Genomic DNA, 57,671 nt, shown 5'->3' on the forward strand with positions numbered 1-57,671 from the left:
GTGATGTTCCATTACGGCAGGTTAAACATGGGGTTATGAGTCTCCCACCATGATCGGGGAAGACCCCATTTTGTACAGGTTTGCTCAGCATGCCTATGATTTCATTTTGTCCAAATATCAGACTCATCGTTTCCTCTGCTTCATGCTATGACAAGATAACTCCACGGACACACTGAGAAGCTGTCGTCAACCTCCCTACAGATCTGCGCGGCTTACGCGCAGGATCGCAAGGCATTGAGTAAATGCTTTCGATAGCCCGAAACCGCAAACCGTAATTAATCAATAAAAACAAATATATAAAATATCTTATACTTCCGTTAGCGTAATGATCAAGCAGCGCGACGTGGTGTTTTGATCTCGAACGATCAGGCAAAAGCCTACATCGTCAAATTCCTATTCAAGTGTAGAAGTAAAAGGTCAAAAAATCCCGTGAACCCGTACCACATTAGTCGCTTATACCGCTCTCATTTTTTTACATATGTACTAAAATTTTAACGTAACTGTCGATCAAACGATCAAAAAGCATCTTCTGGATCAAAATATACCCGTGTTGGTATGCACACTATCGGCTGAATAAGCAGTATCTTTATGCTATTTGATCGTAAAGGACGATCAAATAATAAAAATAATAAATTGATCATTATATGCTTTACTATCATGTGAACGAGCAGGTTAGTCACCATAATGTGACTTACATCACAAATTATCTTCTGATTTGCTTTTTTATAAATAGCAGTAAACGCTCAGGGCCAGCCATTCTCCACGCTTTTCCTTTCACTGTGGTTACTCCTTATTGCGTGATCCATCGCTCAAAAAAGAAACAAATTCTGGTGCACCACTACACTTAACGATTTGTTAACATACCTTTAACAAGGTTTAAGGAGAGCGCTATGAGCCAATATAATAAACACACCATACCCGCCTCAGTGGCGGAGAACGCCCTGATTAACGCTGAGCAGTATCGCGAGTGGTATCAGGAATCGATCAATGATCCCGAAACCTTTTGGCGGGAGCATGGCAAGATCGTCGATTGGATCAAACCGTACACTGAAGTTAAAAGCACCTCTTTCGATCCAGGTCATATCCGTATTCGCTGGTTCGAAGATGGTACGTTAAATGTTGCAGCCAACTGTCTTGATCGACACTTAACCACCCTTGGCGATCAAACCGCCATTGTGTGGGAAGGGGATGACGCCACCCAAAGCAAAACAGTGACTTACCGCGAACTTCACCAAAGCGTCTGTCGTTTTGCTAATGTGTTGAAATCTCTGGGCATTAAAAAGGGTGATGTGGTCGCTATCTATATGCCCATGGTGCCGGAAACGGCAGTTGCCATGCTGGCATACACGCGCATCGGTGCCATTCATTCCGTTATTTTCGGCGGTTTTTCTCCTGAATCCATCGCCGGGCGCATTATCGATTCCAGTGCCAAGCTGGTGATTACCTCTGATGAAGGCATCCGCGCAGGGCGCACTATCCCGCTGAAAAAGAATATTGATGACGCGTTGCGCAACCCAGGTGTTAAAACGGTGGCACACACTATTGTTTACCAGCGCACGGGTGGCGCTATCGATTGGCACGAAGGACGCGACCATTGGTGGCACGATCTGATCGCCGGTGCAGACGATCACTGCCCGCCAGAAGCGATGAATGCCGAGGATCCGTTATTTATTCTCTATACTTTCGGATCGACCGGTAAGACTAAAGGCGTACTGCACACTACCGGCGGATATCTGGTGTATGCGGCCATGACCTTCAAATATGTGTTTGACTACCATCCCGGCGATATCTATTGGTGTACCGCCGATGTCGGCTGGATCACTGGGCACAGCTACCTGCTCTACGGCCCCTTGGCCTGCGGTGCCACCACGCTGATGTCTGAAGGCGTACCCAACTGACCGGATGCACGCCGTATGGGACAAGTGGTCGATAAGCACCACGTCAATATCCTGTATACCGCCCCCACAGCTATCCGTGCGCTGATGGCTGACGGTGACAAAGCTATCGAAGGCAGCAACCGACGCTCGCTGAAGATCATGGGCTCGGCACGGTCGTTTGCCCGCACCCGCCGCTGTGTGATGGTGGAATCGCTTAATATCCGTTAATCGTCGCGAGGCTGAGGGCCATTTGCCAATGAAAACACGAATCATCAATGCACCAACCCCCGACATTGTGGCGATGCTGAAGCGAAGAATGCCCAGCGAATTTCGCTCACGGCTCGATCTGTTGCGCATTGACGCCATTGGTCTGCTGATGCTGCCAGTACCGGATCTCTATTTCTATGCCGATCTGGCCAGCAAAAGCGCCAATGTGGTGGTTTCGGAAATATTTGGCAGTTGCCCTCAGCATATCACGACATTGGCAATCTTTGGCGAAGTCTCCGCTGTCAACGAGGCCATGCGGATGATCGAAAATGACAACACTGCGTTCTGAGAACCAACCTATGAAAAAATACTGCTTTTAGTGGTTGATTTTTATGATGATTATGAAGTCATTGTGCCATGACAGGCATTAAGCGCATTGGGTTTCCGGGTGGACACCGTCTGTCCGGGAAAACGCGCAGGCGAATTTATTAAAACCGCCATTCATGATTTTGAAGGCGATCAGACCTACAGAGAAAAACCCGGACATCTGTTTCGGCTGACAGCATCGTTTGATGAAATTCGTTTGCAGGACTATTGCGGGTTTTATATTGCTGGCGGACGCGCACCTGAATATTTGCGTCTGAATAAATCCGTACTGAATATTGTCCACTATGCGTTTAATTTTTCTGTGCCGATCGCCGCTATTTGTCACGGCCCACAAATATTGGTGGCTGCGGGCGTATTAAAAGGTCGAACCCTGACCAGGTATTTCACCATGAAACCAGAAATCGAATTGGCAGGCGGTATTTATCGTTCTGCTGCCGATGATGAAGCCGTTCTCGACGACCATCTGGTGACGGCAACCACCTGGATGGGACACCCGGCTCTGTTGCGTCAGTTTATTTCGTTGATTGGCACCACTGTGCAGATCTAAGCGCACAGCAAATATTTCCCACTGTCATCTCTTACGTTAAATAACGTGAAGGGTGACGGGTATAAATAAATTGGTCAGCAGTCTGGGCATGCCTTTTTCCCCGAAGGATGCCTCTGTATTGCCTACATCATGAATAATTTTAAATATGCAGGAGTCCTGGATATGTTAGAGAAAGGTTTTTCCAATCCGACCGACCGTGTTGTCAGACTGAAAAATATGATTCTGACGGCAAAGCCCTATGTCGAATCTGAACGCGCCGTATTGGCCACCGAAGCCTATAAAGAGACCGAAGGCTTGCCGCCGATTATGCGTCGCGCCAAAGTGGTAGAAAAGATCTTCAACAATCTGCCGGTGACCATTCGTCCGGACGAGTTGATCGTCGGTCCGGTAACCAAAAACCCGCGCTCTACCGAAATCTGCCCCGAATTCTCTTACGACTGGGTGGAAAAAGAGTTCGAAACCATGGGTTTCCGCATCGCGGACCCGTTCATCATACCGAAAGAAACGGCCAAAGAACTGCATGATGCCTTCACCTACTGGCCGGGTAAAACCACCAGCGTGCTGGCCGCATCCTATATGTCTGATGCCACCAAAGAGAGTATGGCGAGCGGCGTATTCACCGTCGGCAACTACTTCTATGGCGGCGTCGGCCACGTCAGCGTGGACTAGGGCAAAATCCTGAAAATCGGTTTCCGTGGCATCATTGATGAAGTGCAGCATGCACTGGAAAAACTGGATCGCAGCTCACCGGATTACATTAAAAAAGAGCAGTTCTATCATTCGGTGATCATCAGTTACACCGCGGCGATCCGTTACGCCCACCGCTATGCAGAGCATGCGGCACAATTGGCGCAGCAGGAAAGCAACCCTACGCGTAAGCAAGAGCTGCTGCAAATTGCCCAAAACTGTCAGCGCGTTCCGGAATTCGGTGCCTCCACCTTCTGGGAAGCGTGCCAGACCTTCTGGTTGCTGCAAAGTATGTTGCAGATTGAATCTAGCGGCCACTCCATCTCTCCGGGGCGTTTCGACCAGTACATGTACCCGTACTACGCCGCCGACAAAAACATCTCCAAAAAATTTGCTCAGGAACTGGTGGATTGCTGCTGGATTAAACTGAACGACATCAACAAAACGCGTGATGAAGTCTCCGCGCAGGCGTTCGCCGGTTTCGCCGTATTCCAAAACCTGTGCGTGGGCGGCCAAACGGAAGACGGGCGTGATGCCACCAATGAAATGAGCTACATGTGTATGGAAGCGACCGCACATGTGCGCTTGCCGCAGCCCTCTTTCTCGATCCGCGTATGGCAAGGCACACCGGATGAATTTCTGTATCGCGCGTGTGAAGTGGCACGTCTGGGACTCGGCGTACCCGAGATGTACAACGATGAAGTGATCATCCCGGCACTGCAAAACCGTGGCGTTTCTCTGCACGATGCGCGTGACTACTGCATCATCGGCTGTGTGGAACCACAAGCGCCGCACCGTACCGAAGGCTGGCACGATGCCGCGTTCTTCAACGTCGCCAAAGTGCTGGAAATCACCCTGAACAACGGTCGCGTTGGCAACAAACAGATCGGGCCGGTCACGGGCGAACTGCCGCAATTCGGTAATATCGAAGATTTCTACACTGCGTTCCAAAAGCAGATGGCGTACTTTGTCCATCAGTTGGTCGAAGCCTGTAACAGCGTGGATATTGCACACGCCGAGCGCTGCCCGCTGCCGTTCCTCTCCGCCATGGTGGATGACTGCATTGGACGCTGTAAATCGTTGCAAGACGGTGGTGCCATCTACAACTTTACGGGCCCGCAGGCATTCGGCGTGGCCGATACCGGCGACTCCGTTTACGCCATCCAGAAACAGGTGTTTGAAGACCGTAAACTGACGCTGCAAGAGCTGAAAGGCGCGCTGGATGCCAACTTCGGTTACGCGGTCGGCGCGGCACCTCACGCCGCCGCAGCGAAATCGTCGCTCAATGAGCAAGATGTCTATGACATCGTGAAACGTATCGTGGAACAGAACGGTACGCTGGATCCGTCCGCCATCAAGAACGAAGTGTATCGCCAGCTTTCAGCCAGCGCCCCGGCAACCCCGACTTACGGTGCCAGCGAGAATCGCCATCAGGAAATTCGCCGCATTCTGGAAAGCACGCAGTGCTTCGGCAACGACATCGATGATGTGGATCTGGTGGCACGTCGCTGTGCACTGATTTACTGCCAGGAAGTCGAAAAGTACACCAACCCGCGCGGCGGCCAGTTCCAGGCTGGTATCTACCCGGTATCCGCTAACGTGCTGTTTGGTAAAGACGTCGCGGCTCTGCCCGATGGTCGTCTAGCGAAAGAACCGCTGGCCGACGGCGTTTCACCGCGCCAGGGCAAAGACACATTGGGTCCAACCGCAGCAGCGAACTCAGTGGCAAAACTGGACCACTTCAGCGCCTCCAACGGCACGCTGTATAACCAGAAATTCCTGCCTTCAGCACTGGCTGGGGACAAAGGGCTGGTGAACTTCGGCGGCATGGTAAGAAGCTACTTCGATCGCAAAGGAATGCACGTTCAGTTCAACGTGGTGGATCGCAACGTGCTGATCGATGCACAGGCACATCCGAAAAAACACAACGATCTGGTGGTACGCGTAGCCGGTTACAGCGCCCAGTTCGTGGTGCTGGCGAAAGAAGTACAGGACGACATCATCAGCCGCACGGAACAGCACTTCTGATGCGCTGCTGAGGGTCGGGGCGATACTTTCTGGTGTCGCCCCGGATTCACCACACTCCCAAGGGTACGCGTCGCCCATGAACCATGTTATGAATAAAGTACACTATGATACGGAAGGCGTGATTTTCAATATTCAACGCTATTCCCTGCACGATGGTCCCGGTATCCGTACCATCCCCTTTTTTAAAGGCTGCCCGCTCTCTTGCAAATGGTGCAGCAACCCGGAATCGCAGCGGCCAAATCCTGAGTTGCTGTTCAAAAAGAATGACTGTATCCACTGCGGTAAATGTCTGGAAGCCTGTCAGCATCAGGCTCTGTCCATCACCGCACCGCATTTTATCGATCGCCAGTGCTGTGTTAACTGTGGTGATTGCACCCGCATGTGTCCGACCGGTGCGCTGGAGATGAAAGGCAAGCGCATCACCGTGCGTGAAGTGATACAAGAGCTGCAAAAAGAAGAGAACGTGTACCGTCGGTCAGGCGGAGGGATTACGCTTTCCGGCAGCGAACCGCTGGCACAGCCGGAATTCGCCCGCGAGTTACTGAAAGCCTGTAAGGAAAAGGGCTGGCATACCGCTATTGAAACCACCGGATTGACGTCTGCACAAACGATTGAAGACGTGTTTCCGTATATTGATCTAGCACTCACGGATATCAAGGCCATCAATCCGGCCGTGCATCGCTGTAATACCGAGGTAGATAATCAGCGTATTTTAGAAAACCTGATCAGAATTTCATTTATTACCAAAACTATTGTGAGAATTCCGCTAGTGCCCAGCGTGAATGACAATCGTGAAGAAATTCACGCCATTGCTGAATTTGCCCGATTGATGTCGAATGTCGATACCATTCATTTATTGCCTTATCACACCTAAAGCAAAAATAAATACACGTTACTTGGCCGTGAATACCTGATGGGTGACGCGCCCAGCGTACCGGAAGGAACGGTGAACATCCTCAAACAGGAAATCGAATCATTGGGTTTCCAATGTCATATTGGGGGTTAGTCGCACGGTATAAAAATATTATCGGGAAACGTATCTTCACGTTGCCCGATTTTTAGTTTGTCATTATTAAAAATAATTATTTTTCACATCAATAATACCGACGTGATGTATTACGTCGCTTATTTCTTGTACCCACAAAATCAAAGTGAGTGAAATGAACAGCATTGATATTTTAGTCGCTTTCGGCGGCGGTATTTTCGGTGCCGCGATCGGTGCCCTTGCGGTCTTTGAATTTGTCGGCCTCTTGGTCATTGCCATGGCGATATCACAAATTGTCACCGGCAGCGCCACCACATTTATTCAATTTCCCTTTGGCGTATTCGGCCCACACGTCGGAGGCTTTGCTGCCGGGGTTGCCGCAACCGCCTATGCGGCGAAAAAGGGCAAACTGGCTTCTGGCCGTGATATCACCGCCGGACTCAGCGGACTGGGAGCCCCCGATGTGTTGCTGGTTGGCGGTACGTTTGGTGCTATCGGCTTTGTGATCGCCTGGCTGTTCAATCAAGTACCCGCCTTCTCTTCGGGATTGGTATGGACTGACACGGTGGCGTTAACCGTGGTGATCTCTGGCATGATGGTGCTTCTGATGTTCGGGACCACCGGTCTGCTGGGCAAACCACAAAGCGGGGTGCGTCGCTGCTACCCGCCACAGGATCAGTGCTGGATGCCCTATCACAGTCGCATTCCTCAGCTATCGGTCTTGGGTATCGGTATTGGATTGATGGCCGGCTATCTGGGTCACTCGTTCGGAGGCAGCGGCGCGCTGCTGGCCTTTGGGATTTCAGCGTTCTCGTTGGTATTCCTGCACTTTAATACCCAGGTGCCGGTTTCCCACCACATCGCTCTGCCTACGGCACTGGCAGCGGCGGCCTCCGGCAGTCTGATTTGGGCTGCTGTCGTCGGCATTATCTGTGCTCTACTCGGTGAACTGATTTCCCGCCTGTTTTTGGTTTATGGCGACACCCATATTGACCCACCGGCGTTTACCATTGCGATAATGACGACGTTGCTCAACCTGGTGGCAACCATTGGTTTTTTTGCGGCGGTGCCGTTGTTTTGAACCCGTCCCCCCAGTATCGATGCTACTAATCACTGGGGGACTCATTTACGTATTGCGTAAGGTTTCGTGCGCGAAAGCCGCCGTGTTTCTCTGCCATTCGCGTGGCACGCGCCCGACACGGGGTGTGCAGTCGCCCACACCCCGTGACCCCACGCTTTTTGCGTAATGGCGTTGCTACGCGATACCTTCGGAAATGGGGGCCACCGGACGGACCGCGCTCGACGCGTTCCAGACGCGGCGAGCACTTTCGCGGCATCCCTGCCGCTCATCCTGGCGTCCCCCATTTCCTCAGCACCTTTTGACGCGGGTACGTCAACAGCAAAACCCTGTACGCTGTACTTCAATAACCCTCCCTTATTAATCCCCATAATCAGAACAAAAAAATCCCCGGCGGTTGCCAGGGATAGTAGGAAGAGAGATCACATCGTGATTATTTGTCACCCTTACGCGGGGTGTTTTTGCCCGTCGGGCGTGGCGTAGGTTTTTTCGCGGGCTGATCAGGCTCTGCCTGTGGCGCAGCGTCCGGCACAACAGGCGCTTGCGTAGCCGGTTGTAGCGCACGCACTGGCTGCTCGAAGATATCCCCGAATGACGTGCCATTATCGCTTGGCTCAACGTCACCACAGGAATCGTGGTTGCTTTGGTTTCTGACTCAGGTGCAGCAGGCGGCGTGATGACCACTTCTGGTGCCAACGGCTCTGGTCTGGCAACGCCGATCGTCTCGGCCGAATGCGTGATGGCTTCGATTCCTTCAGCGGTACGTGTAATCACCTTATGGGCATACACCTGCCCCACTTTGGCCGCAGCAACGCTCGCCGCCGCAATAGCTGCATTGACTGCCCCCACTTCCCCTTCCAGCTTCACGGTAACCATGCCGCCGCCTTTCGTCAGCTCATAGCCGACCAGATTGACATTAGCAGATTTCACCGCCGCATCCGCTGCCTCAACGGCCGCGGCAAGCCCCACGGTTTCTATCAGACCCAAACTTTGCTTAGCCATAAGCGATTCCTGTTTATCGTTATATCAATGAAGCTGCGCCCTGTAACAACGCAACTTTATCGGTGAATTCCCAGGGAAAATCGGATCGCCCGAAATGCCCGTAACATGCTGTGTGGCGATAACGCGGCGCCAGTAAATCAAGCGACGTAATCATGCCGTAGACGCTGAGATCAAAATGCGCGTCCACCAGTTGCTGCAACCGATCGCTACTCACCCGCCCGGCGCCAAACGTGTTGATGCGCACCGCTACCGGACGTGCGACGCCGATAGCCCAGGCCAACTGCACTTCACAGCGCGCAGCTAATCCGGCTGCTACGATGTTCTTGGCCACGTAGCGTGCTGGATAGGCCTCTGAGCGATCGACTTTGGAAGGATCTTTACCCGAAAACGCAGCGCCGCCATAGGTATCAACGATAATCTTGCGTCCGGTAAGCCCGCAGTCACCCACCGGCCCACCCGTGACAAGCGCCCCGGCCGGATTGACCAGAATGCGGGTATGTGGCGTCAGCCAGCGTGTGGGAAGCACCGGTTTGACGATCTCGTCGATCACCGCTTCGCGCAGCGTTTCAAGCGAGACATAGGGCGCGTGCTGTGTGGAAATGACGATGGTGTCCGCCGCAATCACCTGACGATCTCGGTAGCGCAGCGTCACCTGACTTTTAGCATCGGGACGTAAAAATGGCAGGCGGCCGGATTTACGCAACTGGGCCTGACGTGCCATCAGTTGATGTGCATAGACCAGGGTTGCAGGCATCAATTCCGGCGTTTCATCCGTGGCGTAGCCAAAGGTGATGCCCTGATCGCCAGCGCCCAGCTCAGTTAGCGCCTCCCCCTGAATGCCGCTGGCAATATCCGGCGACTGCCGACCGATCAGGTTGAGAACGCCGCAGGTATTGCCGTCGTAGCTGAGCGAAGAGTGGTTATAACCGATCTGCTTGATGGTGTGGCGCACCACGCTTTCCACATCAATGGATGCGGTGGTGGTGATTTCTCCCGCCACGATGGCGACGCCGGTTTTCACCAGACATTCACACGCCACGCGGCCCCAGGGATCTTGTAGCAACACCGCATCCAAAATCTCATCGGAAATCTGATCGGCGATTTTGTCCGGATGGCCTTCCGCCACCGATTCGGAAGTAAACAGGTACTCGTCCACACATGCCTCGCCCCACTGAGAGTATCCCGTTATTTTACTCGGGGGGGCGATCGGCTCCGGTGAACTTTCTTGCTGTCAGGTTGGACTATTTTGCGTTATCACCGCGCGGGTAGCACTACGCTGCTCCCCGCTTCCGGTGGAGCTACCTGCGGGTTAAACACCATCAGTTTGCGGTAGTCGGAAGGTGACATATTGGTCTCTTTCTTGAAGATGCGGCAGAAATATTTCGCATCCTGATACGCCAGTTCCAGCGCAATGGTATTGACCTTTAAATCACTGAATTGCAGCAGAGATTTGGCAATTTTGATTTTTCGATTTGCCACATAGGTAGAAAAACCTGTACCGGTGGCTTTCTTGAAAGCACGGCTCAGGTAGCAGGCGCTGACAAAAGCGCGTTCGGCGATATCATCCAGGGTGATGTTGCTGAAAATATTCTTCTCAATGTGATAACGCGCGCGTTCGATAAAATCCCCCTGGGGTGCAGCGCTTTTAAACACCCGCTCAAACAGGGCTTCACTCAGGGTAAACACGCCGCGCAGAATACGGTAGTAAAGGCCTTCCGTCAGCCCACGGCTGGCAACGTCGCGCATCACCCCTTTCAGCGTCGCAGAATGAGATGCGGCAAACTTGTCGCCTTGCGCCGTCACGTATTGATCAAGCAGCGCAAGAAAATCCGCTATCGTCTGACGGCGATCGCCAGATTTATCCCAGTAGGCACCGTCAATGGTCTGAAACACCAGCTCATGCCAGGCCGGGTAATCGCCGTCATCGATCAGGGAAAACACTTTCTGGTTCAGTTCGCGTGTTACTTGATTATCCTGCTCATCGTAATGCAGCACCTTTTTGATCACATCGGTCATGATGCTCTGTTTTACCGGTTTGAGCAGGTAATCATCCACTTTCAGACTGAGCATGCTGCGCACAATATCGAAATCGTCATTGGCGGTGGTGACGATCACTTTGGTCTGATCGTTTTTACGGCGTAGATACTCGATCACCTCTCTCCCATTTGGCAACGGGATATTGATATCCACCAGGATCATATCAATATGATTCAGTTGATCGATCATTTGAATGGCTTTGCGTCCGGTCGATGCTTCATGAATGGTGGCATTTTCGATGTGTTCCGAAATCATGCGGCGCAGAGATTCGGATTCAATGTGTTCATCTTCCACAATCACAAAATTGTACATTATGTTTCTCCCCGGATTAATGGACTTCCTGCATCGGGAAACGCAGTTTGATAGAGGTTCCCTGCTTCGGTTTGTGCGGACTGGCAATCTCCAGTCCATAATGCTCGCCGAACAGCAACTGAAGTCGATTTTGAATGTTGTTGATACCGATGCCGCTTTTTTGGCGATTCTCATTACCGGAGAGAATATGCTCGATATCCTGTGGCGAAATACCATCGACATTATCCGTCACTTCAATAATCACATCGCTGCCATCGTCGGTGGCTTTAATGTGAATGTGACTTTTTATTTCTCGCGGCTCAACCACGTAATTAAAGAAGTTCTCCACCAGCGGCTGCAAAATAAGGAAAGGACAAATTACATCCAGATATTTATCCGGAATGCTGAACATATAATCAAAACGATCGCTCATGCGGACTTTTTGAATCGACATGTAGCTGTTGACGTAATTGATTTCATTACGCAGCGTGATAAGCCCATTATTACTTTTGCGTAGCAGATAACGCATCATATCGGAAAAATCATGCACCATGTTTTCGGTGCGCTGGGCGTTCTCCAAAAAGGCCAAACGGCCGATAGTATTGAGTACGTTAAACAGGAAATGGGGGTTTATCTGATAGGAAAGTGCTTTAAATTCAGCTTTATGTAAAGAGCGCTCGATGTCCACGCGTTTGCGCAATTCATTGGTCAACGCCAGATCTTTTTGATGCAACTCGCGCTGGATATTGTTGGCGTAAGCCTGTTCAACCAGATAGGACGCGACATGTAGCAGCGTGTAGGCGGTCGATTCAAAACGCTCATAGGGCATGCGTTTGGTGTTTTCATGCAGATTCACCAGCATGGGGTTCTCTTCCCACACGCCATTTTCCGCCAGAATGTAGGGGATTTCGGTCTCTTTTGAGGTTTCGACTTTGACCTGACCGGAGATAAACGCGCCGAGATAGTGGTTGTCTATCATGATGGGCACCGCAAACTCAACGAATCCGCAGTAGCAGCGATACACTACCGGGCGGCAGGCCGCCATGGCAGCCCTTCCTCCAGCGTCATCACAGTCGTAGCAATGTTGCGCTAATGCAGGATTACGCCGCGAACGGGCACAAAAATCAGAAAATCCGCTGGGTTTGGTAACCGGAACGCCTTTTTCATCAACAACCACCAATGCAATCATCATGGATTTGCTGAAGTTATCCTGCAACGTTTGCAGCCGCTCAACGTCAAGGATTTCTTGCAATGGGTATTTGTTGTTCATCATGCTCTTTTCTGTCAGTCAGACACCGTCTCTGAGAATCCGTTTTCCTCCCCCGCCGCCGTAGGAATATCCCTTCTATACCCTAAATAATTCAAGTTTCAGGAAGGCGGCAAGTGAGTGAATCCCGATGAGCTTACACAAGTAAGTGATTCGGGTGAGTGAACGCAGCCAACACACCTGCAACTTGAAGTATGACGGGTATATTCCTATTGATAACGGTTTTGTATTATTTACGATCTACGGTATGGATGCTATGACCTATCTCACACGGTGTTATTGCGATAAGAATGACAAGAAATTACACCTGAAAATGTTTGTTTTTTTGAGCCCGATCGACTCTTGCGCTATGACGAGGTAGAGGTTTTCTCTTCACGTTCCGGCCAGCAGACCAACAATACGCCCACCATAATGGCGAACACGCCGATGCACGCCAGCCATGAAAAATGCTCTGAATAGTCGGGTAAGAGAAGCGAACCAAGCCACACCAGCACATAGCTCAGGCTCAAAAATGCGTAGGCTTTTCCCAGCGCCAGACGCTGTAACGCGAATTGCCAGACAATTAGCGACAGCACGTAACACCCCAGCCCAGCGGTAAGCAGCAGCCACTGGCACGCTGCGCCGTCCCACAGCATGCGTATCGACCATACCGATGGCAATCCGGACAGGGCGTATTTAATCGCCAGTTGCGCGATGCTGACCAACATGACGCTGAGGCACGCCGCTAGATATCCCATGCTATCGCCTCCACGTTAAGCCGTAACACCGAGCAAAACGACGCCCGAGATGATAAACAGAATGCCGAGGCTATGCCGCCAACCAATAGGCTCCTGCCAAATCCAACGTGCGGCCAGCGTGATCCAGACCAGATTCAGACTCAACATCGGATAGGCAATACCAACAGGAAGCTGTTGCAGTACGACCAGCCACAGCAATAACGCAAGCGCCAGTAGCAGCAGAGAAACGCTCAGCCATCGCGCTGCATAGGCAGGATGAACAGCGCCAGCCGCCTGTTTTTGACACATCTGCCCCATGCAGCTCAGCATGCTGACCAGCAAAACCCCCAACCATGCACTCACTGCGCGTGATACTCGACAACGGCAAAGCGTCCTTGCTGATAGACACAGTCCGGCGTTGGCAACGCATGTATCGTCGTCCTGTCGTCGTCGTCCAGTAGTAGCATCAGCGTAATATTGCCCTGTTGACGGTGAGCCGCGAGCCAGCCGGGGAAGGCGTCCTCAGAAACAAACCTTTCTGCGCTATCCTCAAACGCCAACCCCCAGGCCAGCTCACCGCGACGGCTATAGAGAAAAATATCGTCACGCTGCAACTCCCAGGCAATAGCCGAGGCAACCCCTACGCTGTTGGACATCACATAGCGGCTCGCTTGCAGTTGCTCATGAGCCGGCTCAATCATCGCCTGCGGTTGTTTAGCATTCTCCACCCGATTGGGAATGGCAGCGCCCACCAGCAGCGCCAATGCCAACGGGCACAGTGCCGCGCAGGCCCAGCGGTTACGAGGTTGCACAAGCGACAGGCTCCCGATCAACGCCCAGAAGAGAAATATCACCGCTGCCGCCAGCATCTTGCCATATTCCTGCGGTGTATAGAGCGGATAGCTCGCCAACCGATGAGGTGCCAAAACCAGCACCACAGCCAGCAGCCCTATAACACCAAACAGCATATTGATAAGTGCGTTGGCACGCAGCGCCTTGGCACCCTCGCGGGCAGCACCCAGCACATTATGCGCCAGCAACGCCGCCAGCGGCGCGTAGCAGGGCAGTATATAGGTCAGTAACTTTCCCTTCGCGAGGCTGAAAAACAGCAGAGGCATGAGAGTCCAGCCCAGCAAATAGATCAGCCCGCTGTTCGTTTTCCTGTCTCGCCAGCCTTGGCGCAACGCTCCGGGTAGGAACCCCAGCCAGGGTAACGCGCCCAGCAGAAACAGCGGCAGGTAATACCAAAACGGTGCCCGGTGCTGTGCGCCTTCCTCCGCAAAACGCTGGATATGCTCTACCCAAAAAAAGTAGTGCCAGAACGTTGGTTCACGCTCTGCTATGGTTAGCGCCCAAGGCAATGTCACCGCCGCCGCACTTAACACGGCCAACGGTCCATACATCAACAGCGATTTCCACTGTTTCTTTTCTGCCACCCACGGCAGCACGCTAATAACAGGTACCGCCAGTGCCAAAAAGCCTTTGGTCATCACCCCCATGCCACAAGCCATCCCCAGCACCAGATACCCAATGGCCTTTTTGCTCACGGACTCGGATTCAGCGGCATACCAGAAACTGCACATGGCGAGCGAGAGCCACAGCGCGAGCATAGGATCGAGCACGGCGTAAGTTCCGACGTCGTAGACCAGCAAGCAGGAAAGGTAGATTACCGCCGCCAGCAGTGCAGTACGTTTGTCCCGCCAGATCCGCCAGGAGAGCCACGCTACCAGACAAGCGGTCAGCGACGAGGAGAATATGGCTCCCGCACGCACCGCGAAGTTGGAATGACCAAAAAGCCATTGACCGAGATTGTTGATCCAGTAACCCGCTATTGGTTTTTCAAAGTAGCGAACACCTAAAAATCGCGGCACCGCCCAATCCCCCGAGGCCAGCAAGCCACGGCAGATTTCTGCATAGCGGGTTTCATCCGGCTGCCAGAGCAAGCGGTATTCAATGGGAATAACGTAGTAGAGTGCCCACAAAGCGACCAATGCGAGCGTGTAATTTACTGCTTTCATGACTGATCGACCTGATCGTGTTGGCTATTCAGCCACTGTTGACAGCCTAACCATCCTTCCCGCCCGTCAATGGCGTGGTGCACAACGTGCCCAACGGGCAAATCTGCCTCGGATTCAGGAAGCAACGCCCCCAGAGGACAAAACTGAAGTCCTTCAAGATGCGCCATGGAGAGCAACGCCGAAAATTCGCGCTGGAAGGCGATGCCCTCCACCTCAGCGTGCACGGTATACACCGGTGTCCCTCGCGCTCTGTGGATGGCGTTGAGCAAATAGCGGTTGAACTGCTGTGGTTGCACGGTGGAGCCGATAACCTCATCCCAGGTGGGCAGTGAAACCGGGATCTGAACGGTACCTAATGTGCCATCTGCCAGACGAGGCCGAAATGGTGTGCTGCCACGACAATCGCTGTTGTAGCGGAAACCAAAGCACTGCTTAGCCTCAATGACACGCTGATCTGCCCGCCATCCGGCCACGGCGGAGCAGGTGACGGCCTGACCCAGCAGATCCTCCAGCGCGGTCTTGCCCAGCGCAATATGGCGATGTAACTGTGCCGGGTTCCAAATGCCCGCCCAGGTTTGCCAGGCAAAGTGATCCCAGGCATGAAGCCCCACCTCGTGGGTACGCGCCGTTTGTCGCATGACGTCCGCATTACCGCGCCCAATCAAACGGCCCGGCCAGGCAGTCCCCGCCAACAGGATGTCCCAGCCATACAATGAAACCGCCTTGGAGCGCAGCATCTTCCACAAAAAAGCTGGTTTGACCAGACGCCAAAGGTGACGTCCCATATTATCTGGCCCGACGCTGAAAAAGACGCTTGCTTGAACCCCATGTTGCTCCAACGTCTTTAACAGGCGCGGCATACCCACTCGCGTACCGCGCCAGGTGTCGACATCAATACGCAGCCCGACACGCTTCATGGGGTGGAATCCGGTGAAGGGTGAGCACGCAGGAAAAAGTCCAGCGTTTCGTCAATCGTCTGGCGGATCTCGACCTGTGGCTCCCATCCTAAAAGGCGGCGCGCATTGGCGATGCTCGGTTTACGGTGTTCCACATCCTGATAGCCTTTGCCGTAGTAACTGCCACTCTCCACCACGCACATGCCAGCAAACGGCGGATACATGTGCCGAAGCGGATGGCGTTCAAAACTTTCGAGCAACATCTCCGCGAGCTCGCGAATGCTGGCCTCGTTTTTCGGGTTACCGATATTGATAATTCGCCCGTCACAGGCGTTGTCACTATTTTCAATGATGCGGAATAACGCCTCGATGCCGTCGTTGATATCGGTAAAACAGCGCTTCTGTTCACCGCCATCAATCAGTTTGATGGGCGATCCTTCCACCAGATTCAGGATCAATTGCGTAATGGCACGCGAACTGCCGATCCGGGCGGCATCTAGGCTATCAAGCCGTGGTCCCATCCAGTTAAAAGGACGGAACAGCGTAAAACGTAACCCCTGCTTCTCGCCGTATGCCCAGATCACCCGATCCAGCAGTTGCTTCGATACCGAATAGATCCAACGCTGTTTGTTAATCGGCCCAACCACCAGCGACGAGCGATCTTCATCGAACACCTTATCGCTGCACATCCCGTACACTTCAGAGGTGGAAGGGAAGATGATGCGTTTCTGGTGTTTGACGCAACTACGCACGATTTTCAGGTTCTCTTCGAAATCCAGCTCGAACACCCGCAGCGGATTGCGCGTGTATTCAATCGGCGTGGCAATAGCGACCAGCGGCAGAATGACATCACATTTCTTGATGTGATACTCAATCCACTCCGAGTGGATGGTGATATCCCCTTCAACAAAGTGAAAACGCGGGTTAAGCAGGAAACGGGCAATGGAATCGGAACCGATATCCAGGCCGTAGACTTCGTAATTTTCATCTTGCAGCAACCGCTCCGTCAGGTGGTTGCCAATAAAACCGTTTACCCCGAGGATCAACACCCGCACGCGTTTGGGTTGGCACGGCAAGCAGGCATTGAGCCTAGCCCCTTCCACCATGCCCACGGTTTGCGCCAGTTGTTCACCCGCCATAAACACGCTGTTGTCACTCTGCCCGGTCACAATCTCCAGCGCATCGCTGCCGCAGGCAACCACCAGCGGTGAAACCGACAACACTGTTCCACTCGGCGCGCAAGGGAAATCCTGTCGCAAACGGGAGGACCACACCGTCAAGCGTGTCGCACCGGCATAACAAAAGGCGCCCGGCCACGGATCCGTGACCGCACGCACCAGGTTGTGCAATTCATGCGAGGACCGCGACCAGTCCATCCGCCCCGCCTCCGGAGTTCGCCGGGTGACATAGCTGGCCTGTGCGTGATCCTGCTCCTGCTGCGGATAGTTACCGGATTTAATCACTGGCAGGATATCGCGTAACAGGCTGTCTGTGCATTCGCACAGTTTATGGTGCAAACCAGGGGCATCGTCATCCGGGGCGATATCGACCCACTGTTGCGCGACAATCGGGCCCGCATCGGGTTCTGACGTCATGCGATGCAGCGTGACGCCCGTCTGCGTCTCTCCGTTAACCAATACCCAATTCAGCGGTGCACGGCCACGGTATTGCGGCAATAGCGAGCCATGCAGGTTAAACGCCCCTAAGGGTGCGCACTGCAAAATCGCGTCACTCAGCACGCGGCGGTAATAGAAAGAAAAAATGGCCTGCGGTGCGAGCGCGCGAATGCGTTCACGCCACAGCGGGTGGTTCACGTCTTCCGGTGTATAGACAGGAATACCCGTTCTGGCGGCAATACGAGCCACTGAGCCAAAAAAAGGATTTTCACCGGGCGTGTCCGCATGGGTGAAAATAGCACTGATGTGATAGCCAGAGGCCAGCAAGGCATTGATGCCAACGCATCCCATATCATGGTAAGCAAAAACAACGGTATTCATTTCACATTACTCTCTTGGTGAGTCTCGTCTTTGCGGGTCTCACCCTTAACGACGCGTTGCACAAAATAACGAGGTCGAGCACGCACATCGTTGTAAATACGGCCAATATATTCACCGAGTATCCCCATCCCCACGAACTGCGCGCCGATAAAACTGAACAGAAAGGCAAACAGCATGAAAACGCCCTCGGCCGCCCATTCAGGCCCAAATACCAGACGCAACGCCACCAGCACAAAGGTCAGCAAGAACCCTGAGAGCGCTATGGCGCTACCTATCACGCTGAGCAGACGTAAAGGCGTCGTCGTCAGGCAGGTCACCAGGTCATACATCAGGCTGATCAAACTGATCACGCTGTACTTGGAATCACCGTGCAGGCGTTCGGCGTGCTTGACAGGAATCTCCGTCGCTTTACGCGCGAAGATATTGGCAAGGATAGGGATAAAGGTGCTGCGTTCGTGGCAGGTCAACATGGCATCGACGATATGGCGTCGATAAGCGCGCAGCATACAGCCATAATCGCCCATGACCTTGCCAGTGGTACGCTGGATAAAATGGTTTATCAGGCGCGATGACATTTTGCGAAACAGGCTATCCTGACGGTTTTGGCGTACCGTGCCCACCACGTCATAGCCTTCATCGGCCTTTGCCACAAGACGCGGGATCTCTTCCGGTGGATTCTGGAGATCGGCATCCAGCGTGATGATCAAATCGCCCGTGACATGGCTAAATCCCGCCATGATCGCAGCATGCTGACCGTAATTCCGGTTGAGCAATACGGCTATCACGTGGCTATCTGGCATTTCGCTGGATTGCGCCATCAGTCGCGCTGAGTTGTCATTGCTGCCATCATCAACCAGTACAATCTCATAGTCTTTACTCAACGTCTCACAGGTAGCCACCGTGCGCTGAATCAGCGCGGGCAGGCTCTCTTGCTCGTTGAATACCGGGATGACAACGGAGACTTTTTTTATCGGAGGAAAGGTGAACATATCAACCGCAGACAAGTTCGAGCAGCGCATCGATAACGCGTGATGTGTCGTCATAAGTCATATCCGGAAACAGGGGAATGGATAACAGGCGTTCGCTGTTCCACTCCGTATGAGGAAGTTCAAGTGCGGGAAAACGCTCACGGTAATATTTCTGGGTATGGACGGCGCGAAAATGCAGGCCAGTGCCAATCCCTCGCGCTTGCAGTGCAGTCATTAACGCATCGCGTGAAATACCGCAGCGTTCAGCATCCACACGCAAAATAAACAGGTGCCAGGCGTGGTGATGGGGCCATTCAGGCTGACGTAGCGGCAGCAGTGGCGTATCGGCAAATGCCGATAAATAGCGTTGCGCAATCTCCTGACGCCGCTGGTTAACGTGCGCCAGCTTGCCAAATTGCACTAACGCAATCGCGGCATGGATATCACTGAGATTGTATTTGTACCCCGGTGTTATCACTTCTGCCTGTGGTGCACGTCCCTGTGCAAGTCTGTCATAAGCATTCACGCCAAGGCCGTGAAATTTAAGGCTGCGGATACGCTCGGCAAGCTGGTCATCATCGGTGACCACCAGTCCGCCCTCAGCGCAGGTCATATTTTTGATGGCGTGAAAGGAGAAAATCGCAGTTCCTTTCGCTCCGACAGGGGCTCCGCGATACTCGGCCCCAACGGCATGAGCCGCATCTTCAATAACAGGGATGCCGTGACGATGCCCGATGGCACGAATCGCGTCCATATCGGCGGGGGCGCCAGCGTAATGCACGGGAATAATGGCGCGCGTGCGGGGCGTGATAGCCGCAGCAATGGCCTCCGGCGTGACCATCAATGTATCGCGATCGACGTCTACCATCACCGGTACAGCGCCAAGCAAGACAATCATGTTGAGGGTTGAAACCCAGGTCAGCGAGGGGGTAATAACTTCATCGCCAGGGTAAATATCCAGCGCCATCAAGGTTACGTGCATCCCGCCCGTGGCGGAACTGACAGCAATGGCGTGCTTGTTGCCGGTCAATGCACAAAAAGCAGCTTCCAGTTGCTGATTTTTTGGCCCTGAAGTGATCCACCCGGATAACATGACCTTATTTACGGCAGCAATCTCTTCCTCTCCCAAAGAAGGGCGAGAAAAAGGTAAAAAATCAAGCATGACAATATCCTGGTGATAAAATAACAAACGTAAAAAACATCATGATTTCACCGCTTTAATTTTTATTACCTCGAAAAAGGAAATAAGAAAAAAAGTTGGCTGATAAATATAGTCGACACCTGTTTTTTGACCATTACAAATAACTATACAGGTGCGCATTACTAAAATAACTCAGATGAACACCCTAAACACGCCTCATCCGAGTTGTGTTTAAAATACGTTTAATTAAACCATTCAATTAATAGTTCAATCAGCTCTTCTTATTTCATATATTCATTTAGTTTTTATTTAAAAGTCAATAATAGCCATTGGCGTCACGATAACATGACGTTCAAAAATAAAAATTACATTATCACTGCATAAACGACTGTATGGCGGGGTCGATATGTAAGGTGTTATTTAAGCGAATGGGGTCAATGAAATTGCCTGAATTTCACACTGAATCAAGCATTCTCCACAGCCATGACACCGCGCGCTGTCTACATCAGGCAAGCCACACTCACTGAGGGAAAGCGCCTGACTCGGGCAGGTATCGATGCAACTGCGGCAATGGCGTTGCTGACTGATGCAGGTAGCGCCGATCGCCGGACGTAATCCGGTATCAAAGTGTGCCTGCGGCAATAGCGCCCCCGAGGGGCAATGCGCGATGCATGCCTGACAGCCATCGCAACTGGCGTATTCAATGGCCAACTGCGGATAACCTTCTTCATTGACGATCAGCCCCCCCATTGGGCAAGCGTTAACGCACCGTTGGCAACGGTTACACTGTTGATAAAACTGCGGTGCAGGCAGCGCACCGGGAGGACGTGGCGCACGCGGTTGAGCGTTATCGGGTAGCGGCTCATGCTGGTGCGAAGCATTAAGAAAGGCGCGGAACAACCCGCGCCGACTGACGTAGCGATGAGACAAATATCCGCGATAGTAGCGCTCATCCTTTTCCATCAGAAAAACATCCGGGGCGTTTCGGGCTGCAACCCATAATGACGCTGCATCCCCTGTAGCAGCAAGCGGGTCACGACGGCCAGTTGAGCATAGAACGGGCTGTGGGGATTTTGCTGTAAGCGTTCCAGATAGCGATCGCTCCAAGGCAGCAAATACGTTTCCAGCAGCGTGTGTGCGGCTTGCTCTTTCTCTTGTTCGAACAGTGCTGCGAGCGCCAGCAGCATCAATTCGAACTGATCTTCAGGTTCCTGCTGCGCACCGGTAAACGACAGACCGTGCTGGTGTAGGAAAGCACGATAGCGCACCGTACTTTCTCCCATTAGCAGATTGTCGTTTTCCAGATAGACCGACGCCCAGGGCGGCGCAAACATCTCTCCCTGCCCTTCGAACAGCACCGAGTATTGCCAGATAAACGCTTCTGCGTCAGGCACCGGCCAGTGCTGACACAACGCTTCCATTTCGGTGCGTTCTGCCCAGGGACACAGCGTAGGCAGCGCAGATAAGCTCTCAACGATAGCCTGCACATCGGGGTGTGTCGGCGGGTAGTAAAAGAGTGCGCCCAAAAAACGTGGCAACACGGCTATAGATGACATCGGGCTCTCCCCTTAGGATGCCGCCCTGTGCAATCGCATACAGGGCGGCACGGCATTACATCGGCAACGTCCACAGGTTATAGAACGCGACACGGCTCGCCAGCTCAGCGACAATCACTACCAGCGCACTGGCCGTCAACAGTGAGCGTCCGGTGTTATAACGGACATGCACCATCGCCCCCACGATGCCCACAGCGAGCAGGATAGCCTGCGCACTAAACCAGGCAAGCTGCGCACTGGTCAGCGCACTGTCTGCGCTCATCAAGGTTGCCATGTAGCCAGGACGCAGGCAGAAGCTCGCCAGCGTAGCTAATACGCTAACGGCCAGTCCAATCCGGCGTGCACCCAATACCGCCGCCAGTGCGCCGCCACCAATCATCGGCGTCAGCAGCATCATCAACAGCGTGTAGCTGGTGTTCCAGGTCGCCACGGTCGGCAACTGATAAATGCGCGGGATAGCCAACAAGAACAGCACCCCCACCACCGCAGCGATCCAGGTCAGCACGCGGAACAGACGTTGTGCGCCGCGATTAAGCAGCAACCCCAGAGCTCCGAGACCGCCGAACGCGCAAAACAGCGATGAAAGCACGATTTCGTTGCTCATCGGCGAGTGCCCGGCGCGCAGCAGCACGTTCATGGCACGCAGTGGCTGCACGAGATGCAGCCCCGCGATCGGCAAGGCCAGACCAAACAAACACATTGCAGAGCAAACAGCCCAATCGCTAACGGCCGCGCCTCCACCTGTTTTAACACTCCCGCCACCAACAGCAGGATAAACTCCCCCACCGCACTCTGCGTGAGCACGGTAAAAAACACCAAAGGCAACTCATGCATGGCGCACCTCCTGCAAGTTTTGAATAACACCATCTTTATCGCCGCTCGGCCGCACTTTCGGGTGCGGTTTGACGATCAGATTCGGGTGCGTCAGCGGCGCAGAAGGTAACGGTGCGATCTCGTTTTCGGTACCGTATTTGGCACGCAGTTCATCAAAATAGGCCCAAAATCCAGCGCGCGCTGCGGACAGGAATCGACACAGATCGGACGCAGATTTTTCTGCAACCGATCCAGACAACCGTCACACTTGCGCATCACCTTGGCGTGCGCATCAAACTGTGGCGCGCCGTAGGGGCAACGCATCTCACAGTAACGGCAGCCAACGCACACGTTCTCATCCACCAGCACCAGCCCATCCTCTTTGCGCTTGTGCATGGCACCAGTTGGACAACCGGCCACACAGGTCGGATCGTCACAGTGGTTACAGGCAATCGACAGGTAGTAGCTGTAGGTGTCGTTTTGCCAGGACTCACCCTCTTTTACCCAATTGCCGCCACCGTATTCATAGACACGGCGCAGTTTCGGGCCAAGATCCAAATTTTTATTATCCTTGCAACTGACCTGACAGGTTTTGCAGTCCGAACAGCGCGAGGAGTCAACGTAAAAGCCATATTGTGTCATCAGTCATTTCCCCTTAAGCGCGCTGAATCTCAACCAGGTTGGTGTGTTGCGGATTACCTTTCGCCAGCGGCGAAGGATCCTGGGAGGTCAGGGTGTTAATGCACCCTCCAACATCGACGCCCGCGCTCTCAAGGCGCGTCCAGGCCCCTTGCGGCATAGCGGCGACGCCAGGGAGAATGCGTTGTGTGACTTTGCAGGGGATTTCCACCACGCCACGATCGTTAAATACACGCACGCGATCGCCAGATTTCAGTTGGCGCTCCGCCGCATCGATCGGGTTGATCCAGACCTCATCCGGCACGGCTTCATGCAGGAATTGCACGTTGCTGTAGGTGGAGTGGGTGTGGCCCTTGGTATGGAACCCACTGAGTTGCAGCGGATATTTAGCCGTCATCGTTTTATTGAGATGAGATTCACGCACCAAGCAGAACTCAGGGATTGCAGGGATACGATCGCCTTCCGGTAGCGTCCAGGTTTGAGCCAGTTTGGCTAGCGCTTCGGAATAGATCTCAATCTTGCCTGACGGTGTTTTCAGCGGATTGGCCTGCGGATCTGCCCGGAAATCCAGGAAGGCAATGCTCTGTTTTTCCGTTGCGATCTGTTGATCGATAACGCCCTTCTCTTTCGCAACCGACCATTCCGGCAGGTAGGTACGTTTCTCTTTCAGCGCCTGCGTGCGGCCTTCGGTGAATTGCTCTTTCAGTCCCAGATGACCGGCAATATCGGCACAGATGTCGTAGGTACTGCGTACTTCCCACATCGGCGTGATGGTTTTCTGGATAGCGATCATGTAGTTGTGCGAGCCCGTTGAATACGAGCTATCAACCAGGTCTTCCGCTTCCAGATAGCTGGTTTCCGGCAGCAAAATATCGGCGAACTTGGCTCTGGGAGTGATGTGGTTATCAATCACCACGATGGTTTCACACTGGGGGTCATCCGCCAGAATTTTACGCGTGCGGTTGATGTCACCGTGCTTGTTCAACAGCGCCTGCCCTGCCTGATTGACCACCATTTTAATGCCGACGCCGCGCCTTTCACGCCCATGGTTGTGGCGGTCATTTTTTCGGGATTAAGGATGGCACCCGTCCAGAGGTAACAGGGGATCGAGGTTTTGATCGGATTGCTGCCCATCGGCAAGGTTGGAACACCATAAGGTGTAACATAAGGCCAGTTGCCGTTGTTGGTGCCCTGCAACCCAAAGTGACCGGTGAGCGCAGGCAATGTCTGGATAGCGCGCACGGTTTGCTCGCCGTTGGCGTGGCGCTGCGGCCGCCAACCCTGGCCGATATAGCAGGCGCGCGCACCCGCGATTTCCCTCGCCAACTGACGAATACGCACCGCTGGAATGCCAGTGACGTTCGCCGCCCATTCAGGCGTTTTGGCAATGCCATCTGGCCCGGTTCCGAGAATATAATCCTTGTAGCTGGCATTCGGTGCCGCAGACTCGGGCAACGTGCTGGCATCAAACCCAACGCTATAACGGTTGACCAACGCTTCGTCGATCAGGTTTTCGCTAATCAGGGTGTGAGTCAACCCCGCGACCAATGCCGCATCGGTGGTTGGACGAATCGCTAACCACTTTGCATGCTGGGTGATAACAGAATCGGTGTAACGCGGATCGATGATCATCACGCGAGCCTGCGATTTTTCTAACGCACGACGCAGTTCCTCCACCTGTCCGCCGCCGGACATACGGGTTTCCGACAAGTTGAGGCCAAAAAAACACCACCAGATCGGAATGGGCAATTTGCGTAAAGTGACTGCCAACATAAGTGCCGTGCGTATACGGCGTGGCAGTCGCGATTTGCGCGGTAGAGTAGGTGTTGTGATAGTTCAGGTAGCCGCCCGTCAGGTTCAGCAGGCATTTCCACGCGTGCGTTCCCTGATTGTGGTAATAGGCACCGGATTGGTAGTTGTAGTAGATCGCCTCATTGCCATATTTCTCAGCAATGCGCTTCATTTCCGAGGCGACAAACGCGGTCGCCTCTTCCCAACTGATGCGTTTGAATTTGCCTTCACCGCGTTTACCGACACGCTTCATCGGGTATTTGATGCGGTCCGGGCTGTAAACACGCCAGCGGTTAGAACGCCCGCGCAGACAAGGGCGAATCTGGTGTTCACCGAACACGCTGTCATCTTTGGCATCTTCCGGCTCGATACGCACGATGCGATCGTCCTTCACAATCACCTTCAGCGGACAGCGACTGCCGCAGTTGACCAAGCACGCGCTGTGACGAACGGTTTCATTGTCGTTCACCACGCCGGCTGGAGCCACCGACGGCTGAGCATTGGCAGAAAACGGCAAGGTGATGGCACTGGTAATCGCCACCGCCGAGCCGATTTTCGCGGCATCGATCACCGCGTCCCGACGAGATATTTCCTGGTGTAAAAGGTCTTCAATAATTTTCTTCATGATTATTATCCCACTTTGCTTACCCTGCTAACCATAAAGGCTTGCTAATAATGTGGGATTGATATCGATCAAGCGGGTAGGGTCTATTACCCCCAAAAGGGTAGAAATGTGATCGTGAAACGTCGTTATTTACTTAAATATATAGCGTTTTTAGTTTTAAATGCTGCTTTTTTTCAAAAACACATGAAATGATAATGAGATTTATTGCTATTTATGAATGGTATCTCATCTATATATAAGCAAATGCAAATATCACTACATAGAATTTATAAAAGATATTTACCTTGAAGAGTGAAAAACAGGCCATATATTATTTATATATAAAATCAATAGGTTAAATTAAGCCAATTTCAAACTCTGCCCTGCGACGTTTATTGTGGGAAATACTAGAAAACATGTACATCAGCCTGCGGAAATTCGCTAAAGCAAGGGGGCTATACACATCAACGCATAGGTTTGGATAGAAGGAAGTAGGCGTCGAGATAATCAGAATTTAGTGAAAGGCTTGTGGTATATGGAGTGAGTTGACTTTACGGAACGTTACGAGAAGGGTGTTTGGAAAGTGAAAGGAGTAGAACACAGCATTTAGTGATATGTAATTATTGAATTTTTATTTGTTATGGAAACCATTCTACACTCATTCCTATACACATTAGTTTTTGCTTGACCCATTTTGATGTCTTTCCTCTGCTGATCGTCATTATCATGACTTGCCGTAATCCTGCCGTTACAAATGGGCAATTCATCATTTGTTTCTTGGAGTAACGGGATGTTGTCTTTCTATCCAAGCATCAACTTCAAACCGGTTGTACATAATGGGGCTATTGGCTTTTGGGTGGCAGTCGCCGGAATAATGCCGATACTCTTTTCCTTCCATCCATGAATGTTTACGAGCCGATTTGATGGCGTTGCCAGAAAGCCTGGTTATCGCTATTAGCAACTTCTCAGATACCCATTTATTGGGTGTTACCTGAATAATTTCTTTCTCAGCCATTGCCTACCCTCCTCAACAGATTTCCTCTTCATGACCTGCATGCCTTTCCTGTTTAGCATCTTATTGTATGATAGATCTACCCCACAATAAGGAATCACGCCAGCCATGAGAATGAGCAGCAATAAAAAAGAGATACTCAGCTACTTTGAGCCACACAATCGGGAGTGGGTATCAGGCGAGATAGGTGATCCGCCACTTGGTGTGTCCGGCATTGCGTACCTGCTTCACGGCATGGAGTCTTTCGATAAGCGCCACCAGCTTGAGTCTAACAGGCGAACACTGGAAGCAATGGTGAAGGATGGTCTGTTGGAAAGAATCACTAGCTACGAACAGCGGCAGGACACAACGCAGTCAGGTGATGGTAATGGGATGTGGTGTAATTGTTCCCGCTATGGTCTACCTGGGCAATGTACCATTGTGCGTGACACAAGCGGACCTGATAATACAATATCAGGTGAATACGTGCGGATCGGTTAAGAGCCTGTACCGTTCGGTTTCGTTTTGCGCAATGCGCATAGCTACTGGAAAAAGGCATCTAGCTTTTGGGCATGTTCAGCAAGATGTTCTGGAGATAGATGAGCGTATCGCTGAACCATTACCGCGCTTTCCCATCCCCCCATTTTCTGCAATATCGTTAGAGGGACGCCTGACTGTACTAACCAACTCGCCCAGGTATGCTGCAAGTCATAAAATCGAAAGTCTTTGATGCCGGCCCTTTCCAACGCAGCTCGCCATGCCTTGTTGCTATCAACATTGAATTTTTTCGTGGTGGGTATCTTCCTTTTTCTCATTACTTTTTGCACGAACACCCATTGTTCATGTCTTCCTTGCTGGGCCTCAAGAACCTTACAGGCTGTATCATTTAGCGCTATACCAATGGCCCGCCCACTCTTTGCTTGCTCTGGGTGAATCCATGCAACTTTACGGCCCAGATCAACTTGAGACCATTCTAGGTCGATAATATTGGAACGTCTTAACCCTGTAACTAAGGCGAATATTACCAGGGGTTTAAAGTAATCAGGCAGTTCGTCAATTAGCCTGTGGGCCTCGGTTTTGGTCAACCAGCGGATACGTTTATTATCAACTTTGATACTTTTAAGTGGGGGTGCTTTTTCTAGCCATCCCCATTCAGTCGCAGCCAAACGTAAGAGCGCTCGAATGAACGCAAGGTGGGCGTTTTTAGTTGCTATACTCACATTCCGTGGAACGTATTGCCCACATTTTTCCCCTGACGCTAAGCTCTTTTGTTTATGCGCTTTCCAATTCCGCTCATAAGCTCGGTTTTTCATTTTACTCATTGCTGAATAAATTTTAACTGCGGTAATGCCCGATAGCTGCTGACCACCGAATACTTCAAGCCAAAATTTCACCATTGATTTATCAGTAGAAAGGCTCTTTTTATGTTGCTTCTCCTCAATCCACCGAACGCAGGCATCATCAAAGGTTTTTCGCGGAAAGTCGCCTAGTCGGTCAATCCGCCAATATGAGGCCTTCAATTGATCATGAAGCTCCTGAGCCGCTCTTTTATCAGCAGTACCTAGTGACTGCCTAATACGTTGTCCTGATGCGCATGTGAAGTCGCAATGCCAAATATCTCCCCTTAACTTGATAGACATATTTGCCCCACAACAGTAACTATATCCTACTCGTAGCATAGGACAGTGAATCTAGTTGTGCCGTTAATCATTGAAGAACAGTAGCGCTGTCTTACAGCGTCTTACGGTGATAAAGTAGCGGTCTACTTCTTACTGCTGGTGGCTGAAATGAGCAAATCCCTTTCCGTTACTTTCCGTGTTCCCGCTGAACTGGTCGATCTGTTCACTTCTGTGTGGGTGAGTCAGGCATGGATAAAACAGCGTGGCTAATTGACGCCATACGCCAGAAACTGAACCAGCCAGATACTAACCCAGATAACCGCATGTCGGCGCTGGTGGAGCGGATGGAATTAGCGGCGGCTGCGCTGATTGGTGGTAAGCAGGGTATCCCACCAGCCCCCTATGATGAATCGACTGTGTTTCAGATCGTCACTGATACAATCCGTCAGGGATTTGATAACGGGCGCATCATTGCTGAACGGCTCAATAAAGCTGGATATCAGACAAAAGCAGGTAAAGCATGGAACAAGGACTACAGTGCCTGGAAGCGTCAGGAAGGCCGTGCTGGTCGGTTGGCAAAGGCATTGGATGAATAGTAGCTACAGAGAAAACTGACTTTAAGCTTCAGTACTATCAGAGGTTGATTCATTTTTATATCTTTTTTGAGGTACTCTCCGCCCAATTTTTTGACACGTTTTTCTGTCTCTTTCTTCATTCTCTTTAAATTTGTTATAAGTGTCTGTATCGAAGAATGATATTGTTTCTATTTCATCTTTCGGTATTAGTACGCGAAAATTATTTATGTTCAGTCGAGAGAGTCCGCTGATCACGCCACTTTCAAGATAATGCTGGTGATAGTTGGTTGTAATAGTGATTGTTAAGGTATCTTTATCTCGATACCCGCTTAACATAGGTAAGATGGCTAAGTGCTCAGAAGAACCATTGGGCAAGTGACAAACCCAATGTAGATCTTTCTGGAAGATAATGTGGCTATGATAGGAAATTACCTTGCGGATGCTTCCATCAAGAGCGATTCAAAAGAATTGTTGCCCACTGCTTTAGCAAGGGCATCCCAGCGGCGATCGCCTTTCTTAGTGCGCCTTTTACTTAGAAAACAGAAGATAGCAGACAGCAGGATCGAAACAACTACCCATGCAACTTGCTTGATTTCTGTGGTTCTTTTGGCGTTATCTGAAGAGGTCGGCAACATACCATCAAAGCTGTCGGGGGTGAGATTTAGTAAGTTAGCTGCCCATCTGAAGCTACCGGTTACATTCAGCAAGAATGTTACAAATCCGCCAGCAAGAAAAAAACCACTCCCCACGCGGCTACAAAAAAATAAGCGTCCCAGCCATTAGAACGCTTATATCTGTAACTTGTTGATAGTTATAAGTTTACGTAAATAAAACCACTAACCAAAATAACAGCTAAAAGTAAGGTTGCCATTATTCAGCTCGTTAGCGCTTCACTTTAGTTGTGGTGGTCTTAATGTTTTCCAGCTTGTCCATCTGTGCTTGGATAGCCTTCAACGCATTTTCATTAGACAGATCAACAGATACATAGCCATCTTTAGTCAGGTTGAGCTTATCCTGATTCTCTTTCAGAACCCGTGCTAAACGCTCAACTGGATTACCCAGCCTTAACGCAGCAATTTTTGACATACTCGACCTCCTTCAAATCGGCGTAAAATAGTACACTTCACACCACTTAACAACAACTCAAATCCACTACTAACTGAGACAGCAGCATAGGCCATTAGTTACAGTTAATCTAGCTTAAGTTCATTACATAAATTCTAGCAAGACATTTCTACGTATAGATTCTGATCATTTAATGCGGAGTGAGGTTGGCCTCATCCACTGGTAAGATGGGGCACTCATTCGCCGCTGGTGTCGTTCTTTGGCCGCCAGGGCGTTTCTAACATCGTTTCGGATGGCATAGAGCGTGTGTCTGTCCATTTGCTCCCCGCTCTGGCGACCTATCTCTATTACGGTTTCTTCCAGCGTCTGACGGTCTAGCATGGTTGGCGCTCCGGCTATGTGCGATTACCGTGATTTTACCGTTAAGGAGGATAAAAATTAAACTATTATTAGTTTTTCTAATGGGGTTTTCTTATTGTGTGAAACCTGTGCAGGTATTTTTATCTATAAGATGCAGAAAAAACGTTGGTTCAGTCAGTTCAATTTGTAAAGACGTCTGTTTTTATTTTTGCAAAAATTGAACCAACACAATGCTATTTTGAACCAACACGATTAGCTGATGAACCAACATTACGCCCCCCAAACCGTTCACTTTATAGAAAATTATTTAGAATCATAACCATCCATTTTTGAACCATAACATTTGATAACAGGTAACTGGGGTGCTTATTGCAAACCGCTTTGAGTTCAAAAAATTCTCGGCACGTTAGGTTTTATTAGGTTTTTACTTGCGTGCTGACCCCAGATAAATCTTCCTTGCCGCGCGCGTACTGTTCGTTAAACTCTTTCCGCTCGTGTGGTGAGGTAATTAAAATCTTTCGCCTGCGCTTCACGTAGTGACCACCATAAAATCTTCACGCGCGTATTGGGCACGAAATTCCTTTTTTTATGGACTCCGAAAACTCAGGGTGCGCGTCGACGACGCTCTGTTGTCTCGCGTAGTGATGTCGGAAAAATCTTGATGGTATTTCTGGCCTCGCGCGCACTGTTGCATAAAGTCCGTATTCCGGCTCGCGTAGTGACCGTAATAAAATCTTCGCGAGCGCGCTATGGTGCGATAACTCTCGTTAGCTGGTGGCATAAAGATGCCAGGAGTTGGCTCGCGTTAGCCTGTGGATATCTGGTTTTGACAGGTAGTAAACTATGTCTTGTTATCAGTGGGAATTATCTACTTTGGCCTACTTTTGGAAATATCCGTATTACGCGATCGCATCTTCAACCATCATCATCACTGGCTTTTAGGCCTGTATTCGACAAATATTAATCCATCAGCCAGTGGGTAATGCCTTATAAAACGCACTCAATGGACTGTAATCAGCTTTTCGAGCCTTAGGGTAATCTTAGGATTATTCTTGCTGTAATCTTGTTGTACTGCTGGTGGGGCGCTGATGCCACATATATTTGATGTGATCGAGCTAAGGTGCTGCTTTGTCGTGGTAGTGTGGGCGAAAGGAGGTGGGAATTAAGAGTGTTATTGCTGCGATACTGGTTCTGGCTTCTGTATCTGCCCGGGCTGAGTGCTGGATTGTGGGCGATATGAAAGGGGTCACCTTCGCAGAACATAATTCATACAAAGCAGAGAACGACGGTTTCAGTGGAGCATTCATGATTTCCATCAGTGGCGAGCTCGCAGCTGTGAAATACTCTGGGGCTGATGCTGGAGGCGTCGTTTATCATGCGCTATCCCCTACATCCATTATCGGCTTAAGCACTGAGGGTGATTCGAAGCGTGTGGTTGATTCTTGGGTTATCCAGCCAACCGGGAAAGTGCTTATGTCAAAAACTATTACAGGGTTCGGTAAATTTGACTCAGTAAAAGCCTTCGTCGGTAATGTGAAAAGTAAGTGCTAGAAAGTTAATGCCTATATATCTAAACTCCTTAGTTTTAAATCTTAGAACGGAATGTCGTCGTCAAAATCCATATGAGGTTCTATCGGTACTGGAGGTGGTGTGACCTCAGGCATGTACCCTTGTTCATGTATTGTACTAAGTAAGACTTCTAAGGACACATCAGATTCATAGCTATCATCAATATAAGTTTTTTCTATAGAACCCGCGATGCCCTGTTTTACCCATTCAGGGAAGTCACCATTCTCATTGGAAATATAGAGATAGTCTGCAATTTGAGTTTCAGTTACATGTGGTTGATGTAGTTTAATGCGGGTAATAAATTCCTTTAAACTAATAAACTCATTTTTCCTAGCTTTGAGCAACTCAGCAATATCTATCATTACGCCACCTCACGCCCTCTAACATGTTGGCGGCTATGCCAGCCCACAGAGGTGTGCGGATTTTCGGGGATCAGCCTAGGCATAGCCTATTCTTTGTTCGTCTACAGTAGTTTACTGCGGTATACTACAACTGTCTATCTATCCAGTTACGCGAGTTTGCCAAACGAGCCATGAACTACGTTCCCGCCGTTCTCTAATGCTTCCATATAGTCGGCATACCACTGAAGCATTTCCCGGCGTCCATCCAGGTATTGTGCGTGGTTATAGGTACCGCGGATTGAGTTTTTATCGACGTGGGCAAGCTGGGTTTCAATCCAGGCAGTGTTATAGCTCTGCTCGTAGAGAATAGTGCTCATGGTGTGGCGGAAGCCATGCCCGGTAACTCTTCCTGCATATCCAATGCGGCGCACAAGCACATTCATCGCCATTTCGCTCATTGGTTTAATGTGCTGAATTCTACCTGGGAACACATAGGCATAATGACCAGTAAGCGGTTTTAGCTGTTCGAGGATGTTAATCGCCTGAGTCGATAACGGAACACAATGCGGCCGGCGTTTCTTCATTCTCTCTGGTGGAATTTCCCAGAGCTGCTTTTCAAGGTCAAATTCCTTCCATTCAGCCTGGCGGAGTTCCCCCGGCCTAACCCCCGTGATGATCAGCAGGCGCATTGCCAGCTTCACAATCATGCTGCCGGTATATGTATTGAAGGTACGGAAGAACTCTGGCAATTCCGCTACCGATAATAAAGCATAGTGCTCTTTTTTATGCGGCAGGAAAGCGCTGGCGAGATCAGGGGCTGGATTATACTCAGAGCGCCCTGTCACTATGGCGTATTTCCACACTTCACCACAGCGTTGACGCACTTTGCGCAGTTTCTCCGTAGCTCCCCGCCCATCAAAGCGAGAAAGGATAGCCATTAGCTCCATTGGCTTGATGTCAGTGATCGGGCGATGGCCGATGTAAGGGAACACATCTTTCTCGAATGTTTTTATCATCTCTTCTGCATATGAGGCAGACCATCTATCAAAACGCTTTTCGTACCACTCTCTGGCGATCCCCTCAAAAGTATTTCCAGCTATCTCTTGTCGGGCGCGTTTTTCCTGCTTTCTCGCATCACTGGGATTGATACCTGAGGCCACCAGCTTTTTAGCTTCATCACGCCGCTGCCTGGCATCGTTTAATGAGATGGTGGGATAAGTTCCAAAGGAAATCATTTTTGGCTTGCCATCAAAGCGATAACGAAAACGCCAACCCTTCGAGCCGTTAGGTTCAACGAGGACAGAAAGTCCATTACCATCATTCAGTGTATAGGGCTTGTCTTTCGGCTTAGAACGCCGTAGCTCAAGGTCTGTGAGGGACATTGTGTATAGCTCCGAAGAAAAGTTGATGGCCTATACACATCACTATACACATTATCATATAGATTTGGGTAGAACGTAGTAGACGTTGAGATAATGAGAATGTGAGGGAGGCCTTGTGATATCTAGGTTTAGTTGACTTTAATAGACGTTACGAGAAGTGTGTTTGGAGCGAGTGAAGGGAATCGAACCCTTGTATAGAGCTTGGGAAGCTCTCATTCTACCATTGAACTACACTCGCATCAGGTATGCGTTGGGCATTATAGCGCTATCCGCTTGCCGAGCAAGCAAAAACCCAGCGAAAGTGGTGGCGTATTGAGCAATCAGTCAGCCAGAGTCAGCGGGATCAGCAACGTTTGGTAGCCGTGATAGGTGACTTGCACAGAAAAATAGGCAAACAGCAGTGCCGAGATGACATAGCAGTAAAAGGTCAACCGCCCTTGTAGCGCCTGTCGGCCAAACTTAATCATTCCTGCCAGGAACAGCGTCCACAGTAATCCACTGATAAAGAAGCCACTGAGAAATACGCTCACCATCAGCGTTGAGCCGTCCGTTGACTGTGCGATAATCGAGCCGCCAATCGCTGCAAACCACAGCAGCGCGGTCGGTGATGCCAGCGCCATCCCCATGCCGCTCAGAAAATCGTAGCCGCGAAACCGTTTTGTTACTGCAGGAAGGTCAGTCACATCCGCGTCCACAGGCGCTAATCGTTGCGTCTGATAATCACGCCAGGCCATGCGCGCCATGTTCCACGTCATCCACAGCAGAATGGCACCGCCACCAATCCATAGCGCCCAGCGTACCGGCAGTGCGGTAAAGATAACCGCTAAACCAAACGCAGAAAGTGCCGCGTAAACCAGATCGCCAAAACAGGAACCAAAGCCAATCATAAACGCGGCGCGCGGCCCGTCACGCATACCCCGGTTAATGATCGCCGTATTCACCATCCCCAAATCCAGGCACAGCGAGAGGGAAAGCAAAATGCCATTAAGCACCACTAACAACATAACCGCCACAGCTCCGCAGACATCAACAATAAGCGCAAGTCTACGGGGTCTATAGCAGGACGTATTGTCAGAAATTGATACGCTGAAAACGCCCCGGTGTCATGGCGTTAAAACGGTTGAAGGTTTTGGTGAAGTGCGCCTGATCGGCAAAGCCAAGACTAAGGGCAACCTCACTGATGCTCATGCCCTGACGCAGCAGCTCACGCGCTTTGCCAATACGGCGCTGCATCAGCCAGGCCAATGGCGGCATACCGGCTTCCTGATGAAAGCTACGCACCAGATGCGCCACGGTGATATGTTCATCGCGTGCCAACGCATCCAGATTGGGCGGTTCTGCGAGGCAATCGAGCAAACGCGCCTTGATGCGTTTTACCCTGCCGCCCTCGCTGACTATCTTTAACGGCGCAGGGCTGCCCATGTCGTTGTCCATCAATGCTGCCAATAGCAGCACCAGTCGCTCCTGATACATCGCGCCATCGCCCTGCTCATCGCTGGGGCTTGCCAATAGTTTCAACTGTTGCGCCAGAACGGGAGCCTGTTGCACGCCCTGAGCAAACCGAAAGGCGCGACCAAAGAAATGCTCAAAAGCGCCGGGTTGTACGTAGAGCGAGGCACATTGCCAGCCACCATCGCTGTTATCACCGCTTTGTAGCTGATGCGGATTGTAGGTGGTCACCATCTGGGGATCGACATCAAAAGTGTTACCATCCAGCCAGACATGCTCCACGCCGTTGAGATTGGCGCTAATCACATATTAATCATGGGTATGGCGGGGAAATCCGCCGGTATTTTCTAACAACGCCAGTTCAAACCAGCCATCACGATAGGTGATCATGGAGCCACTTCCTGCGGTTACCCCGTTATGCTCGCTCTTACGTCATTCCTGCCCTCACTGTCATTCCCGCGCAGGCGGGAATTTCTTTACAGGCTAAACGCGTATCGCCTGTAAAAGGTCCCTGGCCTACGCCGAGGACGACAAGGAGAGTCTACTACCCACTATGCCTTACTTCTGAGGACGCATCGCCGGGAACAAGATCACGTCACGAATGGTGTGGCTGTTGGTAAACAGCATCACCATACGGTCGATACCAATGCCCAGGCCCGCGGTTGGCGGCAGACCGTGTTCCAGCGCGGTGACGTAGTCTTCGTCGTAGAACATTGCTTCGTCGTCGCCCGCATCTTTGGCACGGGCCTGATCGGCAAAGCGATCTGCCTGATCTTCTGCGTCGTTCAACTCGGAGAAGCCGTTACCAATTTCACGTCCACCGATGAAGAACTCGAAACGATCGGTGATTTCCGGGTTTTCATCATTACGACGCGCCAACGGTGAAACTTCCGCCGGATATTCGGTGATAAAGGTCGGTTGGATCAGATTCGCTTCTGCGGTTTCTTCGAAGATCTCGGTCACGATACGGCCCAGACCCCAGCCTTTTTCGATCTTGATCCCGAGAGACGTTGCAATGGCAGACGCTTTATCGAAATCGTCCAGATCCGTCACGTTGGTTTCCGGACGATATTTGCAGATCGCCTCGCGCATGGTCAGCTTCTCAAACGGTTTACCAAAATCAAACGTTTGATCGCCGTAAGGCACTGTGGTGCTGCCCAGCACGTCTTGAGTCAGGGTACGGAACAGGCTCTCGGTCAACTCGATGAGATCTTTATAATCGGCATAGGCCATATAAAGTTCCATCATGGTGAATTCCGGGTTGTGACGCGGCGAAACCCCTTCGTTACGGAAGTTACGGTTGATTTCGAACACGCGTTCAAAACCACCAACCACCAGACGCTTCAGGTACAGTTCCGGCGCAATACGCAGATACATGTCAATATCCAGCGCATTATGGTGAGTCACAAAAGGACGCGCGGAAGCACCACCGGGGATCACCTGCATCATCGGGGTTTCAACTTCCATAAACCCTCGCTCCACCATGAAACGGCGAATACCAGACATGATCTGCGAACGCACGCGGAACGTATTGCGCGATTCGTCGTTGGCGATCAGATCCAGATAGCGTTGGCGATAACGGGTTTCCTGATCCGCCAAACCGTGGAATTTGTCCGGCAGCGGGCGCAGCGCCTTGGTCAGCAAACGCAGTTCAGTACAATGGATAGAAAGCTCACCGGTCTTGGTTTTGAACACCTTGCCGCGCGCGCCCAGAATATCGCCCAGATCCCATTTTTTGAACTGTTCGTTATAAATGCCTTCAGCCAGATCGTCACGCGCCACGTAAAGCTGAATGCGGCCACCCACATCCTGTAACGTTACGAACGAGGCTTTACCCATGATGCGGCGCGTCATCATACGACCCGCCACGACCACTTCAACGCCCAGCGCTTCCAGCTCTTCGTTTTCTTTATCGTCGTAAGCCGCGTGCAGCGCATCAGAAGTGGAATCACGGCGGAAATCATTAGGAAAAGCGATACCGTGTTCACGCAGCGCCGAGAGCTTTTCGCGGCGCGCTTTCAATTCGTTGTTCAGATCCAGCGCCTGATCGGCACCCTGTGATTGTGACTCAGCCATGTGACTTGTTATAACCCCGCTTTTAAACTTGCTTCAATAAATCGGTCCAGATCGCCATCCAGCACAGCCTGGGTATTACGCGTTTCCACCCCAGTGCGCAGGTCTTTGATTCGGGAATCATCCAGTACGTAGGAGCGAATCTGGCTGCCCCAGCCGATATCGGACTTGTTATCTTCCAGCGCCTGCTTCTCAGCGTTTTTCTTTTGCATCTCAAAGTCGTACAGCTTCGCTTTTAGCTGTTTCATCGCCTGATCTTTGTTCTTGTGCTGGGAACGGTCGTTCTGACACTGGGTAACAATGTTGGTCGGTATATGGGTAATACGCACCGCAGATTCGGTACGGTTAACGTGCTGTCCACCGGCACCGGAGGCGCGATATACGTCAATACGCAGATCTGCCGGGTTGATTTCGATATCAATATCGTCATCCACTTCCGGATAGACAAACGCGGAACTGAATGAAGTATGGCGGCGACCACCGGAGTCAAAGGGACTCTTGCGCACTAAACGGTGTACGCCCGTCTCGGTACGCAGCCAGCCAAACGCGTAGTCACCAATAATCTTGATGGTGGCCGATTTGAGACCGGCAACTTCCCCTTCAGACTCTTCAATCACTTCGGTCTTGAAGCCTTTGCTCTCGGCCCAGCGCAGGTACATGCGCAGCAGCATGCTGGCCCAGTCTTGCGCTTCCGTACCGCCGGAGCCGGATTGAATATCGAGGTAGCAGTCGGCGCTGTCGTATTCGCCGGAGAACATGCGGCGGAACTCAAGCTGTGCCAGCTTGGCTTCCAGCGCATCCATTTCAGTGATGGTGTCGTTGAATGTCTCTTCGTCGTCCTCTTCCACCGCCAGTTCAAGCAGGCCGGAAACGTCTTCCAGTCCCTGTGTCATCTGATCGATAGTATCGACGATCGCTTCCAGCGAGGAGCGCTCTTTGCCCAGCGCTTGTGCGCGCTCGGGTTCATTCCAGACGTCGGGCTGTTCCAGCTCGGCGTTTACTTCTTCCAGGCGTTCTTTTTTGGCATCGTAGTCAAAGATACCCCCTCAGAACAGCTGTCCGGTCAGACAGGTCCTGAATACGGTTTTTTACCGGATTAATTTCAAACATGATTAGCGTCTTACGTTAGCCGTCAAACGACGGAGAAAAAATGGATATAAACGAACGATTCTAGCGGAATATACGCCAGGTTTACAGCCGTCTGGCGCAATTTTACCCCTACGAGCGATGACTCGCTACACTAGCCACAAATGCTGTATCAACAATTGCACGCTGCGTTTACCGCGAAATTCGTTAACCTCAAGGCGGTAGGCCAGTTCTGCCTCACGAATGCTGCTGTCGGGCCAGCAACGGGTATCCACATTAAACGCGATACCGTCCAGCAGCGGCCCGCCGTTAACCGGCTCCACCATCAGCTTCAGATGGCGCTCTTTCAACAGTTTCTGCTGCAAGATACGAAAACGCCCGTCAAACGTGGGTTCAGGAAACGCTTGTCCCCACGGCCCGGCATCGCGCAGCATCTCTGCCGTCACCAGATTCAGTTCGGTTTGTATCAGTTCACCATCCGACCAGATAACCCCTTCCAGGTGCGATTCATCCAGCCACTCGCCGACCAGCTCGCCAAAGCGCTCACGGAAGGTATCAAACTGATGCTCTTCCAGCGATAGTCCAGCCGCCATTGCGTGACCGCCAAACTTAACCATCAGCCCCGGATAGCGGGTATCCAGGCGCTCCAGCGCATCGCGTAAGTGCAGACCGGGAATTGAACGGCCAGACCCCTTGAGCACGCCCTCTCCCGCCGGTGCGAACGCAATCACCGGTCGATGAAAACGCTCTTTAAGCCGTGATGCCAAAATACCGACCACGCCCTGATGCCATTCGGGATGATACATCGCCAATCCCAGCGGCAGTTGTTCAAGGCCGTGTTCCAGCTTTTCGCACAGTTGCATGGCTTCCGCCTGCATCTCTTGCTCGATTTCACGCCGCGCCAGATTGAGCGCATCCAGATCGCTGGCCTGCATCCGCGCTTCGACGATGTCATCGCACAACAGCAGCGCCACGCCAATCGACATATCATCCAAACGCCCTGCCGCATTCAGGCGTGGCCCAATCGCAAAGCCCAGATCGCTAGCTACCAGTTGGCTGGCATCGCGGTTGGCGATTTCCAACAAGGCGCGAATGCCAGGGCGACATTTACCGGCACGAATGCGATTCAGCCCCTGCGACACCAGAATACGGTTGTTGGCATCGAGTGGCACCACGTCGGCCACTGTGCCTAGCGCCACCAAATCGAGCAGTTCCGCCAGTTTTGGTTCCGCCAACCTTTTTTGGCTAAACCAGCCGCTGTCGCGCAGACGCACAAACAGCGCCATCATCAGGTAAAACGCCACGCCGACGCCGGCCAGCGATTTAGAAGGAAAGGCACTGTCGCGCAAATTGGGGTTAATTATCGCATCAGCAGCGGGCAACGTTTCCCCCGGCAGGTGATGGTCAGTCACCAACACCTGAATACCACGCTGGTGCGCATCATCCACTCCGGCATGGGATGAAATACCGTTATCCACCGTCAGGATCAGCTCTGCGCCCAGCTTCTCGGCCTGCACCACCACTTCCGGGCTCAGGCCATAGCCATCTTCAAAACGGTTCGGCACCAGATAGGCCACCTGGCTACCGCCCATGCTGCGCAGTGCCAGCACGGTAAGCGCAGTGCTGGTAGCGCCATCGGCGTCAAAATCACCGACGACGACGATGCGCCGTTGTCCTGCCAGCGCATGTTGCAGCAACACCACTGCGTCGTCAATGCCATCGAGCAGGCGATAATCGAGCAGGCCGCGCAGGCTGCGATCCAATTCCTGACCCTCTGTGACGCCGCGCTGCGCGTACAGACGGCGTAGTAACGGAGGAAGCGTTGCGGGAAGCCCACTGCCTTCCGCCAGCGGACGCCGGCGGAGTATGGTTTTTAATTCCACTGTATTTTCAATTCCACTACGTGACGGCGTGCATTACACGTTATCGCTTTTAATGGGGCAACCTGGTGGCAATTTATACGCCCAGTTTGGCCGCAGCCCGATGAGCGTTCAGCATAGCTAACATCTCTTTCGGTGCCTGATAACCCGGAACCACGGTGCCGTCCTCCAGCACGATCGCTGGCGTGCCTTGCACACCAAACTGGATACCCAGCTCGTAATGCGCACCGATATCGGTCTTGCAGGTTGCCGGGGAGATAGCTTCACCGCGCGACGCAGCGTCATACGCCTTGTTACGGTTGGCAGTGCACCAGATAGACTGCATGTCTTTTTCCGTTGGCGAATTCAGCCCCTGACGCGGTAAAGCCAGATAACGGATGGTAATACCCAGATCGTTATAGTCTTTCATCTGCTCATGCAGTTTGTGGCAGTAACCGCAGGTAATATCGGTGAAAACAGTAATCACATGTTTTTCCTGCGCCGCTTTGTAGACGATCATTTGATCCTGCAAGGCATCCAGTTTTCCTTTCAGGATCTGGTTGGTCACGTTCACCGGCGTGCCGCCATCCACGGCGTAAAGCGGCCCTTGCAGCAAATGTTTACCATCTTCCGTTACGTAGAGCACGCCACTTTTCGTCAGCACCGTTTTAAGGCCAGCGACGGGCGCAGGCTGGATCTCCATCTTTTCAATGCCCAGTTTGGTCAGTGTCTGTTTAATCGCCGCGTCGTCGGCGTGTACTGCGCTACTAGTCGCCGCGAGCAGTAAAGAAAGCGCCATTAGCCCTTTTTTCATCGTATTCAGTCCCGTTCATGGTGTATTCCGCCTGTAAAGGGCGTGTTCAGCCGTCTGGCCCTTATGTCGCCTGCACTGTCAGGCGCGCGGATGATGCTGTTGATGCAACTGCTTCAGCCGTTCAGTGGCAACGTGCGTATAAATTTGCGTTGTTGAAAGATCGCTATGCCCCAACAACATCTGTACGACACGCAAATCAGCCCCGTAGTTCAGCAAGTGCGTAGCGAATGCATGGCGTAAAACATGCGGTGAAAGCTTCTCACTGTCAATGGATGCCAGCACGGCATAGTGTTTGATACGGTGCCAAAAGGTTTGGCGCGTCATCTGCTGCGCTCTGGAACTTGGAAACAGCACATCAAGCGTTTGTCCGTTCAGCAGCCAGGGCCTGCCGTGCTCGAGGTAGCGCTCCAGCCAATAAATAGCCTCTTCCCCCAGCGGCACCAGCCGTTCTTTATTACCTTTACCAATCACCCGCACGACGCCTTGGCGTAAACTGACATCTGCAATGGTCAGCCCCACCAGTTCCGAGACGCGTAGCCCGGTGGCATAAAGCACCTCAAGCATGGCTTTATCACGCAGCTCAAGCGGTTCATCCACACAGGGCGCTTGCAACAACGCACTCACCTGCGCTTCGCTGAGATCTTTGGGCAAGCGCTGGGGCAATTTGGGAGAAGATAATACCGCGCTGGGGTCGTCACTACGCCGTTTTTCCCGGTATAAATACTGAAAAAAGCGACGCATGGCACTCAGCAAACGCGCCGAACTGGTCGCTTTGTATCCCCCTTCCACGCGTTCGGCAAGATAAGCTTGCAGATCCAGCGCCTGCACCTGCAATAAATCACTATCAGCATGCTCCAACCAATCGGCCAGTGCGGTTAAATCTCGCCGGTAAGAGGTCAGCGTGTTATCAGCCAGGTTTCGTTCCAGCCACATAGCTTCAAGAAACTGTTCGATGTGTGCCCGACCCTGTGCTTGCATACGCTTCTCCTCGCTGTACGGCGTGCAGGGTAAAACCCTGGCGTTATTATGCCCGAAGTGACGGTAAAAAGGGCAGGATCATCACCTGAATTCGCGCCGCCGATTTTTTATGCAAATTTATTTTATGCTGCATTATTCACCGCTCTGCACTACAAAATAGGGTAACGCATAACTTATATCACAGGAAGTATTTACAATCGCGCAACTCGCCAAAGCAGGCTCTGTAGCCGCTTTTTCACTTTTTGGGCTAGCATTGAAATGCTTTTTTTTTCTGTGACTAGAATGACAGTTCTGTCGATAAAAAAAGATAATAGAGTCCTATGCAAGCCACCATCACGCCCACTCTCGATGCAGAGGCGGACGCAGCCCCGGTTAACTCGCGCAGTAAGGTTGTTATCGCTTCATTGATCGGAACCGAGATCGAATTTTTCGATTTTTATATCTATGCCACTGCCGCTGTGCTGATTTTCCCGCACATCTTATTCCCGCAGGGCGATCCGACCGCCGCGACGCTACAGTCGCTTGCAACCTTTGCTATTGCCTTTGTGGCACGTCCGATCGGTTCTGCACTATTTGGTCACTTCGGTGACCGCGTCGGCCGTAAGGTGACGCTGGTTGCTTCCCTGCTGACCATGGGGATCTCTACTGTGCTGATCGGCCTGCTGCCGACCTACGCATTTTCGCACCGTTGCTGCTGGCATTGGCGCGTTTTGGTCAAGGTCTGAGTCTGGGTGGTGAATGGGGCGGTGCAGCATTGCTGGCTACCGAAAACTCACCAGCCCACAAGCGCGCACTGTATGGCTCATTCCCGCAGTTGGGCGCACCGATCGGCTTCTTCTTCGCCAACGGCACGTTCCTGCTGCTCTCCTGGTTGTTAAGCGAAGAACAGTTCATGACCTGGGGATGGCGCGTGCCTTTCGTTGCCTCTGCGGTATTGGTCTTGATCGGCCTGTATGTGCGTGTCTCTCTGCACGAAGCGCCCGTGTTTACCAAAGCTATCGAAGCGGGCAAGAAAGTCCGCATTCCTCTGGGAACGCTGCTGAACAAGCACCTGAAAGCCACCATTCTTGGCACCTTCATCATGCTTGCCACCTATATGCTGTTCTACATCATGACGATCTATTCCATGACCTATGGCACCTCGCCAATCCCCAAAGGGCTGGGTTTCTCGCGTAACAGCTTCCTGTGGATGCTGATGGTAGCGGTTATCGCCTTTGGTCTGCAGATCCCGGTTGCCGGGCTGCTGGCAGATGCCTATGGCCGCCGCAAGACCATGATTGTGGTTACCTGCGGCATGCAGGTGTTCGCGATGCTGTTCCCGTCCCTGTTAGGTTCTGGCAGCCAACCGTTGGTGATGCTGTTTCTGGTGCTAGGGCTGGGCCTGATGGGCTTAACCTTCGGCCCGATGGGCGCGTTGCTGCCTGAACTGTTCCCCACTGAAGTGCGTTATACCGGTGCCTCGTTCTCCTATAACGTCTCGTCGATTCTGGGAGCATCGGTTGCGCCTTATATCGCCGCCAGGCTGACCGCCAACTACGGGCTGTTCTACGTGGGTGTTTACCTGTTCGCTATGGCATCTTTAACGCTTATCGCATTACTGCTGACCAAAGAAACGCGTCACCAAACGCTTGGTTAAGCCTCACAGGCAAGCGTGAATACGGGTGAAGAGTAATCCTTCACTCGCAATCTGCTGACAACTCACCTTACGCCTCGTCATCCTCGGCGAAAGCCGGGGATCTCTCTAAGAAAAAAACGCGTTTCTTCTGCAAGAGATTCCCACCTTCGCGGGAATGACAAAGCGATGCCCTAAATAATTCGAGTTACAAGAAAGCAGTGAATGAACGCAGCCAACGCACCTGCAACTTGAAGTATGACGGATATATACCTCGCTGTAAGATTCGGTTAGGCTAATGGCAAGTTTGTTTAATACGCTGCAATTGCATATGAAAATTGGTTTGTTCTACGGCTCCAGCACCTGCTACACCGAGATGGCAGCGGAAAAGATTCGCGATATTTTGGGTGAATCGCTGGTCGACCTGCATAACGTGAAATATGTCGATCCGCAGAAGATGGAAGGGTATGAATTACTGATTCTGGGTATCCCAACGTGGGATTTCGGTGAGATTCCGGAAGATTGGGAAGCCATTTGGAGACAGTTATCCTCGTTGAATCTACAAGGGAAAATCGTTGCGCTGTATGGCATGGGTGACCAGTTAGGCTACGGTGAATGGTTCCTTGACGCGCTCGGTATGTTGCATCAGCAGTTGGCCACAAGCGGCGCAACCTTTATTGGCTATTGGTCCACCGAAGGCTATGAGTTCACTACCACCAAACCGCTCACACCGGATGGGAAACACTTTGTCGGGCTGGCGCTTGATGAAGTGAATCAGTATGACCTGAGCGATGAACGCTTGCAGCAGTGGTGCGAGCAGATTTTACAGGAAATGGCAGAGCAGTTGTAATCGTCGGGAGATATCCCGATAGACATCAGCCGACAGCGTGCTGCTGGCTGAAACTGAAACTACGGTGCGTCCGGGTTTTCTCCCGCCCACGCTTTACTCTCCAACAACAGCTGACGCAAATGCCGCCATTCCTGCTTATCCATGTTGTCGGATGCCAGCCAGAGCCGCTGACTCTGCTTGCCATCACTGCGCCGAAGCGACAGTAAGATACCGTTTTTCAACATCCACGGACGGCGGATAATGTGCCAGCGATGATGCTGCCACTCAAGGTTTGCTTCAGCCTGCAACACGATTTCACCGTGACGCGCTTTGATATTACGCTGGCTACGGATAAACCCGAACACCACCAGCGTCATCAGCGATAGCCAGAGCACCGCATAACCGTCCGGCCACGGTGCCAGCAGAATCAACAGCAACAACAACCCGTGCACCAGCAAAGAAAATACCTGCATGCGCCAGGAGACGCGTAAATCACAGCGCCACAGGGCCACGATCTTTATTTCGCGTCTGAATAAGAGAGATCATGCGTTTCAGTTCCCCATCTTCCGGTTCACCGTGGTTCATCAACCAGTTGAACAGGTCAGGGTCATCGCACTGCAATAAACGCACAAAAGCGCGTTTGTCATCATCGTTTAGCACATCATACTCATGTTCAAAAAAGGGCATGATGGCGATATCCAATTCTCGCATTCCTCGGCGGCACGCCCAGTGAATTCGCGCCTTATTATCGATATCCATTGCTTTTCCTACTTTTTATCGACGCCAACGTGTAGTTGGCTCGGATGTCTAGATAAACACTCAACTAAATGTAACATTTTGACATATTTTAGCGCATATCAGCGTATCGCGCAGAAGGTCATCGATCGTGCGCACGCTCAGTAACGCTTTCAAATATGCTAACTGAAAATCATGGGGGCAATGGCACGAATAACTGCTTGCAAACCCTGCAAGCTCTTTTACTATTAGGCCAAACGCAAACCTTCGCGAGGATGGTTACATGGCAACCCCACTTCCCTTTGCTGCACAAACCGCCATCACGGCCTCGGGGCAGCTTCCCGCTACGCTGATAGCACTTGATGACTGGGCACTGGTGACGCTTACCGGCCCGGACACACGCACTTACCTGCAAGGCCAGGTGACGGCCGATGTTAATGCGTTAGCCCCCGATCAACATGTACTTTGCGGTCATTGTGATGCCAAGGGCAAAATGTGGAGCGCACTGCGCCTGTTTGCCCACAACGATGGCTTCGCCTATCTGGTACGTCGCAATCTGCGTGATACGCAGTTAAACGAGTTAAAAAAATACGCCGTCTTTGCCAAAACCACTATCGCCGCAGAGGACAATCTCCAGCTTATCGGTGCTGCGGGAAGCACTATACGCCAACGTTTAGCCGAGGTCTTCTCTGCACTACCGGGCAGTGAGCATCCCGTTGTCAGCCACCCCTTCGGTACACTGCTGCATTTTACCCTTCCTGCTGAGCGTTTCCTTCTGGTACTGAACGACGAAGGTGCCGCCGCGCTGAGTACCACACTGGCAGACAGCGTGCAATGGGCCGACAGTCAACAGTGGCTGGCACTGGATATTGAATCCGCACTGCCGATTATTGACAACGTAAACAGCGCGCAGTTCATCCCGCAAGCAACGAATATACAGGCACTTAACGGCATCAGTTTTAATAAAGGCTGCTACACCGGTCAGGAGATGGTGGCGCAGGCAAAATTTCGCGGTGCCAACAAGCGGGCACTCTATTGGCTGGCAGGCACTTCACCGCGCGTGCCAGAAGTGTGCGAAGGCCTGGAACTGAAAATGGGTGAAAACTGGCGTCGCACCGGTACGATACTCGCCGCCAGCCAGTTAAGCGATGGCACACTGTGGGTGCAAGCGGTACTGAATAACGATCTGGAAGCGGATAGCATATTGCGCGTGCGCGACGCAGCGGAAAGTCAGTTGAGTCTGCAACCACTGCCCTATTCATTGTCTGAATAATTTCGCCACTGAGCACCGTTTCTGTTTCATCAAGAAACGGTGCCAGAGTGATATTTAGCGGCTAAACGTAAAGGTAGATCGCCAGAAAATGGCACAGACTGCCACCCAGCACAAAGCCATGCCAGATGGCGTGGTTATAGGGAATACGTTTACACACATAAAAAACCACGCCTAAGGTATATACTGCACCGCCCACCGCCAGTAGGGTGACACCACCTGGTGCTAACACCTGCACCAACTGATAAATCACAATCAGTGATAGCCATCCCATCACCAGATACGTCACCAGCGACAACACTTCAAAGCGATGTGCAAAGGCCAGTTTAAATAACACGCCCACCAGCGCCATGCTCCAGATGACAATCATCAAGCCACGCGCCAACGACGAATCCATCCCCACCAACAAAAACGGCGTGTAGGTGCCCGCTATCAACAGATAGATGGCACAGTGATCGAACCGTTTGAGCCAGGGTTTAGCCCACGGGCTGGGAATTGCATGGTAGAGCGTAGAGGCCAGAAACAGCAGAATAATGGTGCCGCCGTACAAACTGTAGCTGGCGATAGCCATGCTCGTCGCGCCATTGTCCACCGCTTGCACCAGCAGCACCAACCCGACAATCCCCAACACCACGCCAGCACCGTGACTGATATTGTTGGCTATCTCTTCCGCCAACGTATAACCCGCATTACTTTCTGATTTCACCATATTCCGTTTTTGCTCCCGGCACGATTGGCTGTACAAACTTCATGCAATCTCATCGGGAAGAGTGTAATCGAGAATAGTTTCAGTGTACAAGTGTATGCTGAAACTATTATTCGATCCGCCGCGCTACTGCGCTTGAACCGAACCTGGCATTGGCCCCGGTTCCCTTTCGCCAGGAATAACATCATCAATACGCTGCATCATGTAGTAATAGAAGGGGTTGGAGGAAAGGCGCAACAACGTATCCAAATCAAGAATCAACACCCCGCGTTCTCCGCGCTCGGCAATACGCCCGAGTGGAATACCAAACTCATACGGTGGCGTAGAGAAACGGCCATAAAGCGAATCGCTGTCAGAAAATGGCAGCGCTACGTACGATAACGAGTAGACATCTTCGGGGTAATCCATTCCAAGATCGCGGCGCGTGACCTCCATGCTGCCTGCTTTGGTGTCAAAGGCGACCGCCTTTGCGCTTTGTACCGATGCGTTAGTGATCACCGTGGTGCCGTACAAACGGGGGGTCGGCGGCAACCATTGCCCAATCGCCGACGCTGACGCATCCCGCAGTAACAGACCAAAATTGATGGTGCGGTTGACATCAAACAGCACTAAATCATTGTCGTTTTTCGGAAACAGATTATAGAAGGCGCTGATCACCGCCCGCGTGCTGACGGTAAAATCTATTACCAACTGGAAGGTTAAAATCGGCGGCAGTTCCGACAGCCTGCGCTGCCGCGCTTCCTGCTCCAACTGTGACTGCAAAACGCTGGTGAGCAGATAAGACTGGCGCGCACCGTTCACCGGGAACAAGTTGTACTTGAACGGGTTGAATTCCGGCACAATACCGAGCCAGGCCGCTTTGGCAAACGGCGGGAATATCGCGGGTAACCCGGCCAAACCAGCAAAACGCGCGTAAGCCGTAATGCCAATCATCGGAGAAATCAGGACCAGACGATCCGCCTTGGGCAACTTAGGATCGCTGAGCGTATCGAGGGCGTATTTCAGCATGAGCGCCCCGCCGTTAGAAAAACCAACGATATGCAACGGTAAGCGTTCTCCACCGTTCGCAGGCGTAACAAAACGCGCAGCCTCACGCACCGCTAAACGCGTGGCAGCCAACCAATCTTCCCAACGGACTTTGGTTAACGCTCCGGGCACAGTGCCGTGCGCCGGAATACGCAGCCCGATAGCGACAAAGCCGTGCTGACGATAAAGCTCAGCCACATTTCGCATACTGTAGGGAGAGTCGGTTAGCCCATGCAAAAGCACCACTGCACCTTTGGGTTCCCCTTCCGGCATCAGTTCATAAGAGTGGTTCCAGTTATGAGCGAAGCGCCCGGGATAAACAGGGCTGCCGACAAAATAGCGGTTTAAGGCAACCTGCTCATCCCTGTCCAGCGTCTGGGTCACCTGCTGAAACAAGCGCTCCTCATGAGCCAAATACTGCTCCCAGTTGGCACGATCGAGTTGGTCAGGCGTCATCTCTGTCGGCACATAAATATGCCAGGGAGCCAGTGCGGGTCCCCGTTGTGAGTCAAACACCCGAATAACCAGAAATGTCAACGCAATGGCCAACACGATAACCACCGCATATTTGATCGTGCGTCGAATGATACGAATAGGCATCTTGCCCCCTTATTATTAGCGCTTTTATTGTGATTTTTACTTCGCCCTGTCACGGACTCAATGCCAACCTCGCCTTATGCATTGCGCACAGTGCGTTTGGGAAGACCAGTAAAGCAGATTGTTTTGTGCCTTGACTATAACGATAGTCGACAATTTCCCCTCCCGAAGGGTCTGTTATCAGAGGGAATAGTCAGTGCCAAAGGGACATCATCGCGGAATAAAGCGTGTAAATTCTCACCAGCTTCCCCTACAATGAGCCGGTTTTGTTTGACTGCGCAGTGTTTGATACAGCCGCGTTTGACACATCAATGGATGTAAGGTGGTTTTGATGTCCCTGGCTTTACCCACTCTCGAGTTCGGTACGCTGACCGAAGTAGTTGGTTTCCTGATGGAAATTGATAAGCTAAAAAGCGTACAGCGTCGTTCAAAAATCATCGGCAGTTCCCGTCACGAAGATTCCGCAGAGCACAGTTGGCACTTTGCCGTTGCCGCGATGAGCCTGGCACCCTACGCCAGTCAGGACGTGGATATTCAGCGCGTGATTCAAATGGCCTTGGTGCATGATATCGTCGAGATCGATGCTGGCGACGTGATGGTCTACGATCTGAGCGCTCGAGAAGCGATTCAGGCGCAGGAAGAAGCCGCTGCGGTTCGGTTATTTGGCCTACTGCCCGAACCGCAACGTCAGCATTTTCTGCAACTGTGGCAAGAATATGAAGCGGGTGACACCACGAACGCGCGTTTTGCACTGATGATCGACCGCATTATGCCTATCCTGATGAACCTGCATAACGGTGGGCAAAGCTGGGTGGAAAACGGCATCCGACTGGAGCAAGTATTGGGACGCGCCAGCTTTATCGCCGAGATCAATCCCGAACTGTGGCGCTACCTGAAAGATCATCTGGAAACCACGCAGGCCAAGGGGTGGTTGGGGTAATTCTCCGGCTTGCCTACCTCCGTCATTCCCGCGCAGGTGGGAATCTCTTACAGATGAAACACTTTTCTTCTAACAGAGATCCCCGGCTTTCGCCGAGGATGACTAGAGAGTGCGAGTCATTGCGCAGGAAGCTACGCGTAATCGCCAATCGGTACGCAAGAGCAGAACAGGTTGCGATCGCCGTACACGTCATCGAGGCGTTTTACGCTCGGCCAGTATTTATGCTCAGCCCCCGCCGGGAACACCGCCAGTTCGCGACTGTAGGGATGCGACCACTTACTGACCATCTCCTGCTGGGTATGCGGTGCATTCACCAACGGGTTGTCCTCCAGCGGCCATTCACCTTGCGCCACCCGCTGAATTTCTGCACGGATCGCCAGCATTGCATCAATAAAGCGATCCAGCTCGACCTGACTTTCTGATTCCGTCGGCTCTACCATCAGCGTTCCCGCCACCGGGAACGACATGGTCGGCGCGTGGAAGCCATAGTCGATCAAACGCTTGGCGATATCCATTTCGCTGATGCCGGTGCTCTCTTTCAGCGGACGAATATCTAGAATACACTCGTGCCCCACACGGCCATCACGGCCGGTGTACAGTACCGGATAAGCGTCCTTCAAACGCGTTGCAATGTAGTTGGCATTGAGGATCGCCACCTGACTGGCATTCTTCAGCCCTTCAGCACCCATCATACGGATATACATCCAACTGATAGGCAGAATGGACGCGCTACCAAAAGGTGCAGCAGATACCGCGCCCTGCGTGGTGAGCAAACCATCAATGTGCACCACCTGATGCCCCGGCACGAACGGTGCCAGATGCGCTTTCACCCCGATCGGCCCCATGCCCGGCCCGTCGCCACCGTGCGGAATGCAGAACGTTTTATGCAGGTTAAGGTGCGACACAATCCGCGCCAATGTAGCCCGGCGTGGTGATACCTACCTGCGCGTTCATGTTCGCGCCGTCCAGATACACCTGTCCGCCGTGTTGATGGACAATCTGACACACTTCACGAATGGTCTCTTCATAGACACCGTGCGTGGAAGGATAGGTCACTATAATGCAGGAAAGGCGATCGCCCGCCTGCGCGGCCTTCTCCCGAAGATCGTGCAGATCGATATTCCCTTGTTTGTCACAAGCCACCACCTCTACCGCCATCCCGGCCATCTGTGCCGATGCCGGGTTAGTGCCGTGCGCAGAGCTTGGAATCAGACACAGCGTGCGCTGATCGTCACCTCGGCTCTCATGGTAGCGGCGAATGGCCAGCAAACCGGCATACTCGCCCTGCGCACCCGAGTTGGGCTGCATACACACGGCATCATAGCCAGTGAGTTGCACCAGCCAACCGGAAAGCTGTTCGATCATCAAACGATAACCTTGTGCCTGTTCCGGCGGGCAGAACGGATGCAGTTCAGCAAATTCAGGCCAGGTGATCGGCAGCATTTCCGCCGCCGCGTTCAGCTTCATGGTGCAGGAACCCAGCGGGATCATGGCACGATTTAGCGCTAGATCTTTATGCGCCAAGCGATGCAGATAACGCATCATCTCGGTTTCGCTGTGATAACGGTTGAACACCGGGTGGGTAAGAATGGCATCCGTGCGCAATAGCACAGCAGGGATGGATGATGAGCCGCCGCTGAGTACGGCATCCAGCGCAGCAATGGACAGACCGTGATCTGTCTCCCAGCAGCACGTCAAACAACACAGCGACATCTTCTCGAGTGGTGGTTTCATCCAGCGTGATACCGACCCCGTGATAGAGATCGGTGCGCAGGTTGATCCCGGCATTCTGCGCGCGGGCGATGATGGCGTTCTTGTCTGTGACCTCAACCGCCAGCGTATCAAACCAGGTGGTGTGCCACAGTTTCAAGCCGCCCTGCTGCAACCCAGCGGACAGAATATCGGTTAAACGATGAATACGTTCAGCGATACGCTTGAGCCCCTGCGGCCCATGATAAACCGCATAGAAACCGGCGATATTCGCCAGCAGCACCTGAGAGGTGCAGATGTTGGAGTTGGCTTTTTCGCGGCGGATGTGTTGCTCACGCGTCTGCATCGCCATACGCAGCGCCGTGTTACCTGCCGCATCACGCGAAACGCCGATAATACGCCCCGGCATGGCGCGTTTATACTCATCCTTGCAGGCGAAGAAGGCCGCATGCGGACCACCGTAGCCCATCGGCACATCAAAACGCTGGGCGGAGCCAAACACAATATCGGCTCCCTGCTTGCCCGGCGCGACCAGCAGCACCAGAACCATGATATCAGCGGCGACGCTAACGATGATCTTGCGCGCATTCAGTTGCGCGATAAGATCACGATAATCATGCACTTCACCATAGGTGTTCATCTGCAGCAACAGCACGCCAAACACGCCTTCCGTTTCCAATGCGGCGGCGGCATCTCTGACCACTACTTCAAAACCAAAGGTCTCGGCACGGGTGCGCACCACATCCAACGTTTGCGGATGCACATGCTCTGCCACGAAGAAGCGGTTAGCCTGTTTCAGCTTGCTGACGCGCTTGGCCATTGCCATCGCTTCATCCAGCAGAGAGGCGGAGGCCAGCTCCAGCCCGGTCAAGTCCTGCGTCATCTGTTGAAAATTCAGTAAGGCTTCTAACCGCCCTTGCGAGACTTCAGGCTGATAAGGTGTATAGGCGGTGTACCAGTCTTGGTTTTCCAGCAGATTACGCAAGATAACCGGCGGCATATGCACAGCGGTGTACCCCATGCCGATATAGCTCTTGTAGCGCTGGTTGCGGCTGGCAATCGACTTGAGCTCCGCCAACGCCTGATGCTCGGGCAGCGCATCACCCACCGCTGGCGGGTTGGGCAACTGGATATCTGCCGGCACAATCTGTCGAATCAACGCCGACAATGAATCCGCACCGAGTGTTTCCAGCATGTGAGCCTGCTGCGCGGGCGTAGGGCCGATGTGACGCTCCACGAAAGCGGCGTCATGTTCGAGTTGGCTGAGAGTCTGAGTCATTAGGGGTATTTCCTGCTTCAATCAACTGTTATATAGCCTAAATAATTCGAGTTGCAGGAAGGCGGCAAGGGAGCGAATCCCGATGAGCTTACATAAGTAAGTGATTCGGGTAAGCGAGTGCAGCCAAAGCACATGCAACTTGAAGTATGACGGGTATAGCAAGTGAACGTTCATGGCAAACAGCAAGTGCGAACGCGGTAGACTGCGCTCAGTGTCTTACATTCTGACAAATCGATTTACCCCGTGATGCGCGATAAAACCGTCACGGGGTGACAAGGTTATTCTTCTTCTTCTAACAACGCCTGATAAGCCGTGGCATCCAGCAGGTCGTTCAATTCGCTTTCATCAGACGCTTTGATGCTAAACAGCCAACCGTCGGCATAAGGCGCACTGTTGACCAGTTCCGGCTGCCCTTCCAGCGCATCGTTCACTGCCACGATCTCACCGCTCAACGGCGCATAGATATCTGAGGCGGCCTTGACCGACTCAGCAACAGCGCAGTCGTCACCCATCGCAACCTGCGTGCCAACGTCAGGCAAATCGACAAAAACCATGTCCCCCAACAGTTCCTGGGCATGTTCGGTAATACCGACACGATAGACATCCTCACCTTCGGCCTGGACCCACTCATGGGATGAGGTGTATTTCAACTCGGTTGGGATTGTGCTGCTCATTGCCTGCTCTCCTTAAAAATCGCTTCGTCGTATCGAATCGAGCGATATCCGCCTTCCTGCAACGCGAAGGTGTGGCGGCATATATCGCGCTAACGTTAATCAATAATCATGGTCAGATCGGGACGGCGTCAAACCAGTGCCTTTCCGCCACGAATAAATACCGGTTTGGTCACCTCTACGGGCACTTCGCGCTGGCGAATTTGCACCAACGCCGTTTCACCAATACCTTGCGGCACGCGAGCCAGTGCAATACTGAAGCCCAGCGTTGGAGAAAAGGTACCGCTGGTTATCATGCCTTCCTGTACCGTGCCACTCGCATCGGTAAAGCGCACGGGCATTTCATGGCGCAATACCCCTTTTTCACGCAGTACCAGTCCGACCAACTGCTCAGTGCCTTCGCTGCGTTGATGGGTCAGCGCTTCCCGGCCGATAAAATCCCTGTCTTCCGGCTGCCAGACGATGGTCCAGCCCATATTGGCAGCCAGCGGTGAAACGCCTTCGTCCATGTCCTGACCATACAGGCTCATGCCCGCTTCAAGGCGCAACGTATCGCGCGCACCGAGGCCACACGGCTGCACACCGGCCGCCAGTAGTTGTTGCCAGAACGCCACTGCCTGCTCTGCGGGCAGTGCGATTTCATAGCCTGACTCACAGGTGTACCCGGTGGTAGCAATAAAATAGTCACCGGGTTGTGCGCCGAAAAAGGGTTTCATGCCCGCCGTTGCCGCGCGCTGTTCCGCACTGAGCAACGCCTGCACTTTCTCCTGGGCCAACGGCCCTTGAACCGCAATCAACGCTAGTTCATCGCGTTCCTGCCACTCCACGTTAAACGCCTTGGCATGCTCGGCGATCCAGGCCAGATCTTTCTCCCGCATGGCGGAGTTCACCACCAGCCGGCAATGCGTTTCAGTCAGAAAGTAGACGATGAGATCGTCAATGACGCCACCCGAGGCGTTTAACATCCCGGTATAAAGCGCCTTGCCCGGTTGCGTGAGTTTGGCAACGTCGTTCGCCAGCAGATAACGCAGGAATTCGCGCACGCGCGGGCCGTGTAAATCCACAGTGGTCATGTGAGACACATCGAACATGCCCGCATGACGCCTAACGCTATGATGTTCATCCAACTGTGAGCCGTAGTGCAGCGGCATCATCCAGCCGTGAAAGTCGACCATCTTCGCGCCATCGGCGACATGCTGCTGATACAACGGAGTTTGCTGTGTCATTTTTTCTCCCGAACCTCTCCTTGCGAACGGCGCGAATCACGCCACGCAAACGCTTTCTTTGCGTTGAACTTACCACCTCTTCCACAGGGCTACCACACCCTTTGTTATAAGTTAAACTATATACCAACTGTGAAAGACAAAAAGAGCGACAGAGCACAAGGCAACGAAACCCGCGAAATTAAAATCATTAATTAAAACAAAACACCAATAATAGACATTTGAAACAAAAATAATGACACAAACATTCGAATCATTAGAGAATGATCGCCACACAGATACTTGCAATGGATTAGTTTTTATAATGCAAAAAAATGGCTGAAATTAGATTATTTCAACCAAAGGCTACGATTATGTCATGGTGCCAAAAACGCTAAAGATGACGACGATCACACCCACCCTGCGCTCACTGCCACCGCGTCACTGCTGATGGCAACGAGGGGAAGGCAATTTTCATGTCACATATCCATACTGATTAAAAAGGTAATGTCCATTTATCAGCTATCCATCACGGTCTTTCCGTTATTGATGGCATAGAAGCTAACGCTATGAGGATTAACATTTCGGGCCATGAGGGCGTTTCTCGCCCCGATCGCTTGCGCTACCCGACCCTTTTCAGCATCTATACCCTAAATAATTCGAGTTGCAGGAAGGCGGCAAATGAGGGAATCCCGATGAGCTTACTCAAGTAAGTGATTCGGGTGAGCGAGTGCAGCCAACACACCTGCAACTTGAAGTATGACAGGTATTTTAAAATCAGAATGTTATGGAGAATACGACGATGACCCAAAGAATGATCCTTAACGAAACCTCGTATTTTGGTGCGGGGGCGATTAAACATATCGTGGAAGAAATAACCCGGGGTGGTTTCCACAAAGCGTTGGTCGTCACCGACAAAGACCTGGTGAAATATGGTGTGGTGAGTAAAGAGATCACCCTGTTTGATCAAGTGGGCCTGCCCTACGAGGTTTACGATGACGTAGTGCCCAATCCCACTATTCGCGTGGTGACCGCAGGTATTGAGCGCTACAAGGCCGCGCAGGCCGATTACCTGATCGCTATTGGCGGCGGTTCGCTACATGATACCTGTAAGGCGATTGGTATCATCATCAACAACCCGGAATATGCCGATGGCGTTGCGCCCACGCGTCGTCCTAGCGTACCAATCTTCGCGATCCCGACCACCGCAGGCACCGCTGCCGAGGTCACGATTAACTAAGTGATCACCGACGAAGAAAAACGTCGCAAATTCGTCTGCGTCGATCCACATGACATTCCTATCGTCTCGTTTATCGATGCCAACATGATGGCCAGCATGCCCGCCTCACTGAAGGCGGCAACCGGCCTGGATGCCTTGACGCACGCGATTGAAGGTTTTACCACCAAAGGCGCGTGGGAGCTGGCCGACATGCTGCATCTGAAGGCCATCGAAATCATCAGCCGTTCGCTGCGCGATTCCGTGGCAGGCCATGCCGTAGGCGTGGAGGCAATGGCCTTAGGACAGTACGTCGCCGGCATGGGCTTATCCAACGTGGGTGTGGGATTGGTTCACGGTATGGCACACCCGTTGGGCGTTTTCTATGACACCCCGCACGGCGTGGCAAACGCCATCCTGCTGCCTCATATCATGGCGTTCATGCTGACTACACCGGCGATAAATTCCGCCAGATTGCCGTTGCAATGTGCGTCCCGGGTGCACAAGAGATGCCGATCGCGCAAGCGCGGGAAGCCGCCATTTCCGCCGTGAAGCAACTTTCTCAGGTTGTGGATATCCCAGCACGTCTGCGTCAAGTGGGCATGAAGGAAGAGGATATTCCGGCGTTGGCGCAGGCCGCTTTCGACGATGTTTGAACCGGCGGCAACCCACGTAATGTGACACTGGAGCAAATCAAGGCGCTATATCAGTCAATCTACTGATTCTCTCTCCGCAGGTTTCCCTTCATTATTTCTACTCCCCCGGCATCGCTTGCCGGGGTTTACGCCTGTCCGTAAATGATATAAACTCACATATCATTATCATTATTCATGGGTTTCATCATCCATAGAGGAGCGCAGCCATGCTAACCGCAATGATTACCGCATGCGGGTTATGGAGTGCCAGCTGTTGTCTGGGTAAACGCCTGAGCAGTGCCTGGGGTATTCTGCTACCCGCCGCACTGATGCCATTGCTTGCTCTGCTCGATCTTCAACTCAACAGTTGGAAGCTGATCGTAGCGATTGCGCTGCTGGCGACCGCCGTCATGCTGTTCCATCCTCGCTTGCACCATTACCTGCTGCTGCCTTCCTACATTGCGCTGGCGGGCGGATTGAGCGCGTTGGTGGTGGCATTCCAAACGACGTGGCCATAACGAGCAATACGTCACGCAGTACCAGAAAAAATTTTTGATCGACACGAAGAAATAAAAAAGAAGGGAAAAGCATTAAGAAATGGTGCGAAGAGAGGGAATTGAACCCTCACGTCCTAAGGACACTAACACCTGAAGCTAGCGCGTCTACCAATTCCGCCACCTTCGCAACACCGTCACACGATCTGCATCGTGTCACCACGGGGGCGAATTCTAGAGATTTTCTCAACAACGTCAATGATTATTTCCGCTTGGGTGCTGGGTTTGCTGCAAAAATCGTCATATTGGCCTTATAAGGGACGCGCGAAGCACTCCCGCAGCCAATCGATAAGCACGCTGACGCGTGGTGCCAGGAAATGCCCAGCAGGGTACATTATATACAACGGCATATCCGGTGGCGGCATCTCAGGCAGAATCTCCACCAGTTCACCGCTTTCCAGCCAGTGCCGCACGCCATAGCTCGGAGACTGGATCAGTCCCAACCTGGCGCGACACGCCGCCACGTAGACATCCGCCCCGCTGACATCAATCTGGCTGTGCAGAGTTTGCTGCTCGCACACCCCCTGTGACATAAAATCCAGCGGATAGTGGCGAGTCGTGCGTTGAGAAAAATAGCCCACTGTCTGGTGTGTGGCTAAATCATCCAGCGTTTGCGGCAATCCATAGCGCTCAATGTAGTCTGCCGACGCACAGGTTACCTGCTCCAACGCGGGCAAATGCCGTGCAATTAACGATTCATCTTCCGCCTGCCAGGCCCGCAGTACGCAGTCTACCCCCTCGCGCAGCACATCGATCGATGCATCATTAGCGCTCAGGCACAGAGTGATCTCCGGGTAGCGCTGATAAAACTGCGGCAGTGCGGGAATCACAATCTCACGCGCCAGTGAGTGTGGCATATCGACGCGAGTGCGCCCGGAAGGGCGAAATTTCTGGCGTGAGAACAGCGTATCCGTTTCGTCTATCTCCCCCAGCAATCTCAGGCAGCGCTGGTAGTAAATCCGCCCTTCAGCCGTCACCTGTACCTGACGCGTGGTG

42 protein-coding genes, 2 tRNA genes and 12 pseudogenes (1 of these 56 running past the window's edge) are annotated in these 57,671 nt (G+C 52.2%); 16 read left to right on the top strand and 40 right to left on the bottom strand.

Translation table 11 applies throughout. The annotated features are described in order from the left end of the window. Positions 1-890: 890 nt before the first annotated feature. The 6 genes and pseudogenes from CS369_RS13610 to CS369_RS13635 all read left to right on the top strand — a co-directional run. Positions 891-2,045: pseudogene (locus CS369_RS13610) on the top strand (AMP-binding protein); the annotation flags it as partial. Positions 2,046-2,133: 88 nt separating this feature from the next. Next, positions 2,134-2,433, top strand: coding sequence for a BMC domain-containing protein (locus tag CS369_RS13615; RefSeq protein WP_196907517.1), 300 nt, complete (start codon positions 2,134-2,136; stop codon positions 2,431-2,433). An 18-nt stretch (positions 2,434-2,451) separates the two neighbouring features. Continuing rightward, positions 2,452-3,018: pseudogene (locus CS369_RS13620) on the top strand (DJ-1/PfpI family protein). 162 nt (positions 3,019-3,180) lie between these two features. Further along, positions 3,181-5,733, top strand: a pseudogene (grpM, locus tag CS369_RS13625) (glycyl radical diol dehydratase GrpM). A gap of 88 nt (positions 5,734-5,821) precedes the next feature. Next, positions 5,822-6,739: pseudogene (locus tag CS369_RS13630) on the top strand (glycyl-radical enzyme activating protein). 154 nt (positions 6,740-6,893) lie between these two features. Then, positions 6,894-7,799: a permease gene (locus tag CS369_RS13635; RefSeq protein WP_196907518.1), complete on the top strand. Its 906-nt coding sequence runs from the start codon at positions 6,894-6,896 to the stop codon at positions 7,797-7,799. Positions 7,800-8,534: 735 nt separating this feature from the next. On the opposite strand, the pseudogene CS369_RS25245 reads toward CS369_RS13635, so the two are convergent. From CS369_RS25245 to xisR, 17 genes and pseudogenes are all read right to left on the bottom strand, one after another. After that, positions 8,535-8,798: pseudogene (locus CS369_RS25245) on the bottom strand (BMC domain-containing protein); the annotation flags it as partial. 19 nt (positions 8,799-8,817) lie between these two features. Then, positions 8,818-9,954 (bottom strand): methionine adenosyltransferase, encoded by a 1,137-nt coding sequence (gene metK, locus CS369_RS13645; protein WP_196907520.1) that lies wholly within the window; start codon positions 9,952-9,954, stop codon positions 8,818-8,820. 98 nt (positions 9,955-10,052) lie between these two features. Further along, positions 10,053-11,147, bottom strand: a complete 1,095-nt coding sequence (locus CS369_RS13650) for a helix-turn-helix domain-containing protein (RefSeq protein WP_196907521.1) — start codon at positions 11,145-11,147, stop codon at positions 10,053-10,055. A 16-nt stretch (positions 11,148-11,163) separates the two neighbouring features. Next, on the bottom strand, positions 11,164-12,396 hold the full coding sequence (locus tag CS369_RS13655; RefSeq protein ID WP_196907564.1) for a PocR ligand-binding domain-containing protein: 1,233 nt from the start codon (positions 12,394-12,396) through the stop codon (positions 11,164-11,166). A gap of 344 nt (positions 12,397-12,740) precedes the next feature. Continuing rightward, positions 12,741-13,130, bottom strand: a complete 390-nt coding sequence (gene arnF / locus CS369_RS13660) for a 4-amino-4-deoxy-L-arabinose-phosphoundecaprenol flippase subunit ArnF (protein ID WP_196907522.1) — start codon at positions 13,128-13,130, stop codon at positions 12,741-12,743. 15 nt (positions 13,131-13,145) lie between these two features. Next, a complete protein-coding gene (gene arnE, locus CS369_RS13665; RefSeq protein WP_196907523.1) occupies positions 13,146-13,472 on the bottom strand; it encodes a 4-amino-4-deoxy-L-arabinose-phosphoundecaprenol flippase subunit ArnE in 327 nt (108 codons plus the stop codon). Then, positions 13,469-15,127 carry a lipid IV(A) 4-amino-4-deoxy-L-arabinosyltransferase gene (arnT, locus tag CS369_RS13670; RefSeq protein ID WP_196907524.1) on the bottom strand — a complete coding sequence of 553 codons (1,659 nt, stop codon included), beginning with the start codon at positions 15,125-15,127 and terminating at the stop codon, positions 13,469-13,471. The genes arnE and arnT overlap by 4 nt, the downstream gene beginning before the upstream one ends. Beyond that, complete coding sequence (arnD, locus tag CS369_RS13675) at positions 15,124-16,044, bottom strand: 4-deoxy-4-formamido-L-arabinose-phosphoundecaprenol deformylase (protein ID WP_196907525.1); 921 nt, start codon at positions 16,042-16,044, stop codon at positions 15,124-15,126. The genes arnT and arnD overlap by 4 nt, the downstream gene beginning before the upstream one ends. Continuing rightward, complete coding sequence (gene arnA, locus CS369_RS13680; RefSeq protein ID WP_196907526.1) at positions 16,041-18,020, bottom strand: bifunctional UDP-4-amino-4-deoxy-L-arabinose formyltransferase/UDP-glucuronic acid oxidase ArnA; 1,980 nt, start codon at positions 18,018-18,020, stop codon at positions 16,041-16,043. The genes arnD and arnA overlap by 4 nt, the downstream gene beginning before the upstream one ends. Next, on the bottom strand, positions 18,017-19,009 hold the full coding sequence (gene arnC, locus CS369_RS13685) for an undecaprenyl-phosphate 4-deoxy-4-formamido-L-arabinose transferase (protein WP_196907566.1): 993 nt from the start codon (positions 19,007-19,009) through the stop codon (positions 18,017-18,019). The genes arnA and arnC overlap by 4 nt, the downstream gene beginning before the upstream one ends. A 1-nt stretch (position 19,010) precedes the next feature. Then, on the bottom strand, positions 19,011-20,150 hold the full coding sequence (arnB, locus tag CS369_RS13690; RefSeq protein WP_196907527.1) for a UDP-4-amino-4-deoxy-L-arabinose aminotransferase: 1,140 nt from the start codon (positions 20,148-20,150) through the stop codon (positions 19,011-19,013). Positions 20,151-20,549: 399 nt separating this feature from the next. After that, complete coding sequence (napF, locus tag CS369_RS13695) at positions 20,550-21,092, bottom strand: ferredoxin-type protein NapF (RefSeq protein WP_196907528.1); 543 nt, start codon at positions 21,090-21,092, stop codon at positions 20,550-20,552. Further along, the gene (locus tag CS369_RS13700) at positions 21,092-21,685 is read right to left on the bottom strand and encodes a molecular chaperone (RefSeq protein WP_196907529.1); all 594 of its coding nucleotides are present in this window, start codon (positions 21,683-21,685) and stop codon (positions 21,092-21,094) included. Before CS369_RS13700 ends, napF begins: the two co-directional genes overlap by 1 nt. 55 nt (positions 21,686-21,740) lie before the next feature. After that, a pseudogene (locus CS369_RS13705) lies at positions 21,741-22,519 on the bottom strand (dimethyl sulfoxide reductase anchor subunit family protein). Beyond that, positions 22,512-23,140 (bottom strand): annotated as a pseudogene (locus tag CS369_RS13710) (DMSO/selenate family reductase complex B subunit). The pseudogenes CS369_RS13705 and CS369_RS13710 overlap by 8 nt, the downstream one beginning before the upstream one ends. Positions 23,141-23,153: 13 nt before the next feature. After that, a pseudogene (locus tag CS369_RS13715) lies at positions 23,154-25,553 on the bottom strand (DMSO/selenate family reductase complex A subunit). Between the two features lie 745 nt (positions 25,554-26,298). Then, complete coding sequence (gene xisR / locus CS369_RS13720; protein ID WP_196907530.1) at positions 26,299-26,547, bottom strand: excisionase family protein; 249 nt, start codon at positions 26,545-26,547, stop codon at positions 26,299-26,301. A 105-nt stretch (positions 26,548-26,652) separates the two neighbouring features. Between xisR and CS369_RS23715 the strand changes: the two genes are divergently transcribed. Next, positions 26,653-27,024 (top strand): hypothetical protein, encoded by a 372-nt coding sequence (locus CS369_RS23715; RefSeq protein WP_244665002.1) that lies wholly within the window; start codon positions 26,653-26,655, stop codon positions 27,022-27,024. A 41-nt stretch (positions 27,025-27,065) separates the two neighbouring features. On the opposite strand, the gene CS369_RS13725 is transcribed toward CS369_RS23715, so the two are convergent. Further along, positions 27,066-28,163 carry a site-specific integrase gene (locus tag CS369_RS13725; protein WP_196907531.1) on the bottom strand — a complete coding sequence of 366 codons (1,098 nt, stop codon included), beginning with the start codon at positions 28,161-28,163 and terminating at the stop codon, positions 27,066-27,068. A 147-nt stretch (positions 28,164-28,310) separates the two neighbouring features. Here CS369_RS13725 and CS369_RS13730 point away from each other — a divergent pair. Next, positions 28,311-28,738: pseudogene (locus tag CS369_RS13730) on the top strand (hypothetical protein). Positions 28,739-28,759: 21 nt separating this feature from the next. Here the strand turns inward: CS369_RS13730 and CS369_RS23720 are convergent. The 3 genes from CS369_RS23720 to CS369_RS13740 form a co-directional block, all read right to left on the bottom strand. After that, positions 28,760-29,092 carry a hypothetical protein gene (locus CS369_RS23720; RefSeq protein WP_244665003.1) on the bottom strand — a complete coding sequence of 111 codons (333 nt, stop codon included), beginning with the start codon at positions 29,090-29,092 and terminating at the stop codon, positions 28,760-28,762. 53 nt (positions 29,093-29,145) lie between these two features. Further along, positions 29,146-29,424, bottom strand: a complete 279-nt coding sequence (locus CS369_RS23725; RefSeq protein WP_244665004.1) for a hypothetical protein — start codon at positions 29,422-29,424, stop codon at positions 29,146-29,148. Between the two features lie 175 nt (positions 29,425-29,599). Continuing rightward, a complete protein-coding gene (locus CS369_RS13740) occupies positions 29,600-29,803 on the bottom strand; it encodes a multidrug ABC transporter ATPase (RefSeq protein WP_196907532.1) in 204 nt (67 codons plus the stop codon). Positions 29,804-30,031: 228 nt separating this feature from the next. Between CS369_RS13740 and CS369_RS24650 the strand changes: the two genes are divergently transcribed. Both CS369_RS24650 and CS369_RS13745 read left to right on the top strand, forming a co-directional pair. After that, positions 30,032-30,160, top strand: a complete 129-nt coding sequence (locus tag CS369_RS24650; RefSeq protein WP_280514794.1) for a hypothetical protein — start codon at positions 30,032-30,034, stop codon at positions 30,158-30,160. Between the two features lie 1,143 nt (positions 30,161-31,303). After that, positions 31,304-31,693 carry a hypothetical protein gene (locus CS369_RS13745; RefSeq protein ID WP_196907568.1) on the top strand — a complete coding sequence of 130 codons (390 nt, stop codon included), beginning with the start codon at positions 31,304-31,306 and terminating at the stop codon, positions 31,691-31,693. 41 nt (positions 31,694-31,734) lie between these two features. On the opposite strand, the gene CS369_RS13750 is transcribed toward CS369_RS13745, so the two are convergent. From CS369_RS13750 to xerD, 10 genes are all read right to left on the bottom strand, one after another. Beyond that, positions 31,735-32,073, bottom strand: a complete 339-nt coding sequence (locus tag CS369_RS13750) for a hypothetical protein (RefSeq protein WP_196907533.1) — start codon at positions 32,071-32,073, stop codon at positions 31,735-31,737. 146 nt (positions 32,074-32,219) lie between these two features. Then, on the bottom strand, positions 32,220-33,434 hold the full coding sequence (locus CS369_RS13755) for an integrase arm-type DNA-binding domain-containing protein (protein WP_196907534.1): 1,215 nt from the start codon (positions 33,432-33,434) through the stop codon (positions 32,220-32,222). A gap of 164 nt (positions 33,435-33,598) precedes the next feature. Beyond that, positions 33,599-33,672, bottom strand: a tRNA-Gly gene (locus CS369_RS13760). Between the two features lie 82 nt (positions 33,673-33,754). Continuing rightward, on the bottom strand, positions 33,755-34,438 hold the full coding sequence (locus CS369_RS13765; RefSeq protein WP_196907535.1) for a LysE family translocator: 684 nt from the start codon (positions 34,436-34,438) through the stop codon (positions 33,755-33,757). A gap of 67 nt (positions 34,439-34,505) precedes the next feature. Beyond that, positions 34,506-35,189 (bottom strand): AraC family transcriptional regulator, encoded by a 684-nt coding sequence (locus tag CS369_RS13770; RefSeq protein ID WP_244665005.1) that lies wholly within the window; start codon positions 35,187-35,189, stop codon positions 34,506-34,508. A gap of 252 nt (positions 35,190-35,441) precedes the next feature. Then, on the bottom strand, positions 35,442-36,959 hold the full coding sequence (gene lysS, locus CS369_RS13775; RefSeq protein WP_196907536.1) for a lysine--tRNA ligase: 1,518 nt from the start codon (positions 36,957-36,959) through the stop codon (positions 35,442-35,444). 8 nt (positions 36,960-36,967) lie between these two features. Beyond that, positions 36,968-38,066 (bottom strand): peptide chain release factor 2 gene (gene prfB, locus CS369_RS13780; RefSeq protein WP_196907537.1). Its coding sequence is split into 2 segments (ribosomal slippage): positions 36,968-37,990 and positions 37,992-38,066, totalling 1,098 coding nucleotides; the frame shifts between segments, so codons are not numbered across the junction. A gap of 125 nt (positions 38,067-38,191) precedes the next feature. Beyond that, entirely contained in the window at positions 38,192-39,925 is a 1,734-nt protein-coding gene (gene recJ, locus CS369_RS13785) for a single-stranded-DNA-specific exonuclease RecJ (protein WP_196907538.1), read from the bottom strand. Between the two features lie 73 nt (positions 39,926-39,998). Next, a complete protein-coding gene (gene dsbC / locus CS369_RS13790) occupies positions 39,999-40,715 on the bottom strand; it encodes a bifunctional protein-disulfide isomerase/oxidoreductase DsbC (protein WP_196907539.1) in 717 nt (238 codons plus the stop codon). A gap of 78 nt (positions 40,716-40,793) precedes the next feature. Beyond that, a complete protein-coding gene (gene xerD, locus CS369_RS13795) occupies positions 40,794-41,693 on the bottom strand; it encodes a site-specific tyrosine recombinase XerD (protein WP_196907540.1) in 900 nt (299 codons plus the stop codon). A gap of 320 nt (positions 41,694-42,013) precedes the next feature. On the opposite strand from xerD, the pseudogene CS369_RS13800 reads away from it, so the two are divergent. Together CS369_RS13800 and fldB are read left to right on the top strand one after the other, a co-directional pair. Then, a pseudogene (locus CS369_RS13800) lies at positions 42,014-43,329 on the top strand (MFS transporter). A gap of 307 nt (positions 43,330-43,636) precedes the next feature. Continuing rightward, positions 43,637-44,155, top strand: coding sequence for a flavodoxin FldB (gene fldB, locus CS369_RS13805; protein ID WP_196907570.1), 519 nt, complete (start codon positions 43,637-43,639; stop codon positions 44,153-44,155). Positions 44,156-44,214: 59 nt separating this feature from the next. Here fldB and CS369_RS13810 read toward each other — a convergent pair whose 3' ends face one another. Together CS369_RS13810 and sdhE are read right to left on the bottom strand one after the other, a co-directional pair. Beyond that, complete coding sequence (locus CS369_RS13810) at positions 44,215-44,646, bottom strand: protein YgfX (protein ID WP_196907541.1); 432 nt, start codon at positions 44,644-44,646, stop codon at positions 44,215-44,217. Continuing rightward, a complete protein-coding gene (gene sdhE / locus CS369_RS13815; RefSeq protein WP_196907542.1) occupies positions 44,627-44,893 on the bottom strand; it encodes an FAD assembly factor SdhE in 267 nt (88 codons plus the stop codon). Before sdhE ends, CS369_RS13810 begins: the two co-directional genes overlap by 20 nt. A 259-nt stretch (positions 44,894-45,152) precedes the next feature. Here sdhE and ygfZ point away from each other — a divergent pair, with 259 nt between their 5' ends. After that, the gene (gene ygfZ / locus CS369_RS13820; RefSeq protein WP_196907543.1) at positions 45,153-46,142 is read left to right on the top strand and encodes a tRNA-modifying protein YgfZ; all 990 of its coding nucleotides are present in this window, start codon (positions 45,153-45,155) and stop codon (positions 46,140-46,142) included. A gap of 61 nt (positions 46,143-46,203) precedes the next feature. On the opposite strand, the gene CS369_RS13825 is transcribed toward ygfZ, so the two are convergent. Further along, positions 46,204-46,848: a hemolysin III family protein gene (locus CS369_RS13825; protein WP_196907544.1), complete on the bottom strand. Its 645-nt coding sequence runs from the start codon at positions 46,846-46,848 to the stop codon at positions 46,204-46,206. Positions 46,849-46,971: 123 nt separating this feature from the next. Next, complete coding sequence (locus CS369_RS13830) at positions 46,972-48,471, bottom strand: carboxylesterase (RefSeq protein ID WP_196907546.1); 1,500 nt, start codon at positions 48,469-48,471, stop codon at positions 46,972-46,974. 328 nt (positions 48,472-48,799) lie between these two features. Here CS369_RS13830 and CS369_RS13835 point away from each other — a divergent pair, with 328 nt between their 5' ends. Next, positions 48,800-49,408, top strand: coding sequence for an HD family hydrolase (locus CS369_RS13835; RefSeq protein WP_196907547.1), 609 nt, complete (start codon positions 48,800-48,802; stop codon positions 49,406-49,408). Between the two features lie 131 nt (positions 49,409-49,539). Here CS369_RS13835 and gcvP read toward each other — a convergent pair. The 3 genes and pseudogenes from gcvP to gcvT form a co-directional block, all read right to left on the bottom strand. After that, positions 49,540-52,397: pseudogene (gene gcvP / locus CS369_RS13840) on the bottom strand (aminomethyl-transferring glycine dehydrogenase). 278 nt (positions 52,398-52,675) lie between these two features. Further along, on the bottom strand, positions 52,676-53,071 hold the full coding sequence (gcvH, locus tag CS369_RS13845; RefSeq protein WP_196907549.1) for a glycine cleavage system protein GcvH: 396 nt from the start codon (positions 53,069-53,071) through the stop codon (positions 52,676-52,678). Between the two features lie 128 nt (positions 53,072-53,199). Further along, positions 53,200-54,294, bottom strand: coding sequence for a glycine cleavage system aminomethyltransferase GcvT (gene gcvT / locus CS369_RS13850; protein WP_196907550.1), 1,095 nt, complete (start codon positions 54,292-54,294; stop codon positions 53,200-53,202). Positions 54,295-55,072: 778 nt separating this feature from the next. Here gcvT and fucO point away from each other — a divergent pair. Both fucO and CS369_RS13860 read left to right on the top strand, forming a co-directional pair. After that, positions 55,073-56,208 (top strand): annotated as a pseudogene (fucO, locus tag CS369_RS13855) (lactaldehyde reductase). Between the two features lie 140 nt (positions 56,209-56,348). Further along, positions 56,349-56,639, top strand: a complete 291-nt coding sequence (locus CS369_RS13860) for a DUF1435 family protein (protein WP_196907552.1) — start codon at positions 56,349-56,351, stop codon at positions 56,637-56,639. A gap of 80 nt (positions 56,640-56,719) precedes the next feature. Here CS369_RS13860 and CS369_RS13865 read toward each other — a convergent pair. Together CS369_RS13865 and CS369_RS13870 are read right to left on the bottom strand one after the other, a co-directional pair. After that, positions 56,720-56,805 (bottom strand) — tRNA-Leu (locus tag CS369_RS13865). Between the two features lie 121 nt (positions 56,806-56,926). Further along, a protein-coding gene (locus tag CS369_RS13870) for a LysR family transcriptional regulator (protein WP_196907554.1) crosses the window boundary here: on the bottom strand, positions 56,927-57,671 show its 3' portion. Its footprint extends 152 nt past the window's final position; the window shows 745 of its 897 coding nt (coding positions 153-897); its start codon lies beyond the right edge, outside the window; its stop codon occupies positions 56,927-56,929.

It is taken from the genome of Candidatus Symbiopectobacterium sp. 'North America', from assembly GCF_015762685.1.
Classification (GTDB): domain Bacteria; phylum Pseudomonadota; class Gammaproteobacteria; order Enterobacterales; family Enterobacteriaceae; genus Symbiopectobacterium.

Excerpts from the sequence above, each read along its gene's own strand:
- gcvT (WP_196907550.1), bottom strand. The coding sequence starts at position 54,294 with ATGACACAGCAAACTCCGTTGTATCAGCAGCATGTCGCCGATGGCGCG.
- CS369_RS13755 (WP_196907534.1), bottom strand. The coding sequence starts at position 33,434 with ATGTCCCTCACAGACCTTGAGCTACGGCGTTCTAAGCCGAAAGACAAG.
- napF (WP_196907528.1), bottom strand. The coding sequence starts at position 21,092 with ATGGAAAAGGATGAGCGCTACTATCGCGGATATTTGTCTCATCGCTAC.
- CS369_RS13700 (WP_196907529.1), bottom strand. The coding sequence starts at position 21,685 with ATGTCATCTATAGCCGTGTTGCCACGTTTTTTGGGCGCACTCTTTTAC.
- CS369_RS13825 (WP_196907544.1), bottom strand. The coding sequence starts at position 46,848 with ATGGTGAAATCAGAAAGTAATGCGGGTTATACGTTGGCGGAAGAGATA.
- CS369_RS13615 (WP_196907517.1), top strand. The coding sequence starts at position 2,134 with ATGAAAACACGAATCATCAATGCACCAACCCCCGACATTGTGGCGATG.
- CS369_RS13835 (WP_196907547.1), top strand. The coding sequence starts at position 48,800 with ATGTCCCTGGCTTTACCCACTCTCGAGTTCGGTACGCTGACCGAAGTA.
- fldB (WP_196907570.1), top strand. The coding sequence starts at position 43,637 with ATGAAAATTGGTTTGTTCTACGGCTCCAGCACCTGCTACACCGAGATG.
- xerD (WP_196907540.1), bottom strand. The coding sequence starts at position 41,693 with ATGCAAGCACAGGGTCGGGCACACATCGAACAGTTTCTTGAAGCTATG.
- arnD (WP_196907525.1), bottom strand. The coding sequence starts at position 16,044 with ATGAAGCGTGTCGGGCTGCGTATTGATGTCGACACCTGGCGCGGTACG.
- CS369_RS13725 (WP_196907531.1), bottom strand. The coding sequence starts at position 28,163 with ATGTCTATCAAGTTAAGGGGAGATATTTGGCATTGCGACTTCACATGC.
- lysS (WP_196907536.1), bottom strand. The coding sequence starts at position 36,959 with ATGGCTGAGTCACAATCACAGGGTGCCGATCAGGCGCTGGATCTGAAC.
- CS369_RS23715 (WP_244665002.1), top strand. The coding sequence starts at position 26,653 with ATGAGAATGAGCAGCAATAAAAAAGAGATACTCAGCTACTTTGAGCCA.
- CS369_RS13765 (WP_196907535.1), bottom strand. The coding sequence starts at position 34,438 with ATGTTGTTAGTGGTGCTTAATGGCATTTTGCTTTCCCTCTCGCTGTGC.
- CS369_RS13650 (WP_196907521.1), bottom strand. The coding sequence starts at position 11,147 with ATGTACAATTTTGTGATTGTGGAAGATGAACACATTGAATCCGAATCT.
- CS369_RS13860 (WP_196907552.1), top strand. The coding sequence starts at position 56,349 with ATGCTAACCGCAATGATTACCGCATGCGGGTTATGGAGTGCCAGCTGT.
- arnA (WP_196907526.1), bottom strand. The coding sequence starts at position 18,020 with ATGAATACCGTTGTTTTTGCTTACCATGATATGGGATGCGTTGGCATC.
- CS369_RS13750 (WP_196907533.1), bottom strand. The coding sequence starts at position 32,073 with ATGATAGATATTGCTGAGTTGCTCAAAGCTAGGAAAAATGAGTTTATT.
- arnT (WP_196907524.1), bottom strand. The coding sequence starts at position 15,127 with ATGAAAGCAGTAAATTACACGCTCGCATTGGTCGCTTTGTGGGCACTC.
- CS369_RS13635 (WP_196907518.1), top strand. The coding sequence starts at position 6,894 with ATGAACAGCATTGATATTTTAGTCGCTTTCGGCGGCGGTATTTTCGGT.
- dsbC (WP_196907539.1), bottom strand. The coding sequence starts at position 40,715 with ATGAAAAAAGGGCTAATGGCGCTTTCTTTACTGCTCGCGGCGACTAGT.
- sdhE (WP_196907542.1), bottom strand. The coding sequence starts at position 44,893 with ATGGATATCGATAATAAGGCGCGAATTCACTGGGCGTGCCGCCGAGGA.
- xisR (WP_196907530.1), bottom strand. The coding sequence starts at position 26,547 with ATGGCTGAGAAAGAAATTATTCAGGTAACACCCAATAAATGGGTATCT.
- CS369_RS13830 (WP_196907546.1), bottom strand. The coding sequence starts at position 48,471 with ATGCCTATTCGTATCATTCGACGCACGATCAAATATGCGGTGGTTATC.
- CS369_RS13740 (WP_196907532.1), bottom strand. The coding sequence starts at position 29,803 with ATGTCAAAAATTGCTGCGTTAAGGCTGGGTAATCCAGTTGAGCGTTTA.
- arnB (WP_196907527.1), bottom strand. The coding sequence starts at position 20,150 with ATGCTTGATTTTTTACCTTTTTCTCGCCCTTCTTTGGGAGAGGAAGAG.
- CS369_RS13655 (WP_196907564.1), bottom strand. The coding sequence starts at position 12,396 with ATGAACAACAAATACCCATTGCAAGAAATCCTTGACGTTGAGCGGCTG.
- arnC (WP_196907566.1), bottom strand. The coding sequence starts at position 19,009 with ATGTTCACCTTTCCTCCGATAAAAAAAGTCTCCGTTGTCATCCCGGTA.
- ygfZ (WP_196907543.1), top strand. The coding sequence starts at position 45,153 with ATGGCAACCCCACTTCCCTTTGCTGCACAAACCGCCATCACGGCCTCG.
- gcvH (WP_196907549.1), bottom strand. The coding sequence starts at position 53,071 with ATGAGCAGCACAATCCCAACCGAGTTGAAATACACCTCATCCCATGAG.
- arnF (WP_196907522.1), bottom strand. The coding sequence starts at position 13,130 with ATGGGATATCTAGCGGCGTGCCTCAGCGTCATGTTGGTCAGCATCGCG.